The sequence below is a fragment of the Streptococcus hepaticus genome (assembly GCF_043656315.1).
In the GTDB taxonomy this organism is placed as follows: domain Bacteria; phylum Bacillota; class Bacilli; order Lactobacillales; family Streptococcaceae; genus Streptococcus; species Streptococcus hepaticus.
Map to the genome: position 1 here is coordinate 1 of NZ_JBINIY010000008.1, position 57,671 is coordinate 57,671.

The window sequence follows — 57,671 nt, forward strand, 5'->3', positions numbered from 1 at the left end:
GAAAACTCCTCATATCCAGCGGATATAAGGAGTTCAATCCACCTCAATGGTGTCTTATTTAAAACTCACCTGGATTTGATTCAATCATTACTTTGAATTCTTTACCACCCATAACGGCTTCAAAAGCTGTACGCCATTCTTCTAGCGGGAATTTCTTCGTAATCATCTTATCAATATCAATCGCTCCCTTGTCAAGCAAGTGAATAGCGATCGGCCAGTCGAACGGATTTTGAGAACGAGAACCAATGTATTCAATTTCACGTTGAATGATAGATTCTGTATCCAATTCGATGTATTTTTTAGCAAATAGTCCAACTTGGACAAACTGACCACGTTTTTTCATCAATGGCAATACTTGGTTTACAGCAGGTGCCGCTCCAGATGCATCATATGCCTTATCAACACCGTAACCATCCGTATATTTGTAGACGATTTCTGCTAAATCTTCTTTCATGGTATCCACCACAACATCTGCTCCCAACTCCTTAGCAAAAGCCAAGCGGTCAGCATCTTGAGTGATACCAGTCATAATAACAAAGGCACCAATTTCTTTCGCAATTTGCAAGAGGAAGAGGCCAATTGGACCAGGCCCCATGATGATAATTTTATCATGAAGTGATAACTGGCTCTTTTGGTACATAGCATGTACACAACAAGCCAATGGCTCTGTCATTGCTGCACCTTCGTAACTAAGTGTATCTGGTAAAATATGAATGCTTTCTTCACGTGCTAAAACGTATTTTGCCATAGAACCATTTTGCTGGGTTCCAATACCTTTACGTTTCATGGCAAGATTATATTGTTTGTCATGAGTATAAATATCTGTGCTTGTTTCAAAAGTTGTTTCACTCGTTACACGGTCCCCAACTTTAACCTTGGTTACCTTGTCTCCAACCGCAACAACTTCACCTGCGAATTCGTGTCCAAGCACGACTGGTGTTGCTGGGTTATTGTATTCACCTTTGAAAGTGTGGATATCTGAGCCACAGATTCCTGTAAATGCAACTTTGATTAAAACTTTATCATCTACTGCTTTTGGGACATCCAATTCAAGAAAGTCCATTTTGTCATATCCGGGTTCTGTTTTGAAGACACCCATCATTTTTTCAGGAATACTCATTATTTTACCTCGAATTTCGTTTAGAAAATGCCTTTATTTTTAAATACTAATTGCTTAGAAGATTGATTGTACCAATCGAGAAAGTGCCAAGAAAATCCAGTTCAAGACGTTACCACCTGTATCGAAGTTTGTTACAAGAGAAGCGCCTTCTGGGAATTTGATAACCCCTTCAGCCATTTGAGTCAATACTGGTGCAAAGTCAGTTGCCATCCACAAAGCGAGTGTAATTGTAACTGTCAAAGCGATTACTGAGTGAAGGATATTACCTTTACGTGTTGGAACTACCAAGGCTGCAAAGAATGGAATAGTTGCCAAGTCTGCAAATGGAAGTACACGGTTACCAGGTAGAATAACAGCGATAAAGAGTGTAATTGGTACCATTAAGAGACCTGTTGAAAGGGCTGCTGGTGAACCAGTTGCAAGAGCCGCATCCATACCAAGATAGATTTCACGATCGCCATAACGTTTTTGAAGCATTGCTTGAGCTGCTTCTTGGATAGGAATCAAACCTTCCATCAAAATTTTAACCATACGTGGCAAGATGAACATAACAGCCCCCATTGCCATACCAGTTTGAAGAATTTTTGTAAGATCGTAGCCGCCAAGAATAGCTAGAGCCATACCAATGATGATACCCATAATCATTGGTTCACCAAAGATACCAAAACGTTTTTGAATTGTTTCTGGTTCCACGTCCAATTTTCCAAGACCTGGAATTTTGCTAACTGCCCACGCAACAGGAATACCAATGAGGGCATAACCTTGTGCAGAACCTGTAGAAAGAGATACCCCTTCAAGACCATAGTATTCTTGAACATATGGTGCTGTTTTATCTGCAACGATTTGAACGATAACTGTGTAAATAACACCACAAACAATACCCCAGAAGAAGTTACCAGTTACAATATAACCAGTTGCTGCTGCAGCTGACATATGCCAGTAGTTCCAGATATCGATGTTCAATGTTTTCGTCCAGTTGAAAGCCAACATAATCAAGTTCACAACCAAAACAACTGGAATCATTACTGCTGCAATTGGTTGAGCCCATGTAGCGGCTGCCACACCTGGCCAACCTACGTCAACGACTGTCAAATTAAGTCCCATGTGTTCAACCATTGCTTGTGCAGCAGGTCCAACGTTATCAGACAAGAGACCCAATACGAGGTTGATCCCCAACATACCAATACCAACTGTTAAACCAGATGTGATGGCATTTTTCAATGGCACACGGAAAACCATTGCCAAAACGAAGATGATGATTGGGAGCACTACGCTTGATCCCATGTTCAAGATCCCTTGAACGACATTAGTTAATGTATCCATAACTACTCCTTTTTTTAATTTTTTATTATGATACCTAAGTAAATTGCTTCAACCTATTTATTAGCTTGAATTTGTGCAACAGTGTCCAGAATTTCTTGCTCAACTTTTGCTTGGTTAATTCCTGTCAAGAAAGCCATTGCTTTAATTGCTGGAATATCGTATGTAGTTGGCAACATTGTTGTTGTGATCAACATGTCATGTGTTGCTTGTTTTGAAGCAGCTTCTGCAATTTTAATTTGCGTAAATTCTGCATCAATCTTGTTGTTCTTAAACAAGTCTTCAATTTTCTTCATTACAACTGTTGATGTAGCGATACCAGCGCCACACGCTACGAGAACTTTAATTTTTGCCATAATAATGGTCTCCTTTATTATTTATTTATAAATTATTTTGTTTAACAATAGTAAGAACTTCTTCTGCCGAGGTGGCTTGACGAAGGGTTGTTAGAATTTCATCGTTTTGCAACAATCCCATAAGGGATTGAAGCATCTCGAGTTGAGCATGCGGTTGGTTTAATCCAAGAACAAACACAATGCTAGCTTCAACGGATTGCTCAATGTCCTCCATACTTTTGAACTCAACAGGTTCTTTGTTGATGACAATTGCAACAAATTCATTCAAGATACACTCTGCATCTGTATGGGGAATTGCAACCCCGATGTTTTCTAACTGAATTCCCGTAGGGAAGGTTGCTTCACGAGCTGTTACACGAGGTAGAAAATCTTCTTGTACATACCCCAAATCAAAGGCTTTCTCATGAACTGTTTGAAACAAGTCGCTACTAGACGCCAATGCTTTGTCAGTGAAAATTAATTTTTCTGTCAAGTAATTTGACAATTTAATTGATTCAGTCATAAATTGAACCAACTCCTTTCGCTTATTCTATAATCTACATCATAGTCGATCTATAAATTCTGCCTCTGTTTGACTAGCACTGAGCAAGTCAATGTAGGCTGTTGTATCTATTTTGGAATATAAACCAATCAAGGCATTTTTATAAATTTGGTCATCGCCTTCTGCAATCGCAATCAAGACAACGACACTAATCAAATTTTGTCCCCAACGGATTGGTTTTTCCAAGGTCATCATCACCAATTCAGATTCTTTGACTACTGCAGGATCTGCATGTGGTAAAGCAATTCCAGTATAAACACTTGTACTACCCAACTTTTCACGAGCCAAGACGGATTGTAAAAACTTCTTACTCTTTCGATTTTTTATAGAGGTTTTTTTAACCATCGCCTCTATACACTCTTCAACCGTTTTGTAGGACTGATTAAGAAGAATGTTGCCATTCAATAAATCTAGTACAACTGATTTTGAAAAGACGTCATTATCATGAATAGCAGATAACATATTCCTGTTTCCCTTTGTGAGACTAGAATAAGTCTGTTGAAGCATTTCCAATTCTTTATCTGTGACAATTGGGCTCACTCGAATATAATTTTTGGCGAGATGATCTAGCTGAATGGAACTAATGATTAAATCTGCTTGTTCAATCTTTTCAGCTGTTAAATCCTTCAAGTCTATTTTCATCAAATAGTCAAAACTCGAAATAGTTCTCCGCAGAGAATTCATAATCAATTCCGATGTGGCGAGACCATGTGGACAAATCACATAAATATTGAGTGGTTTGTTGAGTTTTTCCACAGATATTTCCAGATAGATGGTCAGAAAAGCAATTTCGGCATCTACCATTTCCACATCGTATTCCTCAGAAATCGTCTTTGAAGCTAACCATGCGATATAGTAAAGAACACTATAGCGTGACTTAATATCTTCGGTGATTTGATTGCGGATATTAATCCCACTCTTCAAACGATAAATCATCGGTTGCATGTGGTTAAGAAGCATCTTATACAAGTGTTCATCTTTGGTAAATTCAACCCCTGAAAGCCGCTCCACCCGTTCAATAAAACGATTAACCGTTTGCTGAATATCTGACTGGACAACCAATTGTGATTCATAACCAACTGATAGAAGGGTGTAACAAATATTACGAATTTCTACATCTGGTATCAATTGCATTGAAATGCCTACACTCTTACTCATCAACTCACCCGCTATTACGTAGACTTCATATTGTGGTAAGTCTTCTACAATAATAGTAGATGTTGCCTCTGAGATCAGATTTCCTTTCCTGTAGCGATGACTACTAATCAGCAAATCCAAGACGAGGTAGATACTGTACTGTTCAGCTGTTCTATAGTGATAAGCTGTTGAAGACTTGCTGACATTTTCAATGGTAGAAACAATTTCTTCCCTATCAAAAAATAAATCCAGACTCCCCTCTCTTACTTCTTGTTCACTTAGATCAAAATGCTGAATCAGATAATTACGGAAGAATTTACGAATCGCCTCTTCCTTTGCTTTAAGAAAATACTGACCACTTCTCCGAACCAATGAAATATGGTAAGGAGCCAATTGCTGTTCAATCCTTTCAAAATCTCTTCGAATGGAAGCCTCACTAATGAAGTGTGTGGTTGACCATTCTAGAATATCAATCCCTTCCGTTTCTAAAACTAATTTTTTCAATAATTCACAGTCTCGTTGAAACTGAGAAGTCTCATCTAATTGTTCAAACTGATTTTGTTCTAAAAAATGAAGGACTTGGCGTTTTTGTTCTGGATTCAACTCCAATCGAATACCGTGTCTAGGTTTTTTCTCGATTTCAACATTAAAGGGAAATAGTTCATCATTGATGACAACTAAGTCTGCATAAGCAGTCTTAGTAGAAATCCCATACCTCGCTGCTAACTCCTGGCCAGTCACATATTGATTGGCTGCCAATAATTCACGGAGAATATTGATTTGTCTTGTGTTCAATTTCTATTCCTCATCTCTGTTACATTGTCATTATATTACAAGCGCTTACAAAACTAAAGTCAACCTTCTTCCACATTAATGTGGAAGTTGTGAAATTTTGTGAAATATAATTATTTATTATACTTTAAAAACCCAGGTTTTATGTTGTTTTCTCCGTTTTTATGAAAATTTCCTGATTGGTTTTCTTATGTTTTTCCTTCTTTGACTTCCATTTAAGAACATGGTATATTCGTCTTGTGAAACAAATTACAATTTAAGGAGTCTTGTTATGACAACTATTTTTGACTCGAAAGAGTATCTTGCTAAGGTCGATGCTTGGTGGCGTGCAGCAAACTATATTTCTGCAGCCCAAATGTATTTAAAAGACAATCCTCTACTGAAACGTGAAGTAGTAGAAGCTGATTTGAAGGCTCACCCAATCGGTCACTGGGGAACAGTTCCAGGACAAAACTTCATCTATGCACACTTGAATCGTGCCATTAACAAATACGATGCAGACATGTTCTACATTGAAGGACCTGGTCACGGCGGACAAGTCATGGTATCTAATTCTTATCTTGACGGTTCCTACACTGAATTGAATCCAAACATTCCGCAAACTGAGGAAGGTTTTAAACAATTATGTAAGATTTTCTCCTTCCCAGGTGGTATTGCTTCTCACGCTGCTCCTGAAACTCCAGGATCTATCCATGAAGGTGGTGAATTAGGTTACGCACTTTCTCACGCAACAGGTGCTATTCTTGATAATCCAGATGTAATTGCTGCTACTGTTATTGGTGACGGGGAAGCTGAAACTGGACCTTTGATGGCTGGTTGGTTTGCCAATACATTTATCAACCCTGTCAACGATGGTGCTGTTTTGCCTATTCTCTACCTCAATGGTGGTAAAATTCACAACCCAACTATTCTTGAGCGTAAAACAAATGAAGAATTAGAGCAATTCTTCTCTGGTCTTGGTTGGAAACCAATCTTTGCAAATGTTGTTGACTTAGCAGAAGACCATGCAGCTGCTCATGCTCATTTTGCTGAAAAATTAGACCAAGCTATCGAAGAAATCAAAGCAATCCAAACTGAAGCGCGTAAAGCTTCTGCTGAAGAAGCTACCATGCCTGCTTGGCCAGTTATCGTAGCACGTATCCCTAAAGGTTGGACAGGTCCAAAATCATGGGAAGGGGCTCCAATCGAAGGTGGTTGGCGTGCTCACCAAGTTCCAATCCCAGTAGATGCACACCATATGGAACACCTTGATGCACTTCTTGGCTGGTTGAAAGCTTATCGCCCAGAAGAGCTCTTTGATGACCAAGGTCGTCTCTTGCCTGAAATTGCTGAAATCTCACCTAAAGGTGACCGTCGTATGTCTATGAATCCAATCACAAACGCTGGTGTTATCAAAGCAATGGATACCACTGATTGGAAAAAACATGCATTTGCTATCGAGACTCCAGGTAGTATCGTTGCACAAGATATGATTGAATTTGGTAAATATGCTGCCGACTTAGTCGAAGCCAATCCAGACAACTTCCGTATCTTTGGTCCTGACGAAAGCAAATCTAACCGTCTCAACGAAGTCTTCAAGAAAACTAACCGCCAATGGATGGGCCGTCGCGATGCTTCATACGATGAATGGTTGTCACCTGCTGGTCGCGTCATTGATTCACAATTATCTGAACACCAAGCCGAAGGCTTGTTGGAAGGTTATGTCTTAACAGGACGTCATGGTTTCTTCGCTTCATATGAATCATTCTTGCGCGTTGTTGATACAATGATTACCCAACATTTCAAATGGTTACGCAAATCTAAGACACATACTACATGGCGTAAAAACTACCCAGCGCTCAATTTGATTGCTACTTCAACAGTATTCCAACAAGACCATAACGGTTACACTCACCAAGATCCAGGTATCTTGACTCACTTGTCTGAAAAGACTCCTGAATACATCCGTGAATATTTGCCAGCTGACACAAACAGCTTGTTAGCCGTGATGGATAAAGCATTCAAAGCTGAGGATAAGATTAACTTGATTGTGACTTCTAAACATCCTCGTCCTCAATTCTACTCAGTAGATGAAGCTACTGAATTGGTTGAAAAAGGCTACAAAGTCATCGATTGGGCTTCAACAGTTTCTGCTGATGAAGAACCTGATGTTGTATTCGCAGCAGCAGGTACTGAGCCAAACTTAGAAGCACTCGCTGCCATTACTATCTTACACAAAGCCTTCCCTGAGTTGAAGATTCGCTTTGTAAACGTTGTCGATATTCTAAAACTTCGTCATCCAAATGTAGATCCTCGCGGATTGTCTGATGAAGAATTCGATAAAGTCTTCACAACAGATAAACCTGTTATCTTTGCATTCCACGCCTATGAAGGAATGATTCGTGATATCTTCTTTACTCGTCACAATCACAATCTTCATGTACATGGTTATCGTGAAAACGGTGATATCACAACCCCATTCGATATGCGTGTCATGTCTGAATTGGATCGCTTCCACCTCGCTCAAGACGCAGCAGTCGCTGTTTTAGGTGATGCAGCAAGCGAATTTGCAGCTAAAATGTCTGAAACTGTGGCTTACCATAAAGAGTATATCCGTGAACACGGTGATGACATCCCAGAAGTTCAAAGCTGGAAATGGGAAAATGTTAATAAATAAGCTGCTAAAACAGCAGAAAAGCCATTCAATCGAATGGCTTTTTTATTTTAGAGAGAAAAAACACTCCCCTAATAGATAGGAGAGCGTCTCATAATGGGAGTAATTTAAACCATTACAACAAGGCTTTGAATTGAATATTGGAGTCTTCTAGGAAGCAATCATCAAAGCCACGTGGGTGGTGGTACTCAATGCGGTCTTTGTCCATTGGGTAGGTGTACTTGCCGCCTACTTCCCAGATAAATGGATGGAAGTCATATTGAAGGCGCTCTTTGCGCATTTTCCAGAGTTCAAGGATTTCATCTGTTGAGGCCATAAAGTTTGACCAGATGTCATAGTGAACGGGGATGATAACCTTGGCACGCAGATTTTCAGCCATGCGAAGCAAGTCAATAGAGGTCATCTTGTCTTGGATTCCCAGTGGATTTTCACCATAATTGTTGAGTGCAACATCGATCTTGAAGTCACGACCATGTTTGGCAAAGTAATTGGAGAAATGTGAATCCGCACCGTGGTAAATGGTTCCGCCAGGTGTTTCAAAGACGTAGTTAACAGCCTTGCGCGCCATTTCTTCGTCCGTCACAGCAAGACCAGCCAATTCATCATCCTGAGCATCTGCGCCGTCAACAGGGAGCGTTACCAAGCAAGTGCGGTCAAAGGATTCAACAGCGGTCACTTTCATATCTTTGAATTCAAAGCTGTCGCCCGGTTTAACAATGATGATGCGGTCTTCCGACACACCCCATTTTTTCCAGATTTCCCCACATTCGTATGGTCCAACAAATTTGACATGGTCCAGATTTGGATTGTTGACAATAGCTGCCGCAGTATTGATATCAATGTGATCACTGTGGAAATGAGACACCAAGTAGTAGTCTAATTCGTTGATGGCAAATGGGTCGATGACCATCGGCTGCACGCGCAAATTTGGTTGCAATTTACGCACACCGGCCATGTTGGCCATTTGGTGTCCACGCACCATATCTTTGACTTTTTTAGTGGATTTGCCGCGAGCTGACCAGAGATCCATGACAATGTTGGCTCCGCCAGGTGTTTTGACCCAGACACCGCAGTTTCCCAGCCACCACATAGCAAAATTGCCTTCTGGTACTACTTCTTCTTCAATTTCCTCATTGAGCCATGTTCCCCATTCTGGGAAAGTTGAAAGAATCCAAGATTCACGGGTAATATCTTGTACTTTAGCCATTTTATTTCCTCCAAAATACACTTTTTGATGTTTTCTATAGTCCTAGTATAGCCCTAAAAACGGTTTCAAAAAAGACCAAGTCACACACAGGAGTGTGTACAAAAGTGGACCGATTTCAGATACTGCTTTCACCCACTAAAAAATCCTCGACGACTGTCGAGGCTCCCCTTTAATTATTGTGGCGAACAAATGTCATTTCGGACAAGAGTTCTTCTCTAAAAATTTTTTCGATTTCCCGTCGCAGGACATAGGATTCTTGCTTGTCTTTGACAAATCCAGCGATGATATAATCCAGCCGTTGCGAAAAATCTTCTTCTTGCCGTTTTCCTTGGCTGTCTACAAAAGAAATAATGCGGATCATTTCATCATCCGTCAAAATCGCTTTGGTGATCAACATGGGCACAGGCGAATCAATGCCATCACTCGTAGAAATGACGAGGTCCGATGTTAGGATATCCCGAACGCTGTTCAATTGTTCAGTGGTGAACACCGCGTCGATGGTGACCATGGGCAGGGCTTGCTGGCATTGTTTGAGAAAGAGCTTGCGCACCGCTAGGACTTCATCGCAGACCAGCATCACATGCACCTTCTTTTCCTCCACAGGAGCAGACTTTAATTCGGCCCCTAGATGGATGGTGATATAGGCGATATCATCGTCTGAGAGCTCAAGCTGCCAATCTTCCTCCAGCAAGGGAATACAGGCTTTTGTCACATAAAAGAGTTGACCGTATTCTTCCTGAATTAAGGCGGTGATTGGGTTTGTCGAGAATATACCGTAGGTTTTCCGATAAAGCAAAGCCTTACAATGCCGCACAAGCTGGTCAAGAAGCTCCGCTGAATTTTCAAACGTCAGCTGATAATCCTCCGTAATCTTTTCAATGAAGCGCGCCAAACTTGTCCGAATCCCGTCAAAATCATGACTGGAAACATGGACGTCGCGATCTTTGCGAAAAGACAAGAGCAGCATGGCAATGATGCATGTCTCAATCTCATCCAACTCAAGCACAAATTCTTCTTGGAAATTCTCTGCAATTTTGGCTGCTACTTGGTATTCTAAGCGCTGCTCCGCGGGTGAAAAATCAGCTAGCACATCTGCTTTTTCTGCTGCGCTCAAGTCCATATTTTGGTAAGTCATCCACAGATAGGGCAAAATATTGACCAATTTCCAACTGTCCTGTGGACTAATTTTTTTCCCCAGAAGCCCCACCAAGCCATCAATCTGTTGGCGTAAAAAGGCCGTTCGGTCGGCGGAGAAAAACGCTGCATGAGACGGAATGGTCTCCAATTTTTCTCTGGCTAGGTTAATGTAGTGATTCGTTCCCACCGTCAGCAACACATCCATCAAGCGATAAGTGTATTGAATAGCGGACAAGGGATGTCCTTCTAGATAATAGCCCTTCAACTTGGTCACTTTGAGCTGCAAACAGTATTGTTCCTGAGACAGACGCTCCCGAATGACCGTCAAGTCATTGAGAATGGTATTTCTTGACACCTCCACCAACTGCATCATCTTTTCAATCGTCACGCGCTCTTGGGCTACCGCGATATAGGTCAAGAGCAAGAGCATCCGCTCCTCAGCATTCATGACATAATGGTAGGAATCTATTCCCTCCATCAAGTCTTGACAGGCCTTTTTTTGCTCCTCAGATAAAATAAGCCCAATGCGTGGATAGGCAACGACTTCCTGTATACCATCGGGCAACGAATCGTTAATCTTTTCCAAATGATAATAAATCTTCCTGCGAGATTGGCCTAAGTTTTTTGAGATTTTCATGATTGTCTCGGGCATTTCCAGCTGGATCAGATAAGAGAGGAGGGCATAGCTTTTTTTATCTAAAACAATCATCCAATCACCTTTCCTAACAAATGTACTTTCTATTTTACCAAAAAGAGAAACCGCTCTCAACACTATAATAAATGATGATTCCGTAACAGAAAACTGTCTTTCACTGATATTAGAAGAAAAATGGCAAAGAAAAGCAGGGCACTAACGCTACTTTTCAAAGCCATTTCCTTTCTAGTGGCTATCACCCTTTTGTCCATAGTAGGCATTCGGTCCATGCTTGCGCAGATAATGCTTGTCCATGATGTATCTAGGAGCTGACTCTACGCGAGGGTTGATTTGCTCAGTATAGCGGTTCATGCGAGCCACTTCTTCTAAGACAACTGAGTGATAAACTGCTTGCGCTGGGTCTTTGCCCCAGGTGAACGGTCCATGGTTGCGCACCACGATACCTGGCACCGCCATTGGGTCCAATCCTCGACGGGTGAACTCTTCAATAATCACCGTTCCTGTTTCTTCTTCGTAGGCAGCGTCTACTTCCTCGGTGGTCAATGAACGCGCGCATGGCACAGGACCATAGAAGTAATCCGCATGCGTTGTTCCGTAAAATGGAATATCACGCCCTGCTTGTGCCCAACCAACTGCTTCTGTTGAATGCGTATGGACAATGCCCCCCACTTCTGGCCAAGCCTTGTAGAGTTGCACATGGGTTGGCAGGTCAGAAGATGGATTGAGGGCCCCTTCTACTACATTTCCGTTTAAGTCTGTCACCACCATATTTTCTGGGGTTAATGTCTCATAGTCGACACCCGAGGGTTTGATGACAATTCGACCCAATTCACGGCAAACTTCTGAGACATTGCCCCATGTAAATTTGACCAGACCATGTTCTGGCAAGGATTTATTAGCAGCGCAGACACGCTCGCGCATTTCTTGTAAATTTTTTGGCATTTTACTTCAACCCCGCTTTCTCAATCAATGGATAAAGGAAAGCTTGTGCTTCTTCTATAGCAGCTCGAGTCTCCTCAACCATTTCACAATTTTCTGACCACATTTCAATCAAAAATGGGCCATTATAATTGGTCTTCTTGATAACAGCAAACATCTCTTCCCAGTCCACGCAACCTTGGCCAAACGGCACATCGCGGAATTGTCCTTTTGACGTCTCTGTTACCGCGTAAGTATCTTTCAAATGCAGTGCAGCGATTGATTTGTGACCATTGTAAAATTCACTCCACAAGTCATTGTGCCAAGCAGATACATTTCCTGTATCAGGGTAGACGAAGAGGTAAGGTGAATCGATTTCCTTTTCCACCGCCAAGTATTTTTCGATAGAATTGATGAATGGATCATCCATGATTTCGATGGACAGCATGACCTGAGCTTCTTCGGCCCAGTCGCAGGATTTTCTCAGATTTTTGAGAAAGCGTGCGCGGGTTTCAGGCGATTTTTCTTCGTAGTAGACGTCGTAGCCAGCCAGCTGAATGGTCCGAACACCCAAGTCCTGCGCCAACTCAATACATTTTTTCATGAGTTCGAGCGATTTGGCTTCTATTTCTGGATTATCGGAACCAAGCGGATACCGGCGATGTCCAGAAAAACAAATGGTCGGAATACGCACACCTGTCTCATAAATGGCTTTGACAATCTCTAGGCGCTCTGCCTTGGTCCAGTCCAGACGAGCCAGACGATCATCCGACTCATCCACAGACATTTCCACAAAATCAAACCCAAGTTCCTTCGCAAAATAGAGACGCTCTAGCCAAGTGAACTGCTTAGGCGTCGCCTTTTCATAAATACCGATGGGACGGCTCATAGTCCTCACCCCCAAATGCGACGAATTTCGTCTTTAAATGCACGCGCTGCCGCCGCTGGATCAGCAGCTTCGGTAATGCCACGACCTGCGATAAAGGTGAAGACATCCACCCCTTCAAAAAGTTTCAAGGTATTCACATCAAGACCGCCTGTCACCGATACACGGAAGCCCATATCAATGAGTTTTTTGACTTTATTGAGATCTTTTTCACCCCATGTTTCGCCAGCAAGAAGGGCATCGCGGGATTGGTGGTAGATAGCTTGGGAAATGCCAGCGTCCAGCCAGAGTTGGGCTTGCTCAAAAGTCCAGTCTCCGTAGAGCTCTATTTGGATTTCACCACGGTCCCCGCGCACTTCAGTGATGGCTTTCAAGGCCGCTTCCATAGTCGGAAGCGTAGCGCAGCAGATACAGGTCATCCAGTCAGCCCCGCGCACTGCATTATTTTTAGCAACTGTGCCACCAGCGTCTGCACATTTGGTGTCTGCTACGATGATTTTTTCTGGAAATAAGCTGCGCAGAACTTCGACAAGTTCTGAACCTACTTGCAACAAGCAGACCGTGCCTGCTTCAATCACGTCTACTTCATGGCCAACTGCCACGGCAGCCTTAACGGCACCTTGTAAATCAGAGTGGTCCAAAGCCACTTGTAAATTTGGGATATGTGTTGTCATTCTTTTTTCCTTTCAAAGTAAGCTACAAAGGGCGTCAAACAGACAATCGCAAAGTAGAAGACCAACCCGCAGGCGCTTGGGTCTAGGTCCTGTCTATCTGTTTGCAGATATCCGTAGCCCCTATTCGATTTTGTCAGATATACAGAAAGATATTCTTTTACGTAACTCTTAGCTTTCCAAATCAAAGCCTTCTAAATAAGGGCTATTCTTTGATTCTTCGACCATGGCCAAGACTTCTTCTGGTGTTTGGCAAGCCACCAAACGTTCGATGGAATTATCCAATTCAAAGAGGGCAATAATCTGCGGGATGGCTACAGATGTATGAATTTTCGGATCTGTAGCTGCCAAGGTCAAGAGCACAGACACTTCCTTACCATCTGAAAAGGTTACTGGCTTAGTTAGGGTAATCAAGGCAAATGAATCCTTCAAAACACCGATACCCGCCTGCGCATGGGGCATAGCCATACCTGGCATCAAAATATAATAGGGACCATATTCTTCTGTTGAAGCAATAATAGCATCGTAGTATTCTTCTGTTGCAGCTCCGCTATCCATCAACGGTTCCACTGCTTTGTGAACCGCTTCTTGCCATGTTTCAGCCGTCAACCCCAAACGAATGGAATTATTCTCAATAAAAGAAGATTTTAAGTTCATAATCGCTCACTTTCTAAATTAGGATATAGGATAAGGAGCTGGTTGGCTCCCGCTCCTTACTTATAACACTTCGCTTAATTTTGTTTTGATTTCATTGTCATCCATGAGATTGTCAAGTCCTACCAATTTACCATTTGTACGACCATCCAATTCATGAATCAGGTGATTTGAAGCGACTACGATATCGTAGCCAGAAGCCAATCCTTTGGCTTCACCAACTGAGCAAGATGCTGACTGGATATCCGTCACTCCTAACTCGCGAAGAGCTTTTTCGACTTTCATTTTAATGACCATTGATGATCCCATGCCATTTCCACATGCGGTTAATACTTTCACCATTATTCTTTCCTCACTTATATTTTAATAACATAGCAGAGCTATTTTGTTGATTGGAGACTTATTGAGCTTCTCCACGGTAGTAAGCTTCTTTGTCTTTGGCCTTCATGAATTGCAATTGTGGAATTGCCAAGAAGAAGAGACAGACAAGGACGTAACCTGCAATACCAAGGTATTTGAAAATGTATCCAAATCCTACCCATGGAATAGCCAAGTCGATATTTCCGTGGTAACCACCTGTCAAACCAAGAAGCGCTACTGCAACAGCACCAACTGCTACTTGAATAATCCCTGAGATGAATGACAAAGCAACTGCTGCTTTCCAACCACCGCGTTTGTCTGCGTACACCGCAATCGCTGCATTATCGAAGAATACTGGTACGAAACCGGTGATAATCAGGATTGGATTTTTGAAGATAACCAAGAGCGCAATAGTGATCAATTGACCGATCAAACCAAAGGCAAATCCTGAAAGAACAGCATTTGAAGAACCGAAACCATAAGAGGCTGCAACGTCCACAGCTGGGAAGGAACCTGGAAGCAATTTGTTTGAAATCCCTTGGAAGGCATTGGTCAATTCTGCAACGAACATGCGCACACCTTGCATCAAGATGAAAAGATAAACAGAGAAAGTCAGAGAGGTTTGCAAGACATACATGAAGAAGGATTTGGCTGGCACGTATGCCCCTGGACCAATCAATTCTGCGTTGGACATGAGTTCTGGGCCGAGGAGAGCCAAGATTCCTCCGAAGAAGACCAACATGAGAGTCGCAGACGCTACCACCGTATCATGGAAGATATTGAGGAAAGTTGGCAATTTTAAATTGTCCAAGTTTTCTTCTTTTTTACCGAAGAATGGTGCTACTTTGTCCACAAACCAGATGGCAAATTGCTGTTGGTGACCAATAGCGAATCCACCGCCGCCGGTTAAGCGTTGAGTTGGTTCCACTGTCATATTGGAGCTGACCGCCCAGTAAAGACCACAGATGATACCAACCGCCCAAGCACCGAAGGCATTTTGCAATTGCGGAATCAAGAGAAGGACAAAAACAGAGATAGTCGCCGCTTGTTGCACCATGATGTGACCTGTGATAAACAAGGTACGAACCTTTGTTACTTTACGAAGAGCTACCAAGAGGATATTAACCCCAAAACCAATCAAGAGAGCTGTTGTTGCCACACTGATGAAGCCCATATCCTCCAACTTGGCATTGGCTGCGGCCAAACCAAAGTAAGGATCAATAACCGCTGCTTCCAAGTTGAATTTTTTCGCAAGAGCGACCAAGATAGGACGGAAGGTGTTCACCAAACCACCCGCACCAACGTTCAAAATCAAGTAACCAACGGTTGCTTTGACAAAACCTGCGAAGACTTCATGAGCTGGCTTTTTCAAGAGAATGTAGCCAATCAACACCAGGAGACCCACGAAGAAAGCTGGGTTTTGCAAGATATTGGTGGAGAACCAATTTAGAGGAATTAAGAGTGTATCCATTATTTCCGCTCCTTTTTAAAATGTTTTCTATAGGCTTATTATAGAATTTGTAAGCGCAAACAAAAAGACCAAGTCTTACACATACAAGTGTTCAAGATTAGACTTGAAGGGGGGATGAGGACAAAAGCGAGTGTGCATTTATTTGGTAAAAAGAAAAGGAGCTATTCCCACGAAAGAGAATAGCTCCTTTTTACTGATATCATTTTTCTATAGGAGACTGCTGCCTTCCCCATATACACTTTCCCAATCTCGTTTAAAATCTGCGACTGCTTTTTCAATCGGTGGTGTCGAAAGGGCGTCCAGCAGGAGCTGAGGAGTGACGGTTACAGCATGCGCTCCAGCAAGTAAGCTGTGATTGATTTGGGAGATATTTTTATAGCTAGCTCCCAGGATTTGACAGGACGCCCTGTCTTTTGAATGAAACTTGCGATGGCCGCAACCAAACTTGCTGCGTCAATCGTGAGATTTTCCATACGATTAAAGTAGGGAGCAACGAAGTCCGCACCAGCTGCAATGGCTAAATAAGCCTGCATTTCCGAATAAATGGCGGTCGCAGTCACTCCAATCCCTTCTGCTTTAAGGCGCTGTATCACAACTAGTCCCGCTTCTGTCACCGGAACCTTGATGTACACTTGCTGGCCAACTCGAGAAAGGATGGCATAGGCTTCTTCCATCATGGTTTCCACATCGGTTGCCACAACTTGAACATGCATCGACTTTTCTTGACCAATGAGATCTCGAATGGCTCTAAAATGTTGAAAAACATCGACCTTTCCTTCTTTTTTCAAGATGGAAGGATTGGTGGTCACACCATCAATCGGAAAAACAGCTGCATATTTTTCAATGTCCTCTAAAGAGGCCGTATCTAACAGAAATACCATGGCTGTCTCCTTACGCAACAATTTGAATTAAGGCCCCTTCTTTCAAAACTGGTACATAATCTACATCTACATGGAGCGTTCCTGGAAGGCTACTTTCTAGCGAACCATCAAGAGAGACCGTAATATGTCCCAAGGCTGACAGATTTTTTTCAACAACATTTCCAACAGCTGTGATGGGATAAGCATGCCCATCAATCAGCAGTTGACCACCAGGTTGAATTTCACCGTTGACTTCTTTATTATCAATGGTAAAGCAGTATTGGGCCAAATCATCCGGCGCGCCGTCTCCAAACAGGATGAACATGCCGGCTTCTTCAATCATATTTTCAGCTTCTGGACCAATAGCTTTGATCCGTGTTTCAAAAATTGTTGACATGAGTTTTCTCTTTTCTTTTTTATTTCAGCAAGTAACATGTAGGCTTATTGATACAAACCAATACTTGCAATCCAAGCAACAATAACACGTGGTACACCACTCAAGAAACGAGAGTAGAGAACAGATGGAACTCCGACTTCAACAGTTTCAGATTCAGCTTCTGACAAACCAAGTGCCACTGGGATAAAGTCACATCCATTTTGCGTATTGATGGCAAAGAGGGCTGGAAGCGCCATTTGTGGCGGAATATTGCCTTTTCCGATTTCCACACCGATCAAGGTACCGATGATTTGCGAAATAACTGCACCAGGGCCTAAGAGCGGAGACAAGAATGGCAAGGAACAGATGAAACCAATGATGACCAAGCCCCAGATATTTCCTGCAAGTGGAACCATGAGTTTAGCAATCCAGTTCCCCACGCCAGAGCCATTGATGATCCCAATTAGGAGCGATACAAAGGCCATGAAAGGTAGGATTGTGTTGAGCATGGTTTGGATGGCATCGCGTGCTGCTTGGTTAAAGATAGCAACGACTTTCCCAGCACCCATACCGATTCGAGCGACCAGGCTCTTTTCTGCACGCTGCTCGGTGATTTTCTTAGATGTATCGTAGGTGCCTGTTTTCGCTGCTTCCGCAACTGGCTCTGCTGTAGCGCTCGCCACTGCTGCTGTTTCACCCGTCGCAGAAATTTGGTCCACACCGACAGCTGATACATATATTTCTTCCGTGATGTATTGGGCCAAGGGACCTGATTTACCAGTTGCTACGATGTTGATGGTTGGAATACCTTTTTTAGGGTAAATGCCACAACGAAGGGTACCACCACAGTCAACGATAGCAAGGGCAATTTCTTCATCTGGAATAGAAGTTTTGAAGCCATTGACCGCTTCCATCCCTGTCAATTCGACGATTTTATCCACGATTTCTGGCTTTTCACCGCCACCAGTGATGTAGATGAATTTGTGTTTTGCTTCTGTCGGCGTGATAACAAGTGGTCCACCAAATCCGCCACTACCTTTGACAACTTTAATGCTATTATATGCCATGATTTTTCTCCTCATTCTATCCTAGTTCAATGTTTTGCTAAGGGTCACACCTTGTTGTTTACATACCCAAGCAGTCGTAAAGTCAGTAATCCAACCTGCAAAGAAGTTCATGATAATACCGACCAACATGTAACGAATCGCTAAATCCATGGTGCTAAGTCCCAAGGCTTCTACACCAGATGCAATACCGAGCCAAACGAAGAGTTCACCTGGATTGATGTGAGGGAAAACCCCGTTTGAAGTATGACAAAATTGCATTTGAGAAGCCACGTAGCTTGGCTTGTAAAATTCTGGCATAAAGCGCCCCATTGAGATAGCCATTGGATTTCCGAGCATAAAAGCAGAGATGAATGGCAAAATCATGTAGCGACTGACTGGATTTTTGGCTGATACTTGGGCCAATTTATTGACCTTGTCTTCTCCCAAAAGAGCAATCAAGGCATTCATGGCCACCAACAGCATGAGAACGACTGGCACAATCCCTGTCATCCAGCTGATGAAGGTTTCGGCACCGGATTGAAAGAGGCTCATAAAGCCTTCCGCAAATTTAATAATGTAATCCATGTTTTACTCCTTTTTTCGAGCACTTGCTCGGTTTATGATTTTTTAAATTGTAATTTTAAACGAGTCGCTAGCAATTTCGCATTGGTTTTGAGGCCCAAGGCCGAAGCGTATTTCGGAACGTCCTCATAGTTGCCCGCTTCACCGCGGAGAAAGACTTCGCGTGCGTCTTCGATGGCAATTTGTAAGAGTTTATTTTCCTTGCGGACCAGCGGATTGTATTTATCAAAATAATGAATATCTTGTCCAACATAAGCTGGCATGTCTTTGAACTTGGCTAGAACGGTTACGCCCTGCATTTTCTTGGCTGCGAGCGCCTTTCCATCCTTGTCCACGGCAAACATGACAATGGTTCCCGAGCGAACTTTTCCAGAACGACGTCCAATGGCTACCCGCCCAAGACGTCTCAATTCACCATAAGTTGTATTAAAATGCTTGAGTTGTTGCATTCCAAAGACAATTTGCAAGGCATAGGCAGCGATACAAAAGGCCCCAAAGACTAACATAACATTCATTTAAAATACTCCTTTACTTCTGCTTAATGCCAACAATTCCGACTCTGTCTGAATGTTTCTTAGCTCAGATTTCAAATTGTCATCTCCCGCGATACGGAAAATATCATCATAGAGTTCCAACAATTCTGTCTCCATCTGGTGCTCCACTTTTTGTGGAATCGCCACCAAGAAAATGAATTCCAAGGCTTGATTTTGTTCCTCGTGCGGCTCTTCCATCACTCCGACCATCAAAATGGTCTGAGATGACTGCTGATTGATGGTGTGAGGAAAGCCGATGCCATTGCCAAAAATGGTCGATTGTTTTTCCTCTCGCTCAAGAATGCGCTCCGCAAATTTCTCGTCCACCAAACCTTGCTCATCGAGCATGCGACACATGGTACCCAGATAGGCCTGGTAGCTGGATTCTTTTGGCAAACGAACAAATTTCAACGTCAGCGTTTCAAGATTTTTTTGGTGGTAGCGATTGACGCGTTGCCACTCGTTTTGCAGCCATTGATCGTCAAACAAATTCGTAATCTGAATCACGGGCGATTTTTTGCCACTGAATTTCAATGGAATTGTCGTGAAAATCGCGAAATAATCGTCGCTATCCAGCGGATCGAATTCTTCCTCTGAATACTGGGTGATAGCAATATCCTGCCCTAAAACCCTTGTCAACTGCCGACAAATCATATTTGCGGTGCCGCGACCAGTGGTACAAACAACTGCAATTTTTCTTTGTACGCTTGGCCCAACTTGCTCATTTCCACGCAGCACCATCTCAAAATAGAGGGCTAGATAACTCAATTCTGCTGGTTCCACTCTGCCGCCAAGATGTTCTTCTAGAACACTCGCAGCTACCTTTGCCATTTCAAATGCCAAAGGATAATTGCTTTGAATTTCCCCGTGAAAGAGATCGTTAGCCTGTACATGGAAAATCAAGCGATTGATGAGAAATTTTAGATGTGACCTCATCTCCGTGTAGAGACGATGCTCGTCAAAGTGAACTCCTAAGCTATCCTTGACCCGTTTAACCATTTTCATATAAAGATTTTCCAACCCAGCTTCATCAATCGGCTGATAGGCTAGGCTGTCAATGTACTGCGTATTGAGAGGAAAACTAATAAAATCCTGCTCAAATTGGCTCAAAGACAAGTGGTAGGTGAATTCCAGGTGGTAAATCAGCTCAGCCATAATCTCCGAATCCGCTAGCTCGTTAGTGTAGAAGGGAATGGTTTCACCCAAGAAACGATGCCGTTTGATGCGTGCCACAGTGATGGAAATCACTTTTGACAACAACTCCTGCGTCTTTTTAGGTAACTTATATGTCTGATATAATTGCTCTAAAATGGCATCACTTTCTTCGGTCAGCACCGCCGAATCAAAATAACGATAGACATAGTGAAGATAGAACAACCGAAGCTGTAATTCTGTCCCCTTCACCCCCAAGCCTCGGTTGGGCTTACCCGAGATGTCAATGTGAAAAGGCTCGGCTAGGGCTTTGACATGTTTTAAGTCCTTATTGATGGTCGTTCGACTCACACCAATTTCCTCAGCCAAATCATCAATTAAGAGCGGATCGGGACTTTGAATGAGTCGCTTGATGAGATAAGACGAACGCTTACTGGACGAATTGAAATCACTTTCCTTGCGCAGACTGCCCGCAAGAATTTCCTCCAAACGATGGTAATCGTAAACTTCTAACGAGAGAAAATTATCTTCCAAGCGAATCTGCAAATCAGCATCCAGTATATCATTTAACTGCTCGATGGACTTTTGTAAAGTAGCAGCGCTAATCTTCAATTCGCTTCGCATCTCTTCAAAACTAACACGATGCCGAGCGACCAATGTTTCTAAGATACGATACCAACGATTGATAATTGCCACTCTTTCACCCCTTTATGCTATTTTATCCGCGCGTTTTCCCACCTGCCACATTGATTGTGATCCCTGTGATGTAGCTAGACCGATCTGAAATGTAATAAGCCACCAAATCTGCTACTTCACTTAATTTACCACTTCGACCAAGCGGCGTTGTGCTGGTGGAAGCATAGCCCGCACGGATTTCGTCTACGTTCTTTCCTCTAGTATAGCCGAGTGCTTCCTCATAAGCAAGCGTCCGAAGACCTGTCGCTTCCATGATACCAGGCGCAATTCCCACTACACGGACATTGTATTTACCAAGTTCTTTTGCCCATGAGCGAGTGTAACTATAGACTGCAGCTTTTGTTGCAGCGTAGGCACTTTGACCTTCCGAACCTTCCAATCCAGCTTCAGATGCCATGTTGATAATGACCCCATTTTTCTTTTCGACCAAGATACGACCGACAGCTTGACTGACCAAGTACAAGCCTTTTTGGTTAATCATGGTGATTTTATCAAAGGTTGCGTCGTCCAGTTCATATTTTCCATGTGGATCTTTTGGATCAATCAAGAGACGAGGAACATTGATGCCAGCATTGTTGACCACTGCATCAATGGTGCCAAAATGCTCTACCGTTGCCGCTACCGCAGCTTCCACTTGTTCACGAGAGGTCACATCCACTTTTTGGAACAACAGATGCTCATGCGTCTCTCCATTATCGGTAATGTCAAAGTTAGCGACATTGACACCCAACTCCAAGAGTTCATCTACAATCGCTTTACCGATTCCAGAAGATGCTCCTGTTACCACAACTGTCTTCCCAGCAATATTTAACCAATCTGCCATTTCATCCTCCTTGATGATCTATGTTTTATTTACTTTCTCATTATAAAACGCTTCCAAAAAATAATTAAGACACACTTTTTTAAAGAATGAAAAAATTTAGTTGACTAATCAGAAATTAAAAAACTCAACCATTTCTAGTTGAGTTTTCATCATCTAATTACAAACGTGCATTCAATTCTGCTGCAAGTTCTTCAAATCCTGGTTTGCCAAGAAGAGCAAACATGTTTTTCTTGTAAGCTTCAACACCTGGCTGGTCAAATGGGTTAACACCGTTGAGGTAACCTGAAAGACCGATAGCCAATTCGAAGAAGTAAATTACATAACCAAGTGTGTACTCGTCTTGTTGTGGAAGTGTCACAAACATATTTGGCACGCCACCGTCTGTGTGAGCAAGGAGAACACCGTCTGTTGCTTTTTTGTTTACAAAGTCAACGTCTTTACCTTGGAGGTAACCAAGACCATCCAAGTCTGCTTCTTCAGTTGGAATTGTGATGTTCTTGCGTGGTTTTTCTACACGAACAACTGTTTCAAACATGTTGCGGTAGCCTTCTTGGATAAATTGTCCAAGTGAGTGCAAGTCTGTTGAGAAGTTGGCTGAAGTTGGGTAGATACCTTTTTGGTCTTTACCTTCTGACTCACCTGCCAATTGTTTCCACCACTCTGAGAAGTATTGGAGAGATGGCTCATAGTTAGCAAGAACTTCTGTCACATACCCTTTTCTGTAAAGGATGTTACGGACAACTGCGTATTGGTAAGATTCATTTTCTGAAATCTTGTTTGATGAATATTGCTTACGAGCGTCGTTAGCACCTTCCATCAATTTTGTAATATCAGCGCCAGAAGCTGCGATTGGCAAGAGACCTACAGCAGTCAATACTGTAAAGCGTCCACCTACGCTATCTGGAACAACAAATGTTTCCCAACCGTTAGCATCTGCTTCAACTTTTACAGCACCTTTTACGCGGTCAGTTGTTGCGTAGATACGTTTATTCGCTTCTTCTTTACCGTATTTTTCAACCAAAAGTTCTTTGAAGACACGGAAAGCAATAGCTGGCTCAGTCGTTGTACCTGATTTAGAAATAACGTTAACTGAGAAGTCTTTGTCTTTTACATATTCTACAAGGTCTGCAAGGTAGTTTGAAGAAATTGAATTTCCTGCATAAAGGATTTGTGGTGCTTTACGCTCTTCAGCAGTCTGTAAGTTCACAAATGATGTGTTCAAGAAGTCGATTGCCGCACGTGCGCCAAGGTATGAACCACCGATACCGATAACAACGAGAACTTCACTATCTGATTGAATTTTTTTAGCAGCTTCTTGGATGCGAGCAAACTCTTCCTTGTCGTAATTTTCAGGAAGGTCCAACCACCCCAACATTTCAGCTCCTTGTCCAGTACCTTCACGCAAAGCTGCATCCGCAGCAGTTACGTGCATTTGTAGGTAGTCCAACTCATGTGGTGCTACAAATTGGTCCAAGACCTTAGAGTAGTCAAATTTAATATGTGCCATAGTAATCCTCCATTTTTGAATCTATTCTATGATACCGCTTTACACGCGATTTTTCAAGTAGTTCGTTAATTTTTACACATTTTCAAGAAATTTTCATAAAGCAAAAGAGCACACACCTGACATCGCTTAGGGCTGCTGGATTCCTCCCCTGACCCGCTTCACGCGCAAATGTTGCTCCATAGAGTATTATACCATAATTTTCAGCTTATGCAAGTTCGGTACTTACTCCGTATTAATAATATACAACTTTATTTAGCAAGTAAGAAGACAACATATACCAATCCAGAAATAACTAATCAAAAACATTGCCGTTGATAACAGCTCGAAGTTTGCATCTTTGAGTGAACTTAACGATATCCAATGACCGTTAAAATAATCTGTTGTTTTTTAATTCAAAACCTATAATACCATTGACTTTCTAAATAAAACACAATAACATGAAAGCGGAAACAATTCGTTTGACATAGAAAGGAGTTAAAATAGGAAATCGCAGTTATCAAACAAATTAAAAGCCACTAATATATCATAGTCGTCAATATTCAGAAAGGGTATAAAAATGAAAACTAAAAAATACTTAGCGTTATTACTAGCAAGTCTTTTAGTAATCTCTACAACAGTCCCATCTTTTATTACAGCCAAAGTAGTAGCTGACGAAAAAACTTCGATCACTTCAGAATATACTATCGAAGAACAAAGACAGATAGATGAAGTTGCTGCTGTTTTAGAAAAAATGTTTGCCGATGGAGTAACAGAAGAAAATTTAAAACAGTATGCTCAAGCAAATTACAGTGAAGAAGAATTAATAATTGCTGACAATGAACTAAACACAAATTTATCTCAAATCCCAGATGAAAATGCAATCATATATAAAATTGATTGGGGTGCATTAGGAAACTGTATGGCAAATAAAATCAAAGATGAATTATTAGCAATGATAAGTGTTGGAACTATAATTAAGTATGCTCAAAAGAAAGCATGGAAAGAACTAGCCAAAATAGTAATTAAATATGTTGCTAAAGCAGGAGTGAAAACAAACGCTGCATTAATTGCCGGTCAATTAGCCATTTGGGGGTTACTATGCGGAATCAACTTCTAAAAGAAATAATATTTTGGAGCTTTCTTTTCTGCATTTTTCAACTTATATACTTCAGTCAAACTAAAAATTTTTTCTCTCTTCCAGTTGCTTTAATCTGGTTAGTTGTTTTTATGATTTCTAAATATTTAGAATCAAAAAATAAAAAATAGACAAAAGCGAAAATTTTAGTTCAAACATTTCCCACAATCATCTTAAAAGAATTAACAAAAATAGCTGAGTTGAATTACTAACTCAGCTATTTTTACTCTTCACTACTTCAAGTAATAATTTTGCTTTTAAGCATTCCAAATGACAACTATTTTCGTACCCTCCGACAAGTTATTGTTGTCATCAGAAGTGTGAATTAAATCTCCATTTTCAGCATCATCAGAAGCTAATTGCTTTTTGATAATTTTAAATATACCACCATAACCAAATTGTCTTTTACGATACAAACCGTTATATAAAACATCAACCACTTGTTTCTTTTCGATATCTGATTTGATAGGTTTCGTTGGATATTTCGCTGTTTCAAGAATAGCTCCTTTTAAGCCTTTGCCTTTTTCTTTCACTTAACGAATATCAACCGGCGGGATATAATCCACTTTAAGCGATTGAGACCACATATCCCCCACTCTTCTTGTGAAATATAGTTTTTTTTTGAATTAAAGTAACTAGATTTAACCATTAGCAAAACATGGATATGAGGAAGATAAGTATTCTCCTTTTCGTTATGCTTTACCTCAACAGAACAAAGATACCCAATGCACCTTAGCTCGCTTCAAAAGTCTATCAAAGGATTTTGTCAAGGACGTTAATGTTAAAAATCGTCCTTTTGGTTCTTTTCTAATTGCTTCATCGACAATTCTTGAAGTTTGGTAAGCGTATTTCATGGAGCGTCTCCAGTTGCACATTGGGTAAAGTTTAACTTAATATTCTTTAAAAACTATTTTTTATCGGTTGAAGTAACTTCCTCCTTTGGAGCATTTTCCGAAATGTCTCCTCCCTTAACTTCTGGGAAGTTTTGGGCAATAGCTTGTGGAATACCTTCGCTATTAGGAACAAGCTCTTCTTGTGGAATATGATTTTTGCTGACATCAATCGTTTGGAGGCTTTGGTTAGTCTCTGACAATTTCAAAGTTTCAATCGTATTGTTTGAAGCATTCAGGTTTTCAAGAGCCTTATAATGATTGATTCCTTCCAAGTTTGTCAGTTGATTGCCAGAAACATTTAGAGTTTCAACAGAAGTCTGCTCACCGTCAATTTCTAAAGTTTCAATATGATTTCTTTCCACAGAGAGAGTCTTCAGCTTCTCTGCTTCTTCCACTCCCTTAAGATTGGTCAACTGGTTCTCAGTCAAATTCAATTCACGCAGGCTTGGATTGTTTTTTAAGAATTCAAGATTAGAAACCTTACTATTGGTTACTGTCAGTTCTTCCAATTTCTCTGCCTTCAAGGTTGACAAGTCAAGTTTTTCATTGTAGGACAGGAACAAACGATTAAGTTTGTCTTTGTTAGAAAGCGCAGAAATATCTGAAAGGTTGTTGTGTTCCAAACTTACAGCTGTCAAATTGGTCAGATGGGAAATCGGTGTCAAGTCAGAAATGCGGTTATAGTCCAAATTCAAGGATTCTAGCTTGCTTAACTGACTTAGAGGGCTGAGGTCTGTCAAATTATTCCCAGCCGCTGCAACAACTTTCAAATGGGTAAAGTCTTTCAAGAAGGACAGGTCTGTAATCTCATTTTGAGAAATATCAATGCCTTCCAACTGCGGCAACTCTTTTAGGAAGGTAAAGTCCTTAATACCTGTCTGCGTCATCCAGATCTGTTTCAAGTTCTTAAACTGCAAAACCGGTCTAACATCATCAATCTTTGTAAAACCAATACCCAAGACTTCAAGATTTGGCATCAAATCCAAGTTCTTGCGTTTCAAAGGATCTGTACGCTGACCAATATTGAGGTATTTAACCGTCAACAACCATTCTTTCATCCGTTCAGGGTCAGTTTCTGTCGAAGGAAATGGTTGATCTGCTGTTGCATGAAGAATATCTTCGATAATTTCGTCATCAAAACCTAATGATTTTAAGGTAGCCATACCAATTTTATCATGGGCATGAGGGTCTTGATGAGGATCGTCAATCGGCTTGCCAATCTCAACCTTATCAATCAAAATCGCATGGGAATGGTCACCGTGGGGGTAGACAAAAACTGGTCCATCTTCGGTGTCTGCCACTTTGATACTGTCCGCTGAAAGGCCCAAAATATGAGCCAAATATTCTTTCTTTGACTGAATTTGCTTGGCAGTTTCATCTTCTTGAGGTTTTTTAGGGCTAACAGGTGGTAAATCTTTCTCTGTCACAGTTCCCAAGACCTGATATTCTTTCCGAGCTACTTCAAGGTAGACTTGAGGAATATGGCTTTCCCATTTACTAGCCACCAAATGACTATAAGGAATCAGGTGGGTGTGACCATGATGGTCTACCAGCAGACCTAAACTTGTCTGACCTTGAACGCCACTACCATTAAATTGAAAACCGTCACTGGTTGGATAATCGACACCTGGGAATCTCTTCTTAACAGATGGTACCGATGGTATCTGACTACCGTTTGACTGATTTTTTTTAGAACTTGGAGCCAAAGGCTGTTCTGTCGCCCCACTATTGGGATAACCTATAGGTCTTGGACTGGTCTTAGGAAGATCTATTCCTGAAAGGTCTTTTTTCCAGATATAGTGGAAATGATCCCCATGTCGAACTGTATAGCCATTTTCATCTTCGGCAATAATATCCTTCGGGTCAAAAACATAGCCATCATCTAGTGTCACACCAGAAGAAATCTTCTCACCAGTTTTTTGTGTGCTGGCGCTAGTACTGCTGCCAGATTGGTTAGGAATTAAGTAAGCCCATTTGCTATTCTTTAAATCCTTATAGAAAATAAAGTGAGAATGTCCGTCATGGTCAATGATAAGTCCGTCATCCGTTTTGCTGATAATTTGCGACTCTTTTTCAAATAAGAATCCATCATCTGTTGGAAAATCAATGCCTGCAACCCCCTTGGTATCCACTCTCTTTTGATTTTTTGTTAATTTTTTAGCGTATTTCAGAGAGATAATATTGGCATCTTTTTCTTTCGGGTAATAATGGTAATGGTCATTAACAGAAATAATGTAACCTCGCTCAACCTTATAAAGAATATCTCCTTTTTTAAAGGTATAGGACTTATCTGGGAGGGTCTCTTTCAGGAACATTGCCCTATAAGGAACTTGTCCTTGAACAAAATAGGAATCCCCTCCTTGGAGTCGCAGATAGCCTTCCTTTTCAATGGCAGTTACGACAACAAGCTCTTCTTCCGAAACCTTATCAGTTTTTGAAACCTGCTTTTCCATTTTATATGACTGGTTAGTGGTTTGTTTTTGTTCGATATGACAAGCCGTCAAAACAAGTTGACAAGACAGCGTAATTCCTACCAAATACATAATATGATTGTTTTTCTTCACAACTTCTCCTTTCGTTAACCGGTTATTGTTTAACTAGTTAAGTTTAAACTTATTAACTATTTTTGTCAATATCATTCTAAAAATTATTTCCACTTATATCACTATTTGCCTCTTGTTGGGCTAAAAGCTTAGCCGCCTTTTTCTTTTTCCGTCCCTGCCGAAAAAAATCTTTCATAAGGCTCGTACATTCTTCGGCAAGAACACCTGTCTCCACCTCTACGCGGTGATTGAGGCGTTCATCTGTCAAGATATGGTAGAGACTTCCTGCTCCACCAAATTTTTGGTTGGTCGCACCATAAATGACCCGAGGAATGCGCGCCAGCCCAATCGCTCCACTGCACATGACACAGGGCTCAATGGTCACAAAAAGCGTACTGTCTAGCAAGCGCCAGTTGCCTTCCGTCACATTGGCTTCATTGATTGCCATGATTTCTGCGTGCATGATTGCTTGATTGAGCTCCTCACGCGCATTGTGCCCACGACCAATGATGACACCATCCTTGACGATGATACAACCAATAGGAATCTCTTCCTTGACCAGCGACTTTTCAGCCTCATTCAAGGCCTCACGCATATAAAACTCTTTTTCTTCTTGTGTAAATTTCATGACAATAGTATATCACAATCAAAACCATCAGTGTGAACTGGTGTTTTGTTCTGCAACTATAAAACCAAAAAACCACCCAATTGGCCTCCTCTCGTACCACTTTCCCAAGCTAGTGCTAAAGCACTGTCCTTTAATTATCTCTTGTTATTAGATTCTCCAGTAAATGAATCTCCCGTCTCAAACAAAGGGAGCTGATCTGCTCCCCTGTCTTCTTGTAATTGATGATGGTCCCTTTTAGCTCATATAGATTGCGAATAATTTTGCCGATACTAGCTTTGTATCTGCCATAGATAATTTGGCCGATATTTGGGAGCGAAAGCAATATGGTGCTTACAATTCCATGTGGTATGTGATAAACGTTGATTATCCTCTTTCACGAGAGAACTCCTTGATGATTTTGATGAGTGCTCGGGAAACCATTTTTATCTTATCTTCTTTGGAGGTGTTTTTTGATACCACGCTGGAAGCTCTATGGAATCACTAGCATAGCTAGGAAGAGACGGAAAACAAAAAGGCCAGCATAAAGCTGGACTATCCTATCATTCCTTTCCCCACGTAACTTCCCAAATATACAATCCTTTGTGCTTTGTTTTAACATAAAGCTTGTCCAAAGTAGAAAATGGCAATTCTCCCGTCTGATTGTTTTCGACTGGAGCCATAACAATCTCACCTTTGTGCACACCAAAAGCATCCGAAGTGGCTGTCATTAAAATTGCAGATTTTACTTTATAACCTGACGGTTTTGGTAAAGAAGCTACCTCTCCGCGCCTAATTGTTACACCTCCGATCGACATACTTCCAACTTCATCCAGCTGTCCTTTAAAAATTTTTTCACCATTTTCAGCAATATATCTAACATGGACATCATACTCAGTTGGATTTTCAGCATATAAATCTTTTTCCCAGACGAGTTCAACAAAGAACTGGTTTGCACCAGTATGGCTTGCCAATGGTTCAAATTGTTCGTAGGTAATTTGTGTCGTATCTGGAATAGAATATGGAAGTTTTCTCACTTTCTCAATTTCCCCATTGCTTGCAGTTTTTGCTGTCCACAATGTCACTGATTTCACTTTGTAGCCTAGTACTTGGTACAAGTAAAATGGGGATTCGCTTGAAACCAACATTGAGCTTTGGTTTTTCTCGTTTGTAAATCCATTAAACGGAGTTGTCCCATCAGTTGTTTTGTATTCAACTGTCACACCAAAAACTTTTTCTGGTTGAGCTGGGTAAACTGATTTCTCAACTTCTGCTGGTTTTACTGGTTTCTCAGCGTCCACCTTTTTATTGCTCAAAGCCATAAATGCAACACCTTCTTGTGCCCAACCACGAGTTGCCAAAACAGCATACTCATTAGCATCTTTGGTATAAAGGTGCTTTTTGAGACCACGGTTATACAAGCGGTAAACAGGCGTTTCCCCAAATGAACGGAAGGCTACACCTTCTTGTGCCCAACCACGAGTTGCCAAAACAGCATACTCATTAGCATCTTTGGTATAAAGGTGTACTTTGAGGCCACGATTATACAAGCGGTAAACAGGCTCACCTTGCTGATCTTCAGTATTCCAAGCGACACCTTCTTGCGACCAACCACGAGTTGCCAAAACAGCGTATTCGTTTGTATCTTTGGTATAAAGATGCACTTTAAGTCCTTTATTATATAGACGATAGAGCGGTGTGTCTGCCTGAGCTGTTACCCCTAGCATACTAGCAAATAGCATCGCACCCAATGCTAATATTAGTTTATTTTTTTTCATATTAAACCCCTTTCGTTTTTATTATAACGAATATTTCCTATAAAACAACCTTTATAATTTAGCAATAACCGGCCGTTCACAATTGTTTTTATGAATCAAATTTGTTTATTATGGTTTTTATAACTTATTTACGAACCTATTTTTATCGAACACTTTATCCAATTCTGTATTTTTCTTATAAAAGAAACATCTTTCTAGGTAAATGTTCATATTTTGATTTTTTTAAAAAATAAGAGAGAGGCAAGCCTCTCTCATGTTATTTTGATATACACTGCTTATTTTACCACAATGTTAACCAATTTATTCGGTACTGCGATAATCTTGACAATATCTTTCCCATTAATTTCAGATTTGATCTTGTCGTTTGCCAGAGCCACAGTTTCTAACTCTTCCGTGCTCAAATCTTTGACTACAGTCAATTTAGCTTTCACCTTACCTTTGATTTGGACAACGATTTCTACTTCGCTTTCTACCAGCTTACTTTCGTCATATGTTGGCCATGCGACATAGCTGATTGATTGGCCCGTATTTGCCAGACCCTGCCAGAGTTCTTCTGCCAGGTGTGGTGCAAATGGGGCGATCAATTGGACAAAGCCTTTGGCGTATTCGACGTAGAGCTTGTCTTCCTTGTTGGCTGCGTTGACAAAAATCATTAGCTGGGCGATAGCTGTGTTGAATTTCAGATCTTCAATATGCTCTGTCACAGTCTTCACAGTTTCATTGTAGACCTTATCAAGCGCTCCGCTATTTTCCGCCACAAGCTCTTTGGTAGTCAAGAGGCGGTAAACGCGATCGAGGAACTTACGTGAGCCTTCGAGGCCTTCTTCAGACCAAGCGATTGAGGCGTCAAGTGGGCCCATGAACATTTCGTAAACACGAAGGGTGTCGGCACCGTACTGCTCAACCACATCGTCAGGGTTGACAACGTTTTTGAGGGATTTAGACATTTTGGCTGGCGCTTGTTCAAGCTCTTCACCAGTTTCGATGTTGAAGAATGAACCGTCGCGTTTTTCAACCTTATCAGTAGCCACGAGGGCTCCTCGGCTATCACGGTAACTTGTTCCCAAAATCATCCCTTGGTTAAAGAGTTTTTGGAATGGCTCCTTAGTAGGCACTACACCGATGTCATAAAGGAACTTATGCCAGAAACGAGCATAAAGCAAATGAAGGACCGCGTGCTCAGCACCACCGATGTAGATATCTACTGACAACCAAGCTTTAAGAAGCTCCTCGTCTGCCAATTTCTCATCATTGTGTGGATCAATATAGCGGAGGTAATACCAGCTTGAACCAGCCCACTGTGGCATAGTGTTGGTCTCACGGCGACCTTTAACACCATCTTCACGCACCACTTCCAACCAGTCTGTCAGGTTGGCAAGCGGTGACTCACCTGTACCTGAAGGGCGGATGTCTTTTGTTACTGGCAATACCAGAGGTAGCTCATTTTCTAGTACTGCTGTAGATGTCCCGTCTTCCCAGTGGATGATTGGAATTGGCTCACCCCAATAACGTTGACGGCTGAAGAGCCAGTCACGGAGACGATAGGAAATTTTCTCCTGACCGAGACCATTTTCTTCCAACCAAGCCACCATTTTAGCAATAGCTTCTTCCTTGTTAAGACCGTCTAGGAAATCAGAGTTGATGTGGGAACCATCTTCTGTGTAAGGCGCTTCTTCTACATTGCCACCTTCCAAAACTGGAATGATGTCTAAGCCAAACTGTTTGGCAAAGTCCCAGTCACGCTCATCGTGGGCAGGAACCGCCATGATAGCACCTGTTCCGTAACTTGCCAACACATAGTCCGCAATCCAGATTGGAATTTCACGACCATTGACTGGGTTAATCGCGTAGGCACCTGTCCAAACACCTGTCTTGTCTTTGGCAAGGTCTGTACGGGCCAAATCTGATTTAAGAGAAGCTTGGCGTTTGTACTCTGCCACAGCTTCTGCCTGCTCAGGCGATGTAATGCTATCAACCAAGTCATGCTCAGGGGCAAGGACAGCGTAGGTCGCACCAAATAGGGTATCTGGACGAGTTGTGAAAACAGTGAAGTCCTTATCTGTGTCCTTGATCTTGAAGGTCACATGAGCACCAGTTGATTTACCAATCCAGTTGCGCTGCATATCCTTGATTGATTCTGGCCAGTCTACTTCTTCCAAATCTTCCAGCAAACGTTCTGCGTAGGCTGTGATTTTCAACATCCATTGGCGCATTGGTTTGCGGACAACTGGGTAGCCACCACGTTCAGATGTTCCGTCAGGAAGGACCTCTTCGTTGGCGATAGCTGTTCCCAATTCCTCTACCCAGTTGACAGGTACTTCAGCTTCATAAGCCAGGCCTTTTTCATAAAGTTTTGTGAAGATCCATTGTGTCCATTTATAGTAGTTTGGATCAGTTGTGTTAACTTCGCGGTCCCAGTCATAAGAAAAGCCAAGGGCGTTAATTTGACGCTTAAAGTTAGCAATGTTTTCTGCTGTAAATTCTGCTGGGTCATTACCAGTGTCCATAGCGTACTGCTCTGCAGGGAGGCCGAAGGCATCCCATCCCATCGGGTGAAGGACGTTGTAGCCTTGGGCACGCTTGTAACGACTGAGAATATCTGTCGCAGTATAACCCTCTGGGTGACCAACGTGAAGGCCTGCACCAGATGGATAAGGGAACATGTCTAGCGCATAAAAGTTTGGCTTTTCTGCATCTGTTCCTGTTTTAAATGTGTGATTGTCAGCCCAGAATTTCTGCCATTTGGGCTCAATTTCTTTGTGATTAAAATTTGCCATTTTATGATTCTCCAAAAAATATCGTTCTTTTTATTATATCATGAATAAGACTAATAAAAAAGCTGAAAATTCAAGCAATAATCAGCTTTAGCGAAATTTTTCTTGACAAGAAGGTCAACTTCCTCTATACTATTTCCAAATGACATACTGCTTTAATCATGTCCCGTGAGGCATATAAGCGCTCAAAAAGGTTTCCTAGGGGAAAACCGCTTATTTTTGTACGTTTATAGGAGCCTGGGACAAAAGTCTCAGGCTCTTTTCTTTACCCGCTTGATTGGCGTATGACATTACTATTTAGGTCACTTTGTGACTTCTGCCCATATTTTAATAAAGCTGGCCTGTGAGCCATCATTAAAAGGAGAAGATGAATGTCATCACTACAACTTGATAAAAACAACTGGCGGGCGCTAGTTGCTGCTATTGTCGCGTCTGGAACAGACGACTTGAATGTTATGTTTCTAGCCTTTTCCATGTCAACCATTATCACCGACCTTAATATTTCAGCGGCCCAAGCTGGCTGGATTGGAACCATTACCAACTTGGGCATGTTAGTCGGCGGGCTCCTCTTTGGACTCTTGGCTGATCGCTACAATAAATTCAAGATTTTCAAACTAACCATTATCATCTTCTCGGTTGCTACAGGATTGATTTTCTTCACTCAAAACCTGCCTTATCTCTACCTCATGCGCTTTATCGCTGGTATCGGAGTTGGTGGCGAATACGGTGTTGCCATTGCCATTATGGCAGGCATTGTCCCTGCGAGCAAAATGGGACGCGTATCATCACTCAACGGTATTGCCGGTCAAGTGGGCTCTATCTCCTCTGCACTTCTTGCAGGCTGGTTAGCTCCTGCCCTCGGCTGGAAGGGGCTCTTCCTCTTTGGGCTCTTGCCAATCCTCCTGGTCATCTGGATGCAGTTAACCATTGATGTTCAAAATATCTTAGACAATGGGCAAACAGCCGCTGAGAAAAAAGCTCCCATCAATATCCATGAACTCTTCAAAACACCTGCCCTGACTGCTCAAACCCTAGCTCTTATGGTCATGACAACTATACAAATCGCAGGCTACTTCGGAATGATGAACTGGCTGCCAACCATTATCCAAACTAGCCTCAACATCTCTGTGAAAAATTCTTCACTATGGATGATTGCGACCATTCTTGGAATGTGTGTCGGCATGCTGGTCTTCGGTCAACTTTTGGATAAATTTGGACCGCGAATCGTCTATGGTGGCTTCTTGCTCGCTTCCGCAGTCTGCGTCTACCTCTTCCAATTTGCCAACTCTATGACAGCTATGCTGATTGGTGGCGCAATCGTCGGTTTCTTCGTCAATGGGATGTTTGCAGGATACGGTGCCATGATTACCCGCCTCTATCCACATCACATTCGCTCCACAGCCAATAATGTCATCCTCAACGTCGGCCGCGCAGTCGGAGGCTTCTCATCTGTTATCATCGGCATGATTCTTGATGCTTCAAGTGTCTCCATGGTCATGATGTTCCTCGCCAGCCTTTACCTCATCAGCTTCCTTGCCTTGATGAGTATCAGCAATCTCAAGCAAGAAAAATACCTGACACAAACAGCTTAAGAAAGTAAATCCCCACCAAGTTTTATTTTGGTGGGATATTTCTTATTTTTCCAAGCAATGTTGCAATTCCGCCATTACCTTACAACCATCCTCCAAGCCTCTGTCATAGATTTCTTGGAATTTTTTTGGATCCTTTTCCAGACGGCCGATTTTCAAGGCTTCTTGCGGACGAATGGCAAAGAGTGCTCCTGCTTTTTCCAGTTCCAACACACGCTCAACAGACTGATTGTAGCGTAAGGAAACCACCTTAACAAAGTTTGGATATTTTCGGTAGAGCAATATTTGTAGGTCCGTCCACTAGAGGCTTTCTTCCGATAGTCCCTGGGCTGGGTTAAAACAACAATTAACTTGTCGAAGCCCAGACTACGGACAAATTCAACAGGAATGCTATCTGACAAGCCACCGTCCAAACACTGTTTCCCCTGCCACTCTACCATTTTTGACACCACTGGTAAGGCTGAACTGGCTCAAAATGGCTCCATTTGCTCAAAAACATTATCAATCTGAAAATACTCTGGCTGACCTGATGACATTTCTGTCGCCACCACGTAAAACTCTCCCCCCGATTCTTCAAAAGCTTTTTCATCAAAGATGTCTAGTTTCATGGGAATTTCATAGTAGGTAAAGTCTTTGTTGACTATATTTCCCGTTTTCAACCACGCACGAAAACCCATGTAATTTGGATAGGAAATATACTTCTTGTTGTAACGAAGTGCTCGCCCACGCTGGCCCGATACATAGTTGACACCCAAAAGGGCTCCTGCCGAAACGCCAATCACACCGTCAACCTTGATTCCCGCATCCAAAACGCCAGCTGTATACAAACCACGCATACCGCCACCTTCTAAGATCAATCCAACTGTCATGACTTTTCCCCTTTTCTTTTAGTGACCATTATAGCAAAAACAAAAGAAAGACTCTGATTTTTGCTACAAGAAAAAGCTAGACTTTCGTCTAACTTAATCTGCATTTTCTTCTTGTTTGACTTGTTGAATGTATTTGTAAATAGAAACTTCTGACATCCGGAAGGCTTCTGCTGTCTTAGAAACGGCATCTTTAAAATCAAAGAACCCTTTCTGATAGAGAGAGCGGACAATCGCAATTTTTTCCGTGCGTGTCATGCGGTGTTTGGTCAAGTCCTTACCTTGTGTTTCACGGATAATAATATCCTCAATCAACTGATCCGCTGTTTCATAGAAATTCTCAATTGCAGAGAAACCACCTTGTTGATGCGGTTCATCGGTAATTTGGAGAGATTCTTTCAAGCTAACTAGGGTGCTTTCAAATAGATTTTTTAGAGCAAGCAATCTTGTCTTGTCAACATTGATACAGATAGCACCAATCAACTGGCCTTGGTCTTTAATAAAATAACTTGATGAATACATTTCTTTCCCGGCAATTGATCTTGTACGGTAATTGACAACGTAATCCTCCTCCAAGTAAACCTTTGATTGCAAGATTTCCAAAATCAAATCGGTAGCTGGGGCGCCAACTTTACGACCTGATAAATTATTTTTTATATATACCAAAGAATGGTCAAGGCCATCAGTAAAATCTTGTAATACAATCTCTGTCTCTCTCCCCATGACTTGAGCTAAGAAGTCAATCAGAGGTGGGTAGGGATTAAGTCTTGCGTCCATTTTTTCCTCATCTTTCTACGTGTTATATATAATATATTAACTACGATCTTTCTTCACTTCATTTTAGCACATTTCTATTAAAACTCAATATTTTTATGCAATAATTTGTATGATAAATATCATTTTTCTACAATTTATACTATTTTGTTTTATATTATTAAATTATATAGACCAAAGCCTTTTTTCCATGTTTTGTTGGAAAAATATTCTCTCATTATCCTAATCTTTAACAGGTACAAAAGAAGAGGAAGGACAAGCTATCCAACCTCTATTATCTATCAATACATTACCAAATAATAACACGGTCTTCTGCTGAGCGCCACATGCCATCGCCTTCTTTCACCTCAAAGGTCTCAATGAAGTCATCAAAGTTTGGCAACTGCACATTAGTACGGAGTTTTCCTGGTGCATGAACGTCAACCGAAATCAAAAGTTGCAAGTATTCCTCACGCGCCTTCATCCGCCAAATGCGAGCAAAGTTCGTAAAGTATTCTTCCGCAGAAAAATCTGCATCCTTCTTAGCCGCTTCAAGGGCTGCTGCCAGACCGCCCAAATCTGCCACGTTTTCAGACACGGTCAACTTACCATTGACCTTTCCACCTGCGTAGTCAATCCCGTCAAACTGGGCAACAACCTTGTCTGTCCGCTCTTGGAAGGCAGCATAATCCTCATCTGTCCACCAGTTATTGAGACTACCGTGTTCGTCAAAGGAAGCACCATTTGTATCAAAAGCGTGGGAAATTTCGTGGGCGATAACCGCACCAATTCCGCCATAGTTAGCTGATGATGACTGCTCAAGTGAGTAGAAAGGCGCCTGCAAAATAGCGGCTGGAAAGACGATTTGGTTCTTCTGTGGTGAGTAGTAGGCGTTGACCATGTGAGCAGGCATCCCCCATTCTGTCATATCAACAGGCTGGTTCCACTTACTCCATGAATGAGCAATCGATACCTTGGCCAAATTTTGCGCATTTTCAACCAGGCTAAGATGTTCATCGATTATTTTCTTAGCATAGGTGTCAGGCAATTTTTCTGGGTAACCGATATGTGGTGTGATGACATTCAGCTTGGTAATAGCCTTGTCACGCGTCTCTGGTTTAAGCCAGTCATTTTTAGTCAAGCGATCCTTGTAAACTTGGATCATGGTAGCCACCTTGGCCTCCACATCTGCCTTAGCTTCTGGGGAGAATTTTTCAGCCGCATACCAGAGCCCCAAGGCTTGATTGTAAGGACCTTGTGCTAAATAATAAGCTGCTTTCTTCTTATCCATAGCTTGCGGCGTTCCTGACAAGGCACGACCATAAGCTCCTGAAAGCACACGGATGTCATCCGTCAAATAGCTATTGAATCCTGTTGCGGCGCTATGAACCAAGAAAGCCTTGAGCAAAGGCCAGTTCTTTTCAGAGTAGAATTCCGCCGCAAAGTCTGTCCAAAAGCGCTCTTCTGGTACGATAACCTTATCTGGTAGCGTCCCTAAAATCTGAGTGAAGATAGCATCCAATGGCAACTCTGGGGCGAGCTTGGTAAAGTCTGCCCAGTCGTATGGGTGGTAGAGTTTGACATACTCTGAAGACTCTTCGCTAGAAAGGACGTATTGGGCAAGTTTGGCATCCAATTCCAAAATCTTGTCCAGCATATCCTTGATTTCTTCTGCTGTAAAGCCAAATTTTGGAAGCAATTCTTCCTCACAAGCACGCCATTTGGCAAGAAGCTCTTTCCCCTTTTCATGACCTTCTTCGTAGTAGGTCGTATCTGGCAAAATGGTATTTGGAGCGTAAGCCCAGAGGACATTGAGTTGGGCATTCATAAAGTCTGGTGCTACACCAAATGGCAGATAATTAGGCTTGCCTTTCATTTCATATTCAGCAATTTTCTCTGCAAATGTAGCAAAGGAGGGCAATTCTTTGTATTCTTCAATCAAAGGAAGGACAGGTGTCACTCCCACTTCTTCACGCTTGTTAAAATCCGCCACTTGCTTATGAAACTTGACAAAGTTTTGCAAAATCGCGTCTTCTGGTAAATCCTTGCCTGCCAACCAGTCATCCGTTTTAGCAATCATCAAGTCTTCAATTTCGTCCGCCAAGTCTGAAAACCCACCCGTGCGTGGTTTGTCATCAGGAATGACAGCTGTTTTTTCCCATTCGCCATTGATGGCATCATAAAAATCATCTTGTAAACGTACCATTTCGTTTCCTCCCTTTTCTTTCCCCTCTATCTTAGCAAAAAGCCACTGGATTTGCATTTCCCAACTAGCTTTTCACTCTATTTTTCAGGAAAATGCTGGCGCAGAAAACCAAGAGACTAACCGTTGCACACGTTCCCGACATAGTCAGGTCCAAGCTCTGTCCAAGCAAAAAACCAAGGCTAGTTGTTGCCAAACCAATCGCCTGCCCTAAGACCAAAAACTGACCAAAATGGCGCGACCACGGGAGAGCGATCATAGCAGGAGCTACCAGAAACACAATAACTGTCATTGAACCCACCGCATCAAAGGCCAAAACGGTCGTTAGAGATACCAAAAGAAGCGTCGTCAAGCGCAATCTTGTCGTCGCCAAGCCTGCCAACTTAGCCTGTCTTTTATCAAAGAGATAGAGTTTGAGAGGCTGATAAAAAAGCAGGAAGAAAGCAAGATTGATGAGTAGGGTGACGCTTGACTTGACCGCCGCTACTGGTAAGGAAAGAACCAGCAAATCCATGCGATGAAGCGGAGCAAAGATGACTTCTCCCATGAGCACCATATCCACATCCAAGTGTACATTTCGCGCAAAAAGGGAAATCAAAATGACCGCAAGAGCAAAAAAGAAGGAAAAAACCAAACCCGTCGCCGCATCATGGTGGACCTTCTGACTATGTAGAAAGTCAATGGACAAGACAGATAGAACACCAAAAACAGTAGCCCCTAACACCAACAGTGGCGAATCCAAGCTATTGCTGATGAAAAATCCCAAGACGATTCCCAAGAGAACCGAGTGAGAAAGAGCATCTGCAAGCATGGATTGATTTTGTAAAACCAGCAGAGAACCAATCAAACCACAGGAAGCCGATACCAAAACTAAAATCAACAAAACCTCAAACACGGACATTCTCCTTTCTTATATAGGTCACATAGAGAAAGCTCGCTAAAGTTGTCATTGTCATACAGATAATAATGCTCGGTCCCGTAGACAAGCCAGAAACAGCAGAGCTGACCCATGTTCCCAAAAATGCCGAAGTCACGGCAGACAGGACAGATAAGAACAAAACCTGACTATAATTTTTCCCCAAGAGAAGACCGAAAACAGCTGGTGCAATCAAGAAAGAACTCATCAAAACAGCTCCCACAACCTTAAGCCCAACCGAAATCAAACAAATCATGAGAAACATGGTTAACTGCTTGAGAACTGTCACCTTAACACCTAAAAGAGAAGCAACATTCGCATCAAATAAATACAGTTTGAAGGCTTGGTAGTAGCGAAAGAAGAGAACCAAGCAAACCAATGCCACCAGACAAATCAAGAAAATATCATCCAGTTGGATAAAGGCTGCTTGACCAAAAAGATAGGTCGCAAGACCTGCCTGAGAAGCATTAGAATACTGGGCATTCCCTTGAATATAATTTTTCAACACCATGCCCAAACCAAAAAAGGAAGCTGAGACAAAGGCAAGAATATTGATTAGACTGTGCTGACTATTCTTGTGTAGCCACTGGACCAGACCATAAGAAACATAACCTGAAAACATGGCCCCCAGCATCAGTAAAAATGGACTCCGTGACTGGAAAAGAATGAACGAAAAAATTACACCTGGATAGGCAGCGTGTCCCAGACTGTCCCCTATCATACTTTGCTTGGTCAAAACACTAATGGTCCCTACCATGCTGGAAGCAAGGGCAAGAAGACAGGTGCCTAAAGCTACTGTCCAAAAAGAGTATTCTGTTAGAAGAGAAAACATGTCATCACTTCCCTTCTTTTGTCAAAAAGAACTTATCCACTACGCCATAGGTCGTCTGATAATTCTCCGTCGTCAATACTTTTTCCACCGGACCACTAGCTAGAACTGTACGGTTGAGCCAGACAAGATAATCAAAATAATCCGCAACTGTCGTCAAATCATGGTGAATGACAATGGAGGTCTTGCCTTCCGCTTGAAATTCCTTGAGTGTATCCATGATAATGGTCTCTGTCAGCTGATCGATTCCTGCTAAGGGCTCATCCATGAGATAGATTTGTGCCTCTTGCGCCAAAGCACGTGCAATGAAAACACGCTGGCGTTGACCACCAGACAATTGATCAATCTGACGATGGCGTAAGTCTTGTAAATTCATCCGTTCCAAGGCTACCTCAACGATTTCACGATCTTTTTTCCCTGGGCGTTTCAGCCAGTTATTAATATGGGCATAGCGTCCCATGAGAACAATTTCAAAAACAGTAGCAGGAAACTGCCAATTGACCTGACTGGCTTGAGGAATATAGGCCAATTCTTTCTGAATGAGCTGGGCAATTTGTTCAGACTGCCCTAGGAGAGAAACCTTCCCTTTCACCTGACCTTCCAAGCCCAAAATAGCCTTCATGAGACTAGATTTTCCTGCGCCATTCGGTCCCACAATGGCTGTCCGACTTCCTTGCGGAATGATCAAGTTTACATTTTCCAAAGCCGAAACTGCGCCATAAGTCAAACTAACCTCTTGCATTTCGAGTACTGTTTTCATCTTGTCCTACTTTCCCCTAAAAGGAAGGCTGAGAACTCTATCTCAGCCTGACCTTTTATGCTTTATGTTTATTTTAATGATGCTACGATGAGATTTACATTGTGTTTGTACATATCAATGTAAGTATCTCCATCTTCACCTTCTGGTGCCAATGAATCTGAGAAAAGTTCCTTGCCTTCACCAGTCACTACTTCAACTTTTCCACCCTTAGCTGCAACAGCTTCTTTCAATTTTTCCATGCGCTCAGGATTTGTTGTTGACTCTGTAAAGATTGCTTTCACCTTGTGGTCAATGATCAAGTTAACGGTGTCAATCATATCACTGTTAGCAACTTCTGAGTCCGTACTTACACCTTGAGGTGCATAGAGGGTGAAGTCATAGCTCGCCGCAAAATAGTTAAAGGCATCGTGTGGTGTTACCAAGTAGCGGCTATTTGCTGGAATGACGCTGAGTTCTTTACTTACCCACGCATCCAACTCATCCAATTGTGCCAAGTAAGATTTTTCATTTTCTTTAATCTTTTCAGCCTTGGCTGGGACCAATTCTTGCAACTGAGCAGAAGCAACTTTTACCGCTGACTGGTACAAGCTGATATCAAACCAGAAGTGTGGGTCAGTGATTTTTTCACCGTCTTCTTCCATGGTATTTATCTTTTCTTTAGGGAAATTTTTGGTTACAGCTACACCAGTTTGTTCTAACGCATCGACCATTTTCCCTTCAAAATGCAGGCCATGATAGAGAACCAAGTCCGCATTTTTCAACTTGTCTAAGTCGCTAGATTTAGCAACGTAGAGGTGTGGGTCTTCCCCAGCAGGGATAATCAATTCCCGTTTGACATCATCACCAGCTAGCTGATACACCATATCATACAGGAAAGATGTCGTCACAGTCACAGTCGGTTTTTCATTGGATTTTTTCTGGCTCGCTGTTGATTGACAAGCCAACAAAATACAACAGGATAATAGCGCAAGTACGCTCGCAAATATTTTCTTCAACATAGAAACTCCTTTTTATGTTATATATATTATTTTATTAGGTTTACCTAATTTTCTTAATAATATATATTAAAAAACACCATCTGTCAACCTTTTATATTATTTTTTGGTATAATAACTAAGAAAGAGAGCGAAACATGACACCAAATAAAGAAGATTACTTGAAATGTATTTATGAATTAGGGCAGATTGGTCAGAAAATGACCAATAAAAAAATCGCAGAAACTATGCAATTTTCTGCGCCAGCCGTTTCCGAAATGATGAAAAAGCTCTTAGCGGAGGGCTTAGTCCAAAAAGATAGCAAAATTGGTTATCGCTTAGAGGAACGAGGACAAAAGATGGTTGCTGACCTCTACCGCAAGCACCGCCTCATCGAAGTTTTCTTGCTCAATCAGTTGGGTTATTCTGCCGAAGAAGTCCACGAAGAAGCGGAGGTTTTGGAACATACCATTTCTGATTTATTTGTGGAACGCCTGGATGCTGTACTTGGTTTTCCTGAAATCTGTCCTCACGGGGGAACGATTCCTAGACAGGGACAACCTTTGGTAGAACGCTATGCAACCAGATTATCCACCATTACGCAGGTCGGACACTACCGTCTGGTCCGCGTCAAGGATTTTTACCAACTCCTGCAATATCTCGAACAACACGAACTGGCTATCGGAGATCAACTGGAAATCCTTGAAATTGACATGGACTTCAGCCAAACCGTGACAGTTGCCTACAAGGACAAGCAACTAACTATCCCTATGAGCATTGCCCAAGTATTGTATGTAGAAGAAGAAAAAAACTGAGAAAAATCTCAGTTTTTTGGTTTGTTATGACTAAATAGATTATTTTAAAAAGCTAATTAAAAATGGAAGTAAATTCCAAAAAGCATGATAAACAATTGGATAATAAATACACTTCGTCTTTCTAAAGTACACAGCGAGTACTATCCCTGGCCCCAAATAAAAAATAGAACTACCGATGCTACAATATCTAAATAGTATTTTTGAAAAGGTTTAAACATTTCCATAGTGTACAGACCGGCACTATCTACCAAAAACTTGAATCGATTAGATGAGTTTCACTAGAAATTGCTTGAAGTTGTTTATCATTTAAAAAAGGTAATAAAACAAAGAATAATCAGAAAATTCTGCAAACTAGGATGCGCAACATAAGTAAAAATGTTATGTTTATTACTCAACTTTTAAAGAAATAATGATTTCATCCTTCAAAAAGCAACGAATCCGTCGCTTTTTGTCTGACTTAAAGTAAGAGCTTCCTCAGTTTTGGGGTTTGTTACGGATTTTTAGTATCCAATATAATAGTGACAGGTCCATCATTAACTAGGGAAACCTGCATATCTGCTCCGAACACACCTTTTTCGACAGGTACAAAGTTGGCTAAACTTTGGTTAAATTGGTCATAAAGATGGCTAGCCATATCTGACTTGGCAGCCCCTGTAAAGGCAGGTCTGTTGCCTTTTTTTGTGTCCGCAAACAATGTAAATTGAGAAATAGATAGGATTGCCCCCTGCACATCTTGGACAGAAAGATTCATCTTGCCAGCTTCATCGGAAAATATTCGCATGTTGACAATCTTTCGCACCGCATAATCCAAATCTTCCTGACTATCATCTGGACCAACTCCAACCAACAAGAGCAGACCTTGGTCAATCGCACCGACCACTTCTCCCTCGATGGACACTGAAGCAGACGATACTCGTTGCATCACAATTTTCATACTTCCTCCTTTTATTTTTATAAGCTCGAAAGAGCATGATTACCCATTTGTCCGCTTGACAGAATAAACCTCTGGCACAGACTTGATTTTGTCTACCAAGCTAGTAAGACTGGCCAAATTTGGAATCCCAAAGGAAACGTGAATCGTCGCATACTTCATATCCTTGGTCGGCTGAGCACTCACTGTAGAAATATTCTTACTAGAATTGGTCAATACCTTCAAAACATCATTGAGCAAGCCAGAACGGTTGAGCCCATAGATATCGATATGTGCCATGTATTCCTTGGCAGAATGTTCATCCTCCCAATCCACATCAATTAGTCGCGCCTCATAGTTATCCTGAGCCTTGAGGTTCATGCAATCCGCACGGTGGACAGCCACCCCACGCCCCTTGGTAATATAGCCGACAATCTCATCACCCGGCACTGGATTGCAACATTTGGCAATCCGTACCAAGAGTCCCGAAGCCCCTTCAATGACCACACCACCTTCGTGACGAATCTTCATACTGTCCTTGCTGGCTTGTTTGACCTCACCACCATTGACCAACTCATCAGCTTCAGCCTTAGCCTTAGCCCGCTCTGCTTCACGGCGCTCTTTTTCTGTTAAGCGATTAAAGACAGACATGGCAGAAGTTTCACCGAAACCAACTGCCGCAAAGAGTGACTCGTCTGTTTTATAACCTGTCTTCTGCAATACTTCATCCATGTGCTTGCGGTCAAAGTATTGATTAGCCACATAGCCATGCTCCTGTAGGAGGCTTTGCAGCATTTCACGCCCCTTAGAAACCGACAGTTCTTTGTCTTGGTTTTTGAAAAATTGCTTGATTTTATTGCGTGCCTTATGGGTTTTGACAATATTCACCCAGTCACGGCTCGGTCCAAAGGAATTGGCATTGGTCACAATCTCCACCTGATCACCTGTGCGGAGTTTGGTCGTCAGTGGCACCATGCGACCGTTGACCTTAGCACCTGTTGCTCGTTCACCAACCTTGGTATGAATCTCATAGGCGAAATCAATCGGCACTGAGTCTTTTGGCAACTCACGTACCGTTCCGTCTGGCGTGAAGACGTAAATTCGCTCCGTGAAAATATCGTCCTTAACCGAATCCACGAATGTCTTGGCATCGCCAGCATCTGCCTGCAACTCAATCAAATTATTAATCCACTTGAGCTCGCTTTGTTTGGCAACTGCATTGCCTCCACGTTTGTAAGCCCAGTGAGCCGCAACCCCGTACTCTGCCACTTGGTGCATTTCTCGCGTTCGGATTTGAAATTCAATCGGCCCCTTCGGCCCATAAACTGTCGTGTGAATAGACTGATAACCATTGGCTTTTGGATTGGCAATGTAATCCTTGAAACGACCAGGCATTGGACGCCAAAGTTCGTGAATGTAGCCCAGCATGGCATAAACATCACTCGGCGTCTCCATCACACAGCGAATAGCAGTCAGGTCATAGAGTTCATCAAACCGCTTTTTCTTATCATGCATCTTGCGGTAGATTGAGTAGATATGCTTAGGACGACCATAAATCTGACCTTCCAGATGACGTTCGCTTGCGTAGCTCTCAATCTTGTCCACAACTTCTGCCACCAAAGCTTCCCGCTCACGGCGTTTCTCCGTCATCATGCGGGTAATTTTATAAAATTCAACCTCATTCAAGTAGCGGAAGGACATATCCTCCAACTCCCACTTGATAGAAGAAATCCCCAAACGATGTGCCAGCGGAGCATAAATTTCCATGGTTTCACGTGAAATCCGCTCCTGCTTATCCTTGCGCAAATGCTTGAGCGTTCGCATATTGTGCAGGCGGTCTGCTAATTTGACCAGAATAACCCGCATATCTTTTGACATGGCAATGAGCATCTTGCGGTGGTTTTCCGCCAATTGCTCCTCGTGGCTCTTGTACTCGACCTTACCGAGCTTGGTGACACCGTCGACAATCAGACGAACTTCTGGACCAAATTCAGCTTCCATTTGGTCTAGGGTAATTTCTGTATCCTCTACGACGTCATGTAAAAAACCGCAGGCAACTGTGACTGCGTCTAATTTCAGACCTGCTAAAATCCCTGCCACCTGAATGGGGTGAACAATATAGGGCTCGCCCGACTGACGGAACTGCTCCTTGTGAGCCTCAACCGCGTAGTGCAATGCCTTTTCTACAAACTTTACATCTTCTTCTGGCATATAGGCGCGAGTTAGCTCTACAACTTCCGGACCCGTAAGATTGACTTCCTTCATTTCGGTTCTCTCCTCATTTATTTCTACTATTTTACCACTTTACTGTAAAAAGAAAAAGGCAGAATCCTCGACGAAGCTGACTTGTCTTGCACTTTTTATGGTAAACTAAATTTGACAATCTCAAGGAGTTTATAAAATGATTGATGTAGAAGAAATTTTATCCAGTATGCAGCCCAATCAAAAGGTCAATTATGACCGTGTCATGCAGGAAATGGTTAAGGTTTGGCAGGCAAATCAAGTTCGTCCCCGCATTCTCATGCACGTTTGCTGTGCCCCCTGCAGCACCTATACGCTAGAATATCTAACCCAGTGGGCAGATGTAACCATTTATTTTGCCAATTCAAATATACACCCAAAGGTCGAATACCAGCGTCGTTCCTATGTCACACAAAAATTTGTCCATGATTTCAATCAACAAACTGGACAGCAGGTGCAATTTCTGGCCGCCGACTATGTCCCAAATGAATTTTTCAAGACCGTGCGTGGATTGGAAAAAGAACCTGAGGGCGGTGACCGTTGTCGTGTCTGCTATGATTATCGCTTGGACAAGACTGCGCAAAAGGCTGTCGAGCTAGGATTTGACTACTTTGGAAGCGCCCTGACCATCAGCCCACACAAAAATTCACAAACCATCAACGCTGTTGGAATCGAAGTCCAGCAAGTCTACAATACCCAGTATTTGCCCAGCGATTTTAAGAAAAATCAAGGCTACAAACGCTCGGTTGAAATGTGCAGTGAATACGATATCTACCGCCAGTGCTACTGCGGTTGCGTCTTCGCAGCCCAAGCACAAGGCATTGACTTAGTCCAAGTCAAACAAGATGCGACGAGCTTCATGGCCGACAAGGATGAACACCTCGACTACTCCCATATCCGCTTCATCTTTAATGGAAAAGAATATTAAAAACGAGCCTTTTAAGAGGCTCGTTTTTTACTTAGCTAATTCTAAGGCGTAGCTGACTGCTGATAAAGCGTAAAATGGAGCTGTCTCTGCTCGCATAATGCGCGGTCCCAAACCAACTTTGAGGGCACCGGCTGCTTCAAAAGCCTCAATTTCGGCTGGCGAAATGCCACCTTCTGGTCCGAAGATGAAAAGGATTTTTTGACCGGCTTGGACTTGCGCCAATTCACGCGCCAGCACTGCCTGTTCCCCTACTTTTGCGGACTCCTCATAAGCGATGAAGATTTTATCAAAATCAGCAAGTACCTTGAGAAAATCAGCTTTCTTTTCAAAAAGCGTCACGCTTGGCACCACATTTCGTTTGGATTGCTCCGCTGCTCCCAGAACGATTTTGTCCAACTTATCTTTGCGCTTGACTAATTTTTTGCCGTCCCATTTGACCACTGACCAGTCTGCTGGAAATGCCCAAAGGGCTACTGCGCCTAGCTCAGTTACTTTTTGGGCTACGAATTCTAACTTGTCTCCCTTGGGAAATCCTGAAGCGATGGTCACCTCAACAGGCAGTTCCACATTGTCGGATAGCTCTTCTACAATTTCAAAAGAATGGGCTGCGCTGTCTAATACTTTTGCCAACCGCTTGATATGGTCGTTAAAGACCAGCACAACCTCGTCTCCCTCGGTCAGACGCATAACGTTAAACATGTGTTTAATAGTATCTTTGTCTGTAATGGTAACAGGGTTTTCCGCTCCGCTATTTACAAAATACTGCTGCATCCTAGCCTCCGATAACGCCTGAAATATCGTCAGTTTTCTTGAAGACCACGCAGTTCCACTCGCCTTGGATCATATGAGTTTCGAGGAAGAAACCAGCGCTGTAAGCCGCCTCAAGAACCATGTCCAACTTTTCAGAAATAATGCCTGACATGATGAGGTAGCCCTCGTCTTTAACCAAGCGGTAGGCGTCGTCCGTCAAGTGGATAAGGATGTCAGCCAGGATATTAGCCACGATGACTTCTGCTTCAATCTCAACGCCTTTGAGGAGGTCACCAGCAGCCACATGGATGTTTTCAGTACCTTCGTTGAGGTCGATGTTTTCTTGAGCCACGCGCACCGCTACGTCATCAAGGTCGTAGGCGTAGATGTCTTTAGCACCAAGGAGAGAACTTGCGATAGAAAGGACACCTGAACCAGTACCCACGTCGATAACCGTTTCGCCACCCCGCAAGATTTGCTCAAGGGCAAAGAGACTCATTTTTGTCGTTGGGTGAGTTCCTGTTCCGAAAGCCATTCCTGGGTCAAGTTTGATGAGTTTTTCACCGCTAGAGGCCACATAATCCTCAGTCCAGCTTGGCACGATGGTCAAATCATGAGTGATACGGGCTGGCTCATAGTATTTCTTCCAGTTCTCTGCCCACTCTTCTTCTACCAATTCTTGGGTTTCAAGAGCAATGTCGCCCGTTTCCAAACCGAATCCTGTTAATTCCGCCAAGCGCTCATTGACCTGCGCTTTAATCGCTTCGATATCTGCTGATTCTGGGTAATAAGCCGTGATGGTCACCGTATCAGACTGCTCAATATCAGGGTAAATCTCCCTGAAACGGTCCTCCTGACCAATGTAGTCGGCGCTATCATCAATCGCCACACCAGCGCTTCCCAACTCAATCAAAATATTAGAAGCCGCTTCCTCCGCTTCACGATTCACCATGATGGTTAGTTCTTGCCATGCATTCATGTGTTTAATTTTCACTTTCTAAATAATCTTTTAATCTATTCCGCAACTGCGGTATTACTTGTTCATCTTCCAAAAACTCTGATACAGGCATAAGTTTGTACCCTTGTCCCTCATCACCAAAGATAATCTGGTCATAAAGTTCTTGACTAATTTTTCCAACCATAAAGACTGATAATTTATCCGGATTAACCATACCTTGATAAACCTTAACCCAAATAATGTCACTTTCTTCAATAATAATCGATAACTCTTCCTCAACTTCTCGACGCAAGCATTCAAAAGGGGTTTCATCTCCCTCACGACCACCACCTGGCAAGTCCCACATATTGGGGTGAGGGATTATTGAAATATCATCACGGAGACTGGTGAGGATTCGGTCGTCCATTAGCAGGGCTACCTTACTTCCTGAAAAATTTGTCAGCTTTTCTAACAATCCCACTCCTAATACCTCGGATACCCATGCCACTCAATCTCCGCCAACTCTGCTCTGCCTTTTTCAAAAGCCTCTGCATTCCAGTGCAGACCAAACTCTGGGATACTGTCGTCGCTGAGGAAGTCCATGAGGTCGCTGAGACCTTCGGTTGCAACTTCGTTCAAGGTTTCTGCAAAATAGGCTAAAAATTCCCGTGACAAGCCTTTTTTCGGTTCGTAAGGAATGGCTACTAAGTAGTCGTCTGCATCAAATTTCGTTTTTTCAGGGTTGTAGAAGATGACGTAGTCTTCAAAGACGATATCCTCTGCCGACACCTCACCCGCATCGTCCACCGTTTCCACTTCCGCTTGATTTTGCGCTTCAAGGACAAAGGTTACCTCCACTGCGTGGTTTTTCTTGTCCCAGTCCATAGCAAAGTCAAAGTCAAGGTGCTTGTCTAATTCTTCTTCTAATACTGATAAAAATCCATATTTTGACATCCTGTATGTCCTTTCTCATTACACCACTTTTTCTTTCAAGTGACTATCTCTTTTAAAAACGTTATAATGTGATTATACCATTATCAATGGAAATTCTCATGTATGAGTTCCATCTCGGAGTTTATTATGTCAAAAAAAGAAACCATCATTGGTGAATTATCCGCCCTCTTCTGTGTCTGTATGTGGGGCATTTCCTTTATTTTCAGTAAATCCCTCATGCAAACTTTGGCACCACTCCAGCTCATGGTCCTTCGTTGCATTATCGCCTACGTAGCTCTTTGGATAATCAAACCCCAGTGGCATTTTGAGTGGAAGCAGGAAATACAGTTTTTTCTGACGGCCTTGTTTGGAAATACTCTCTACTTTTTTGCAGAAAATACTGCTCTGCAACTAACTCAAACGTCTAATGTCAGTATTCTCGTGACAACAGCGCCATTGATGACGACTATTTTATTGCATTTTTTGTACAAAAAACAAGATTTTGATCTACGAAGCATCCTTGCCTTTCTCCTATCCTTCATCGGTGTCATCTTGGTTGTTTTAAATGGGGTCGTCCATCTCAAACTCAATCCAATTGGGGACCTCTTATCGCTTGCGGCAGCCCTATCTTGGTCTATTTACAGCCTCTTTTTACTCAAATGCCAAGACTACTGTAGCCCAATCATTGTGACCAGAAAGGTCATGTTCTATGGTTCAATCCTAGCCCTTCCCTTTCTCGCTTTTGAACCAGCTGTCGACCCTCATGCACTCCTGACGTTGGAAAATGGGCACAATCTGATCTTTTTAGGATTGATTTGCAGCGCACTCTGTTATGTCCTATGGAGCCATGCTATCGCTCGAATCGGTGCTATCAAAACAAACACCTACATTTATGCCATTCCACTTGTGACAATGGTTGCCGGCGTTGTATTGTTACATGAAACCGTCACACTCATGGGAATCATCGGGGCAGCCTTTGTTCTCCTTGGAATGACACTAGACACCCTTCGCCAAGAATTGATTACAGCAAAAGGAAAATCAAATGCAAAATAATCTCGCCCTCCGTATGCGCCCGCGCACTATCGACGAGGTCATCGGACAAACCCATCTCGTTGGTCCTGGAAAAATTATCCGCCGTATGGTGGAGGCCAATCGCCTGTCATCCATGATTCTTTATGGACCTCCCGGTATTGGAAAAACCTCTATCGCATCAGCCATTGCAGGCACAACTCAGTTTGCCTTCCGTACTTTTAACGCCACCGTTGACACTAAAAAACGACTGCAAGAAATCGCTGAAGAAGCCAAATTTTCTGGCGGTCTGGTTCTGCTCCTCGATGAAATTCACCGTCTCGACAAGACCAAGCAGGATTTTCTCCTTCCTCTTCTGGAAAATGGCAATATCATCATGATTGGCGCGACCACTGAAAATCCATTTTTCTCCGTGACGCCAGCCATTCGCTCCCGCCTTCAAATTTTTGAGTTGGAACCCTTATCCAATGACGACATCAAAACAGCCGTTTTGAAAGCACTGAATGATCAGGACAGAGGGTTTGATTTTACTGTCAAACTAGACGATGATGCGCTGGACTTTATCGCCACAGCCACCAATGGTGACCTACGTTCAGCCTATAATTCCTTAGATTTGGCAGTGCTGTCTACTCCTGAAAACGAGGAAGGATTGCGCCATATCACACTTGATATCATGGAAAATTCTCTGCAGCGCAGCTATATCACCATGGACAAGGACGGCGACGGTCACTATGATGTCCTCTCAGCACTCCAAAAATCCATTCGTGGCTCAGACGTAGATGCCAGTCTCCACTACGCTGCTCGCTTGGTTGAAGCGGGCGACTTGCCAAGTCTGGCTCGCCGTCTAACCGTTATCGCCTACGAAGATATTGGACTGGCCAATCCTGAAGCACAGATTCATACCGTTACCGCACTTGATGCGGCGCAGAAAATTGGATTCCCTGAAGCACGGATTCTCATCGCTAATGTTGTGATTGATCTGGCCCTGTCTCCTAAATCCAACTCAGCTTATATGGCTATGGATGCAGCGCTAGCTGATTTGCGGAAGTCGGGCAATCTTCCTATCCCACGCCACTTACGGGACGGCCATTACGCTGGCAGCAAGGAGCTTGGAAATGCGATTTCCTACAAGTACCCTCACGCCTATCCTGAAAAATGGGTAGACCAGCAATATCTACCAGATAAACTTAAAAACGCCGGCTATTTTTCCGCTAACGACACTGGAAAATATGAACGCGCCCTCGCCATGACCCAAGAAAAAATAAAAAATTTGAAGGCTGGAAAACCAAGTGCTGACAAGGGTTTACCCTCTTTTTAGATGATACCGTTTCCAAAAAATCATTTTTCCCCTTGAATTTTTTGAAATTTATGATAAGATAAATGTACAGAAAAGAAATGCTGTGGTATACGAATCCGTATCTAAGTGTTGACCGACTATTTTTGTATTACTAGGGAAACTAAGGTTTTCTGGCAGTATGCAGGCCGTCTCACACGGAAGCGACTAAGTCAGAAACGCGTTACCCACCTGCTTATATGCGTGCGGGATCAATACAAATCACGGATCACCGGTACCAATACAGCTTTTTTATTTCCTTCCTTAGCTCAGTTGGTAGAGCAGTGGACTCTTAATCCATGGGTCGTAGGTTCGAGCCCTACAGGGAGGATTGTTGAACATGAGGAAAAGCCTGATTTGTCGGGCTTTTTTGCTTATCTAAAATTGTTTTGTTCTAAATTTGTTCTTACTAGCATTTTACTTTACTTTTCTTAAACTGCCATAAGTTCACGCACCTGTTCAAAACCATATTCCATCTTTTCTTTTAATAAATGACCATACGTTTCAGTCAATTGCTTAATATCTTTATGACCGAAAATTTTAGAAACAACCCAGATATCAACACCGTTCGCTAATAAATAACTTCCATAAGTATGACGTGTACCAGTTGCAGTCATAACACTTTCAATAGACAACTCTTTCAAACACCTTCTTAGATATCTATTCAACGCACTATTACTGGGCACACCATAACGATAATCAAAGAATACTTGATTAGTGTGATTAACAATTCCTCTTTCTAAAAGCACCTGCTCTTGTACTCTTTTTAAATAAGATAATACACTTAGAACATCATCCGACACTGGAATGTAACGAATAGACCATTTTGTTTTTGGCTTGCCAAATTTCTTCAATTCGCCTGCATATCTTCTATATGAATAAATTAGCTTATTTTCCCAATCTATATCTTCCCAACATACCGCCATCGCTTCACCAACACGCATTCCTGTTTTAAACAGAAAATATAACAAATAAGAGGACACAGATTTTAAATAATCAAATTTTGAACGTAAATAAACCAACATCCGCTCATAATCAGACATACTTTGAATATATTTGTCTTCAGGTTGTTTTCGGCATTTCTCGCCAACAAGCTTTACTCCTTCAGTAAAATCAACCAAGATAACTCCATCTCGTCTAGCTTGATTAATAGCTTGTCTAACATCAGAATTCAGTCTCGATACTTGATTTCTCAAGACACGACTACCATATTCATTTATAAATTGTTGATACTCACTAGGTGATATTTTACTAGCCTTCTTCTTTCCAAAGTATTCTAATAATACTCTTCCCCTTTGCTCATACTTTTTCTTAGTAGATACACCCAAATCACTAGGAACAATTATTAAATTATGCCATTCACTCCATAAGTCATAAAGTGTTTGATTACTCGAAAATACTTTTCCTTCTCTTTTTCTCTGTTCAATCTGATTCGCTTCATACTCAGCTTCTTTTTTTGTTCTAAAACCTGAATTTGACGCAATTAACTTTCCATTACTATCATAAATTCTATAATCCCATGTTTTTTTCTTACCTCTTTGTCTATATGTTGCCATAGTTCTCCTTTCTATCAAGGAGTTTATCCTCCTTAGTATAACAAAACTTAATCCAGTAGAATAGATGCAAAGTGAGTTTGAAAATATTCTCTTGTTTTGGTAGCTAAAAATCTATATGGTTGTCCTTTAGTTTCAGGATAAACAACAAATCCTTCAGGATTTAATTCTATATCTATTTCTTGCTTCCATTTTGGATTCAATAAAATCGTATTTACCAATTTAGACTTACTCATTCCCAACAAATCAACCACTTTATCAATCGTCCACCATTGACCTCTCTCATTTTGATTCAACAATTCTACATACTCAATTTTTGAAATTAAAATCAAATCTTCAGGAATTGGAACTTCAATATTAAATACTTGTCTATTTTGCTTCTTGTCTAATAACTCACTCATTCTATATCCTCCCACTAAAAACATTCGGTTTTTAACCCTTCATCAGCAAACTGAAGATGAAACTATGTTCGGCTTTTAGCCCAAAAAATAATTCCAAGAATGCATGTTTTCGTTCGTAATTTTAACCCCTTATCTTACTTCTTCACCTTATAACCTAACAATTCATCCGTTGTTACGTAAAATATTTCTGCTAATTTGATAAGATTGTCAAAATTGGGCTCTCTGTTACCTTTTTCCCAGTTAGCATATGAGCCTTGAAATACTCCTAAAATATCAGCAACCTCTTGCTGAGTGAGACCTCTTTCAAGTCTTTTTTGTTTTAAGTTTTCGTTGAATAGCATGCACCCTCCTTTTTGTTTTCTTAGTTTCTTTAGACGTTCGCCAAAAGTATTATCCATTTTTTACCTCTTTTTAATTAAAAACAAAGCACCTACCATCATTGGCAAGTGCTTTTCAATAACCCTATTTTTTGAACTTCTTGAACCATTCTTTGATTTGAACTCCAAATTTCCAATAACCCAAGAAGCCAAGAATGACTACTCCAAGCGCTAACATCATTCCTGATTCCTTTTCACCAGTGTGAGGAAGAGTTTTCATTTTCCCTTCTTTATCTTGCACCTTAATCGTACCATCAGCCTGTAATTGACCACCAACCGTTTCAGCCTTTTGTAATTGAGTAGAACCATCTACCTTTTGAACCAATACTTCACCATTTTGCGTTCCGACAATCGTATCACCTGTTTTTGTCTCAACTGGTGTAATGATTGGATTCGTAATAACTGGTTCTTCTTTAGGTTTAGTATCTGATTGTTTTACTGGCTCACCAGCCACATCAGCTTTCTTTTCTTCCTTTTTTAGTTTATCATCTTGTTTAGGTTCTGTAACAATTCCTGCTGAACTATTGTCAATAGATGGTACTGTATTTCCTTTATCGCCCAGATTGTCAGTTGAAGGCTCTACGGATGATTCAGTAGATGGCTTAGCAACATCTACAGTATTCACCAACTCCGAATTATTATTATCAGTAGACGGTACTGTATTAGCACTGTCTCCCAAATTATTCCCACCTGAATCAACTGTAGATGGTGCAGGTGTATCATCTGTATTTACCAAATCCGAATTATTATTATCAGTAGACGGTACTGTATTCGTATTATCCCCTAAATTGTTTCCACCTGAATCAACTGTAGAAGAAGCCACAGCTTCCGTACTTGTATCCACCAATTCATCTGCAAATGCAGCACTTGATACAGATAAAACCATTCCTGATACCAACATTAAACTTAAAACTTTTCTTTTATTCATTTTGTTTTTTTCCTTTCCTTGTTAATTATAAAAATAAAAACAAGCCAGTTCTGACTTGTATATGAGACTATCTTCCTAATCATTTCATATATTAATCATTTTTAATTTGTACGACTTAACAGATTCCTCATTTACATAAACTTTAATGCTCCCTAATTCTTTGAAATCTTTATAACTAATTTTTTCTATAGGAATGATTATTCCTAACTCAATAGCCTGTTTGATATCTAAATTATAATCTTCAAAATTCATCTTTACTTCTTTATACAAAATATATTGCTTGAAAATATCATGCAAAACACTATATTTCTCTACATCATTGAACATATTTTGTACAAAAAATTCTTTCACATACTTATTTAAAAAGAAATAAAAATAGATAGAAGAATATACGGTAAGTAAAACGATAAAGATAATTATATTCAAATACATTACTGATAGCTTATTTGAATAAATCCAGAAATATACAATACACAACTGTACTAAAATATCAAAAGAGAGGATAAACAGAACTGATAGTTTAAAATCTGAATATTTAACCGTAAATCGTAACGTTTCATTCTCTTTGATTTTTATTTCAATTATATCAGCAGTTTTATTCACATAAATAACACATAAATCATATAAAAATTTATTAGATAACCATTTAAACGACAACATTATAATAACAAATAGGAATATCTGACTAAAAACAACACTCCAAAAATTAACTTCATATGAAAATCTAAGTAACGTTCCATTTTCAGCGCTAAAAAAAAGACTAATAAAACCTAATATCCCTAAAGCTCTATCATTGTATAGAATCTCTTGAAATAAGATTAAAGACGATGAAACTAAATAAATCAATAAAACTAGCCCCAGTCTTCTATAAATTTTATTCTGCGAAAGCGAAAGAAATAATTGAATTACTCCATCTATCATTATAAAAATTCCTACTATCAATATTATTTTCAATAACATTATAACATTGTTCCCTCCTACTTTCTCACTACATAAGAAAAATAAAAAAACAAGCCATTTCTGACTTGTTTCTTACAAAATAATTATCTATCATATTCTGACAGTTCATTTCTGATTTTAGCTAATATTCTTTGAATTTCTTCAGTATCACGATATTCTTCAAATTCAGATAGCTTTCGGTCAAACCTATCAATCACATTAAGAAGTTTCTTCCCACCACTATTATTTTTGGTTTGCGTTAGTTCTTGATTCTGAACCTTTAAAATAGCATTTTCTTCATTCAACTTCGCATTTTGTAAAACAACTTCTTTCATCATATCCATTGTTTCCAATATCTCTTTTGCACGAGAACTATTTTCATATAGTTTTTCACGTGCCATTTTTTCATATCTCATCTCATTAGAGATATATTCTGTATCTTTTTTAATAGAATCATGTTCTTTTGATAACGAAGTGTGCTCTTTTGATAATGAAGCGTGCTCTTTTGATAATGAAGCGTGCTCTTTTGACAACGAATCATATTTATGGTCTATGTTGTCCGTAATAGATTTTGTATCTCTACCGATTTTTTGTACAGAAGCTATAATACTAGCAATCGCACCAATAAACGCAGTAACTCCACCAACCAAACTTACTATTGTAACAATATCCATAATAGAATATTCTCCCATTTTTTCTCCTTTCTATTCTATCATATTATATTCCTATTTCCTAATTGCATAGCTAAAATTCGCCTGATGAGTAGTTACTTGAAAATGAACCTGTGATTGGTTTCCTGCATAATTACACTCGCTAAGTAAAAATGAGCCATCTTCATTTACGTGCTCAATAAACGCTACATGACCGTATTCACCATATGCCATGGATACTACAGCTCCAGCTACTGGTCTATCAATTCGTTTCCAACCTCTAGCCATCAGACTTCCAACCCAATCTTGACCATTACCAAGATAACCATAACCATCAGCTTCTGTTATCATTCCGATTTCGGTTAATCGGTTATAAACATACCAAGTACATTGACCAACAGGATAACCACTGCCTGCTTGTGTCGTCATTGCTCTTTGTGTCGGTTGATTATATTTCAATTTGCCTGTATATTCTACTGGAAAATCCCAAGAAGATGCTATTGTACCGCTACCAAGGGCAAATTCGCCTGTAGTAGTTTTTGGTGGTTTAGGAGTTCCACCATGTGCATCAATATAGGAATCCATACGTTCCATCACTTCAGCACGTTTTTTCCCCGAACCACTCGTATCAGTAAAATAGACGCCACCTTGTAGCGTTACATTTAACAAACCAAGTGAATGCAATTTTGCTTTTTCATCTTGAATCTTAAAAGTAGTATTCTTATTTTGAATAATCGTAACAGTCGTTAAACCAGTCACCGCAGATTCATCATTAAAATTGGTCGCATGGTCAGGATTTGAATCATAAGCACCATAACCAAACATATTGGCTCCTGCCTTAGTTGCTACACCAGCAGTACCCAAAGAAGATTCCATGATGGCTATTGCTACAATAGCA

At 41.5% G+C, this 57,671-nt stretch carries 54 protein-coding genes, 1 tRNA gene, 2 other RNA genes and 3 pseudogenes (1 of these 60 running past the window's edge); 9 read left to right on the forward strand and 51 right to left on the reverse strand.

Annotated elements, in window-relative coordinates; translation table 11 throughout:
• Positions 1–58: 58 nt before the first annotated feature.
• From ACHUFA_RS07260 to ACHUFA_RS07280, 5 genes are read right to left on the reverse strand one after another with little or no spacing between them, the layout of a single operon-like run.
• Positions 59–1,120, reverse strand: coding sequence for a zinc-binding dehydrogenase (locus ACHUFA_RS07260; protein ID WP_222348775.1), 1,062 nt, complete (start codon positions 1,118–1,120; stop codon positions 59–61).
• Between the two features lie 54 nt (positions 1,121–1,174).
• A complete protein-coding gene (locus ACHUFA_RS07265) occupies positions 1,175–2,443 on the reverse strand; it encodes a PTS galactitol transporter subunit IIC (RefSeq protein ID WP_222348776.1) in 1,269 nt (422 codons plus the stop codon).
• 53 nt (positions 2,444–2,496) lie between these two features.
• Positions 2,497–2,796: a PTS sugar transporter subunit IIB gene (locus tag ACHUFA_RS07270; RefSeq protein WP_222348778.1), complete on the reverse strand. Its 300-nt coding sequence runs from the start codon at positions 2,794–2,796 to the stop codon at positions 2,497–2,499.
• Between the two features lie 25 nt (positions 2,797–2,821).
• On the reverse strand, positions 2,822–3,298 hold the full coding sequence (locus tag ACHUFA_RS07275) for a PTS sugar transporter subunit IIA (RefSeq protein ID WP_394405304.1): 477 nt from the start codon (positions 3,296–3,298) through the stop codon (positions 2,822–2,824).
• A 39-nt stretch (positions 3,299–3,337) separates the two neighbouring features.
• Complete coding sequence (locus tag ACHUFA_RS07280) at positions 3,338–5,269, reverse strand: BglG family transcription antiterminator (RefSeq protein WP_222348782.1); 1,932 nt, start codon at positions 5,267–5,269, stop codon at positions 3,338–3,340.
• Positions 5,270–5,537: 268 nt separating this feature from the next.
• Here ACHUFA_RS07280 and ACHUFA_RS07285 point away from each other — a divergent pair, with 268 nt between their 5' ends.
• Entirely contained in the window at positions 5,538–7,922 is a 2,385-nt protein-coding gene (locus tag ACHUFA_RS07285; RefSeq protein WP_222348783.1) for a phosphoketolase family protein, read from the forward strand.
• 112 nt (positions 7,923–8,034) lie between these two features.
• Here ACHUFA_RS07285 and ulaG read toward each other — a convergent pair whose 3' ends face one another.
• The 17 genes and pseudogenes from ulaG to ffs all read right to left on the reverse strand — a co-directional run bounded on the left by ulaG (position 8,035) and on the right by ffs (position 23,636).
• On the reverse strand, positions 8,035–9,126 hold the full coding sequence (ulaG, locus tag ACHUFA_RS07290; RefSeq protein ID WP_394405305.1) for an L-ascorbate 6-phosphate lactonase: 1,092 nt from the start codon (positions 9,124–9,126) through the stop codon (positions 8,035–8,037).
• A gap of 169 nt (positions 9,127–9,295) precedes the next feature.
• Complete coding sequence (locus ACHUFA_RS07295; RefSeq protein ID WP_222348787.1) at positions 9,296–10,972, reverse strand: BglG family transcription antiterminator; 1,677 nt, start codon at positions 10,970–10,972, stop codon at positions 9,296–9,298.
• A gap of 171 nt (positions 10,973–11,143) precedes the next feature.
• On the reverse strand, positions 11,144–11,860 hold the full coding sequence (locus ACHUFA_RS07300) for an L-ribulose-5-phosphate 4-epimerase (protein WP_222348789.1): 717 nt from the start codon (positions 11,858–11,860) through the stop codon (positions 11,144–11,146).
• 1 nt (position 11,861) lies between these two features.
• Positions 11,862–12,725: an L-ribulose-5-phosphate 3-epimerase gene (locus ACHUFA_RS07305; protein ID WP_394405306.1), complete on the reverse strand. Its 864-nt coding sequence runs from the start codon at positions 12,723–12,725 to the stop codon at positions 11,862–11,864.
• Between the two features lie 5 nt (positions 12,726–12,730).
• Entirely contained in the window at positions 12,731–13,396 is a 666-nt protein-coding gene (locus ACHUFA_RS07310) for a 3-keto-L-gulonate-6-phosphate decarboxylase UlaD (RefSeq protein ID WP_222348793.1), read from the reverse strand.
• Between the two features lie 168 nt (positions 13,397–13,564).
• The gene (locus tag ACHUFA_RS07315) at positions 13,565–14,050 is read right to left on the reverse strand and encodes a PTS sugar transporter subunit IIA (protein ID WP_222348795.1); all 486 of its coding nucleotides are present in this window, start codon (positions 14,048–14,050) and stop codon (positions 13,565–13,567) included.
• Between the two features lie 60 nt (positions 14,051–14,110).
• A complete protein-coding gene (locus ACHUFA_RS07320; RefSeq protein WP_222348796.1) occupies positions 14,111–14,389 on the reverse strand; it encodes a PTS sugar transporter subunit IIB in 279 nt (92 codons plus the stop codon).
• A gap of 58 nt (positions 14,390–14,447) precedes the next feature.
• Positions 14,448–15,878, reverse strand: coding sequence for a PTS sugar transporter subunit IIC (locus ACHUFA_RS07325; RefSeq protein WP_222348798.1), 1,431 nt, complete (start codon positions 15,876–15,878; stop codon positions 14,448–14,450).
• 207 nt (positions 15,879–16,085) lie between these two features.
• A pseudogene (locus ACHUFA_RS07330) lies at positions 16,086–16,759 on the reverse strand (fructose-6-phosphate aldolase).
• Between the two features lie 10 nt (positions 16,760–16,769).
• The gene (locus ACHUFA_RS07335; RefSeq protein ID WP_394405307.1) at positions 16,770–17,135 is read right to left on the reverse strand and encodes a PTS glucitol/sorbitol transporter subunit IIA; all 366 of its coding nucleotides are present in this window, start codon (positions 17,133–17,135) and stop codon (positions 16,770–16,772) included.
• Positions 17,136–17,179: 44 nt separating this feature from the next.
• On the reverse strand, positions 17,180–18,181 hold the full coding sequence (srlE, locus tag ACHUFA_RS07340) for a PTS glucitol/sorbitol transporter subunit IIB (RefSeq protein WP_222347437.1): 1,002 nt from the start codon (positions 18,179–18,181) through the stop codon (positions 17,180–17,182).
• Between the two features lie 21 nt (positions 18,182–18,202).
• Positions 18,203–18,745 (reverse strand): PTS glucitol/sorbitol transporter subunit IIC, encoded by a 543-nt coding sequence (srlA, locus tag ACHUFA_RS07345; protein WP_222347438.1) that lies wholly within the window; start codon positions 18,743–18,745, stop codon positions 18,203–18,205.
• Between the two features lie 32 nt (positions 18,746–18,777).
• Positions 18,778–19,257, reverse strand: a complete 480-nt coding sequence (locus tag ACHUFA_RS07350; protein WP_394405308.1) for a transcriptional regulator GutM — start codon at positions 19,255–19,257, stop codon at positions 18,778–18,780.
• Positions 19,258–21,123 (reverse strand): BglG family transcription antiterminator, encoded by a 1,866-nt coding sequence (locus ACHUFA_RS07355; protein WP_394405309.1) that lies wholly within the window; start codon positions 21,121–21,123, stop codon positions 19,258–19,260.
• Positions 21,124–21,145: 22 nt separating this feature from the next.
• Positions 21,146–21,946, reverse strand: a complete 801-nt coding sequence (locus ACHUFA_RS07360; protein WP_394405310.1) for an SDR family oxidoreductase — start codon at positions 21,944–21,946, stop codon at positions 21,146–21,148.
• 157 nt (positions 21,947–22,103) lie between these two features.
• Positions 22,104–23,453 carry a glucose-6-phosphate isomerase gene (locus tag ACHUFA_RS07365; RefSeq protein WP_394405311.1) on the reverse strand — a complete coding sequence of 450 codons (1,350 nt, stop codon included), beginning with the start codon at positions 23,451–23,453 and terminating at the stop codon, positions 22,104–22,106.
• A gap of 97 nt (positions 23,454–23,550) precedes the next feature.
• An RNA gene (gene ffs, locus ACHUFA_RS07370) (signal recognition particle sRNA small type) lies at positions 23,551–23,636 on the reverse strand.
• A gap of 373 nt (positions 23,637–24,009) precedes the next feature.
• Here ffs and ACHUFA_RS07375 point away from each other — a divergent pair.
• The gene (locus tag ACHUFA_RS07375) at positions 24,010–24,549 is read left to right on the forward strand and encodes an EntV family bacteriocin (protein ID WP_394405312.1); all 540 of its coding nucleotides are present in this window, start codon (positions 24,010–24,012) and stop codon (positions 24,547–24,549) included.
• A gap of 275 nt (positions 24,550–24,824) precedes the next feature.
• Here ACHUFA_RS07375 and ACHUFA_RS07380 read toward each other — a convergent pair whose 3' ends face one another.
• From ACHUFA_RS07380 to leuS, 8 genes and pseudogenes are all read right to left on the reverse strand, one after another.
• Complete coding sequence (locus ACHUFA_RS07380; RefSeq protein ID WP_318530347.1) at positions 24,825–25,100, reverse strand: protein rep; 276 nt, start codon at positions 25,098–25,100, stop codon at positions 24,825–24,827.
• Positions 25,097–25,294 carry a protein rep gene (locus ACHUFA_RS07385; protein ID WP_394405379.1) on the reverse strand — a complete coding sequence of 66 codons (198 nt, stop codon included), beginning with the start codon at positions 25,292–25,294 and terminating at the stop codon, positions 25,097–25,099. The genes ACHUFA_RS07380 and ACHUFA_RS07385 overlap by 4 nt, the downstream gene beginning before the upstream one ends.
• Entirely contained in the window at positions 25,272–25,421 is a 150-nt protein-coding gene (locus ACHUFA_RS07390; RefSeq protein ID WP_318530346.1) for a hypothetical protein, read from the reverse strand. Before ACHUFA_RS07390 ends, ACHUFA_RS07385 begins: the two co-directional genes overlap by 23 nt.
• A gap of 53 nt (positions 25,422–25,474) precedes the next feature.
• Complete coding sequence (locus ACHUFA_RS07395) at positions 25,475–28,024, reverse strand: pneumococcal-type histidine triad protein (RefSeq protein WP_394405313.1); 2,550 nt, start codon at positions 28,022–28,024, stop codon at positions 25,475–25,477.
• A 76-nt stretch (positions 28,025–28,100) separates the two neighbouring features.
• Positions 28,101–28,631, reverse strand: a complete 531-nt coding sequence (tadA, locus tag ACHUFA_RS07400; RefSeq protein WP_222347468.1) for a tRNA adenosine(34) deaminase TadA — start codon at positions 28,629–28,631, stop codon at positions 28,101–28,103.
• A gap of 217 nt (positions 28,632–28,848) precedes the next feature.
• A pseudogene (locus ACHUFA_RS07405) lies at positions 28,849–29,008 on the reverse strand (transposase); the annotation flags it as partial.
• 162 nt (positions 29,009–29,170) lie between these two features.
• On the reverse strand, positions 29,171–30,385 hold the full coding sequence (locus tag ACHUFA_RS07410) for a hypothetical protein (protein ID WP_222347469.1): 1,215 nt from the start codon (positions 30,383–30,385) through the stop codon (positions 29,171–29,173).
• 275 nt (positions 30,386–30,660) lie between these two features.
• On the reverse strand, positions 30,661–33,162 hold the full coding sequence (gene leuS, locus ACHUFA_RS07415) for a leucine--tRNA ligase (protein WP_394405314.1): 2,502 nt from the start codon (positions 33,160–33,162) through the stop codon (positions 30,661–30,663).
• A gap of 368 nt (positions 33,163–33,530) precedes the next feature.
• Between leuS and ACHUFA_RS07420 the strand changes: the two genes are divergently transcribed.
• Positions 33,531–34,751 (forward strand): MFS transporter, encoded by a 1,221-nt coding sequence (locus ACHUFA_RS07420; protein ID WP_394405315.1) that lies wholly within the window; start codon positions 33,531–33,533, stop codon positions 34,749–34,751.
• Positions 34,752–34,793: 42 nt separating this feature from the next.
• Here the strand turns inward: ACHUFA_RS07420 and ACHUFA_RS07425 are convergent.
• The 7 genes and pseudogenes from ACHUFA_RS07425 to ACHUFA_RS07455 all read right to left on the reverse strand — a co-directional run bounded on the left by ACHUFA_RS07425 (position 34,794) and on the right by ACHUFA_RS07455 (position 42,070).
• Positions 34,794–35,617 (reverse strand): annotated as a pseudogene (locus ACHUFA_RS07425) (patatin-like phospholipase family protein).
• Between the two features lie 93 nt (positions 35,618–35,710).
• Complete coding sequence (locus ACHUFA_RS07430) at positions 35,711–36,391, reverse strand: helix-turn-helix transcriptional regulator (protein ID WP_394405316.1); 681 nt, start codon at positions 36,389–36,391, stop codon at positions 35,711–35,713.
• Positions 36,392–36,677: 286 nt separating this feature from the next.
• Complete coding sequence (locus ACHUFA_RS07435) at positions 36,678–38,573, reverse strand: M13-type metalloendopeptidase (protein WP_222347473.1); 1,896 nt, start codon at positions 38,571–38,573, stop codon at positions 36,678–36,680.
• A gap of 64 nt (positions 38,574–38,637) precedes the next feature.
• Positions 38,638–39,465 carry a metal ABC transporter permease gene (locus tag ACHUFA_RS07440; protein WP_222347474.1) on the reverse strand — a complete coding sequence of 276 codons (828 nt, stop codon included), beginning with the start codon at positions 39,463–39,465 and terminating at the stop codon, positions 38,638–38,640.
• Entirely contained in the window at positions 39,458–40,318 is an 861-nt protein-coding gene (locus tag ACHUFA_RS07445) for a metal ABC transporter permease (protein WP_394405317.1), read from the reverse strand. Before ACHUFA_RS07445 ends, ACHUFA_RS07440 begins: the two co-directional genes overlap by 8 nt.
• A 4-nt stretch (positions 40,319–40,322) precedes the next feature.
• A complete protein-coding gene (locus ACHUFA_RS07450; RefSeq protein ID WP_222347476.1) occupies positions 40,323–41,075 on the reverse strand; it encodes a metal ABC transporter ATP-binding protein in 753 nt (250 codons plus the stop codon).
• A 68-nt stretch (positions 41,076–41,143) separates the two neighbouring features.
• Positions 41,144–42,070: a metal ABC transporter solute-binding protein, Zn/Mn family gene (locus ACHUFA_RS07455; protein WP_222347629.1), complete on the reverse strand. Its 927-nt coding sequence runs from the start codon at positions 42,068–42,070 to the stop codon at positions 41,144–41,146.
• A gap of 137 nt (positions 42,071–42,207) precedes the next feature.
• On the opposite strand from ACHUFA_RS07455, the gene ACHUFA_RS07460 reads away from it, so the two are divergent.
• A complete protein-coding gene (locus ACHUFA_RS07460; protein ID WP_222347477.1) occupies positions 42,208–42,864 on the forward strand; it encodes a metal-dependent transcriptional regulator in 657 nt (218 codons plus the stop codon).
• Between the two features lie 39 nt (positions 42,865–42,903).
• On the opposite strand, the gene ACHUFA_RS07465 is transcribed toward ACHUFA_RS07460, so the two are convergent.
• From ACHUFA_RS07465 to ACHUFA_RS07475, 3 genes are all read right to left on the reverse strand, one after another.
• Positions 42,904–43,020, reverse strand: coding sequence for a CPBP family glutamic-type intramembrane protease (locus ACHUFA_RS07465; RefSeq protein WP_394405318.1), 117 nt, complete (start codon positions 43,018–43,020; stop codon positions 42,904–42,906).
• 334 nt (positions 43,021–43,354) lie between these two features.
• Positions 43,355–43,798, reverse strand: coding sequence for a D-aminoacyl-tRNA deacylase (gene dtd, locus ACHUFA_RS07470; protein WP_394405319.1), 444 nt, complete (start codon positions 43,796–43,798; stop codon positions 43,355–43,357).
• 39 nt (positions 43,799–43,837) lie between these two features.
• Positions 43,838–46,039, reverse strand: a complete 2,202-nt coding sequence (locus ACHUFA_RS07475) for a RelA/SpoT family protein (RefSeq protein WP_394405320.1) — start codon at positions 46,037–46,039, stop codon at positions 43,838–43,840.
• A gap of 136 nt (positions 46,040–46,175) precedes the next feature.
• Between ACHUFA_RS07475 and ACHUFA_RS07480 the strand changes: the two genes are divergently transcribed.
• Positions 46,176–46,943 carry an epoxyqueuosine reductase QueH gene (locus ACHUFA_RS07480; RefSeq protein WP_222347480.1) on the forward strand — a complete coding sequence of 256 codons (768 nt, stop codon included), beginning with the start codon at positions 46,176–46,178 and terminating at the stop codon, positions 46,941–46,943.
• A gap of 27 nt (positions 46,944–46,970) precedes the next feature.
• Here ACHUFA_RS07480 and ACHUFA_RS07485 read toward each other — a convergent pair whose 3' ends face one another.
• From ACHUFA_RS07485 to ACHUFA_RS07500, 4 genes are read right to left on the reverse strand one after another with little or no spacing between them, the layout of a single operon-like run.
• The gene (locus ACHUFA_RS07485) at positions 46,971–47,714 is read right to left on the reverse strand and encodes a 16S rRNA (uracil(1498)-N(3))-methyltransferase (protein WP_394405321.1); all 744 of its coding nucleotides are present in this window, start codon (positions 47,712–47,714) and stop codon (positions 46,971–46,973) included.
• A 1-nt stretch (position 47,715) separates the two neighbouring features.
• A complete protein-coding gene (gene prmA, locus ACHUFA_RS07490; RefSeq protein WP_394405322.1) occupies positions 47,716–48,672 on the reverse strand; it encodes a 50S ribosomal protein L11 methyltransferase in 957 nt (318 codons plus the stop codon).
• 4 nt (positions 48,673–48,676) lie between these two features.
• Positions 48,677–49,057 carry an NUDIX domain-containing protein gene (locus tag ACHUFA_RS07495; protein ID WP_222347631.1) on the reverse strand — a complete coding sequence of 127 codons (381 nt, stop codon included), beginning with the start codon at positions 49,055–49,057 and terminating at the stop codon, positions 48,677–48,679.
• Positions 49,058–49,113: 56 nt separating this feature from the next.
• Complete coding sequence (locus ACHUFA_RS07500; RefSeq protein WP_394405323.1) at positions 49,114–49,584, reverse strand: DUF3013 family protein; 471 nt, start codon at positions 49,582–49,584, stop codon at positions 49,114–49,116.
• A gap of 126 nt (positions 49,585–49,710) precedes the next feature.
• On the opposite strand from ACHUFA_RS07500, the gene ACHUFA_RS07505 reads away from it, so the two are divergent.
• The 4 genes from ACHUFA_RS07505 to ACHUFA_RS07520 all read left to right on the forward strand — a co-directional run bounded on the left by ACHUFA_RS07505 (position 49,711) and on the right by ACHUFA_RS07520 (position 52,256).
• Positions 49,711–50,616, forward strand: coding sequence for a DMT family transporter (locus ACHUFA_RS07505; RefSeq protein WP_394405324.1), 906 nt, complete (start codon positions 49,711–49,713; stop codon positions 50,614–50,616).
• Complete coding sequence (locus ACHUFA_RS07510) at positions 50,606–51,910, forward strand: replication-associated recombination protein A (protein WP_394405325.1); 1,305 nt, start codon at positions 50,606–50,608, stop codon at positions 51,908–51,910. The genes ACHUFA_RS07505 and ACHUFA_RS07510 overlap by 11 nt, the downstream gene beginning before the upstream one ends.
• Before the next feature lie 74 nt (positions 51,911–51,984).
• A non-coding RNA gene (ssrS, locus tag ACHUFA_RS07515) (6S RNA) lies at positions 51,985–52,179 on the forward strand.
• Between the two features lie 4 nt (positions 52,180–52,183).
• Positions 52,184–52,256, forward strand: a tRNA-Lys gene (locus ACHUFA_RS07520).
• Between the two features lie 100 nt (positions 52,257–52,356).
• Here the strand turns inward: ACHUFA_RS07520 and ACHUFA_RS07525 are convergent.
• The 7 genes from ACHUFA_RS07525 to ACHUFA_RS07555 all read right to left on the reverse strand — a co-directional run.
• Entirely contained in the window at positions 52,357–53,481 is a 1,125-nt protein-coding gene (locus ACHUFA_RS07525) for a tyrosine-type recombinase/integrase (RefSeq protein WP_394405326.1), read from the reverse strand.
• A gap of 47 nt (positions 53,482–53,528) precedes the next feature.
• A complete protein-coding gene (locus ACHUFA_RS07530; protein WP_394405327.1) occupies positions 53,529–53,879 on the reverse strand; it encodes a DUF771 domain-containing protein in 351 nt (116 codons plus the stop codon).
• A 134-nt stretch (positions 53,880–54,013) separates the two neighbouring features.
• The gene (locus tag ACHUFA_RS07535) at positions 54,014–54,277 is read right to left on the reverse strand and encodes a helix-turn-helix domain-containing protein (protein ID WP_394405328.1); all 264 of its coding nucleotides are present in this window, start codon (positions 54,275–54,277) and stop codon (positions 54,014–54,016) included.
• A gap of 64 nt (positions 54,278–54,341) precedes the next feature.
• Positions 54,342–55,184, reverse strand: coding sequence for an LPXTG cell wall anchor domain-containing protein (locus ACHUFA_RS07540; RefSeq protein WP_394405329.1), 843 nt, complete (start codon positions 55,182–55,184; stop codon positions 54,342–54,344).
• Positions 55,185–55,268: 84 nt separating this feature from the next.
• A complete protein-coding gene (locus tag ACHUFA_RS07545) occupies positions 55,269–56,105 on the reverse strand; it encodes a hypothetical protein (protein WP_394405330.1) in 837 nt (278 codons plus the stop codon).
• Between the two features lie 122 nt (positions 56,106–56,227).
• The gene (locus ACHUFA_RS07550) at positions 56,228–56,815 is read right to left on the reverse strand and encodes a hypothetical protein (protein WP_394405331.1); all 588 of its coding nucleotides are present in this window, start codon (positions 56,813–56,815) and stop codon (positions 56,228–56,230) included.
• Between the two features lie 33 nt (positions 56,816–56,848).
• On the reverse strand, positions 56,849–57,671 hold the 3' portion of the coding sequence (locus ACHUFA_RS07555) for a CHAP domain-containing protein (protein WP_394405332.1). Its footprint extends 242 nt past the window's final position; 823 of the gene's 1,065 nt are visible here — the last part of the coding sequence; the start codon falls outside the window, past its right edge; its stop codon occupies positions 56,849–56,851.

Coding starts and splice junctions, on each gene's coding strand:
- ACHUFA_RS07260 (WP_222348775.1), bottom strand. CDS start 1,120: ATGAGTATTCCTGAAAAAATGATGGGTGTCTTCAAAACAGAACCCGGA.
- ACHUFA_RS07265 (WP_222348776.1), bottom strand. CDS start 2,443: ATGGATACATTAACTAATGTCGTTCAAGGGATCTTGAACATGGGATCA.
- ACHUFA_RS07270 (WP_222348778.1), bottom strand. CDS start 2,796: ATGGCAAAAATTAAAGTTCTCGTAGCGTGTGGCGCTGGTATCGCTACA.
- ACHUFA_RS07275 (WP_394405304.1), bottom strand. CDS start 3,298: ATGACTGAATCAATTAAATTGTCAAATTACTTGACAGAAAAATTAATT.
- ACHUFA_RS07285 (WP_222348783.1), top strand. CDS start 5,538: ATGACAACTATTTTTGACTCGAAAGAGTATCTTGCTAAGGTCGATGCT.
- ulaG (WP_394405305.1), bottom strand. CDS start 9,126: ATGGCTAAAGTACAAGATATTACCCGTGAATCTTGGATTCTTTCAACT.
- ACHUFA_RS07295 (WP_222348787.1), bottom strand. CDS start 10,972: ATGATTGTTTTAGATAAAAAAAGCTATGCCCTCCTCTCTTATCTGATC.
- ACHUFA_RS07300 (WP_222348789.1), bottom strand. CDS start 11,860: ATGCCAAAAAATTTACAAGAAATGCGCGAGCGTGTCTGCGCTGCTAAT.
- ACHUFA_RS07305 (WP_394405306.1), bottom strand. CDS start 12,725: ATGAGCCGTCCCATCGGTATTTATGAAAAGGCGACGCCTAAGCAGTTC.
- ACHUFA_RS07310 (WP_222348793.1), bottom strand. CDS start 13,396: ATGACAACACATATCCCAAATTTACAAGTGGCTTTGGACCACTCTGAT.
- ACHUFA_RS07315 (WP_222348795.1), bottom strand. CDS start 14,050: ATGAACTTAAAATCTTCTTTTATTGAGAATAATTCCATTCGTTTGGGG.
- ACHUFA_RS07320 (WP_222348796.1), bottom strand. CDS start 14,389: ATGGTGAAAGTATTAACCGCATGTGGAAATGGCATGGGATCATCAATG.
- ACHUFA_RS07325 (WP_222348798.1), bottom strand. CDS start 15,878: ATGGATACACTCTTAATTCCTCTAAATTGGTTCTCCACCAATATCTTG.
- ACHUFA_RS07335 (WP_394405307.1), bottom strand. CDS start 17,135: ATGTCAACAATTTTTGAAACACGGATCAAAGCTATTGGTCCAGAAGCT.
- srlE (WP_222347437.1), bottom strand. CDS start 18,181: ATGGCATATAATAGCATTAAAGTTGTCAAAGGTAGTGGCGGATTTGGT.
- srlA (WP_222347438.1), bottom strand. CDS start 18,745: ATGGATTACATTATTAAATTTGCGGAAGGCTTTATGAGCCTCTTTCAA.
- ACHUFA_RS07350 (WP_394405308.1), bottom strand. CDS start 19,257: ATGAATGTTATGTTAGTCTTTGGGGCCTTTTGTATCGCTGCCTATGCC.
- ACHUFA_RS07360 (WP_394405310.1), bottom strand. CDS start 21,946: ATGGCAGATTGGTTAAATATTGCTGGGAAGACAGTTGTGGTAACAGGA.
- ACHUFA_RS07365 (WP_394405311.1), bottom strand. CDS start 23,453: ATGGCACATATTAAATTTGACTACTCTAAGGTCTTGGACCAATTTGTA.
- ACHUFA_RS07375 (WP_394405312.1), top strand. CDS start 24,010: ATGAAAACTAAAAAATACTTAGCGTTATTACTAGCAAGTCTTTTAGTA.
- ACHUFA_RS07390 (WP_318530346.1), bottom strand. CDS start 25,421: ATGAAATACGCTTACCAAACTTCAAGAATTGTCGATGAAGCAATTAGA.
- tadA (WP_222347468.1), bottom strand. CDS start 28,631: ATGAAATTTACACAAGAAGAAAAAGAGTTTTATATGCGTGAGGCCTTG.
- ACHUFA_RS07410 (WP_222347469.1), bottom strand. CDS start 30,385: ATGAAAAAAAATAAACTAATATTAGCATTGGGTGCGATGCTATTTGCT.
- leuS (WP_394405314.1), bottom strand. CDS start 33,162: ATGGCAAATTTTAATCACAAAGAAATTGAGCCCAAATGGCAGAAATTC.
- ACHUFA_RS07420 (WP_394405315.1), top strand. CDS start 33,531: ATGTCATCACTACAACTTGATAAAAACAACTGGCGGGCGCTAGTTGCT.
- ACHUFA_RS07430 (WP_394405316.1), bottom strand. CDS start 36,391: ATGGACGCAAGACTTAATCCCTACCCACCTCTGATTGACTTCTTAGCT.
- ACHUFA_RS07435 (WP_222347473.1), bottom strand. CDS start 38,573: ATGGTACGTTTACAAGATGATTTTTATGATGCCATCAATGGCGAATGG.
- ACHUFA_RS07445 (WP_394405317.1), bottom strand. CDS start 40,318: ATGTTTTCTCTTCTAACAGAATACTCTTTTTGGACAGTAGCTTTAGGC.
- ACHUFA_RS07450 (WP_222347476.1), bottom strand. CDS start 41,075: ATGAAAACAGTACTCGAAATGCAAGAGGTTAGTTTGACTTATGGCGCA.
- ACHUFA_RS07460 (WP_222347477.1), top strand. CDS start 42,208: ATGACACCAAATAAAGAAGATTACTTGAAATGTATTTATGAATTAGGG.
- dtd (WP_394405319.1), bottom strand. CDS start 43,798: ATGAAAATTGTGATGCAACGAGTATCGTCTGCTTCAGTGTCCATCGAG.
- ACHUFA_RS07475 (WP_394405320.1), bottom strand. CDS start 46,039: ATGAAGGAAGTCAATCTTACGGGTCCGGAAGTTGTAGAGCTAACTCGC.
- ACHUFA_RS07480 (WP_222347480.1), top strand. CDS start 46,176: ATGATTGATGTAGAAGAAATTTTATCCAGTATGCAGCCCAATCAAAAG.
- ACHUFA_RS07485 (WP_394405321.1), bottom strand. CDS start 47,714: ATGCAGCAGTATTTTGTAAATAGCGGAGCGGAAAACCCTGTTACCATT.
- prmA (WP_394405322.1), bottom strand. CDS start 48,672: ATGAATGCATGGCAAGAACTAACCATCATGGTGAATCGTGAAGCGGAG.
- ACHUFA_RS07495 (WP_222347631.1), bottom strand. CDS start 49,057: ATGGACGACCGAATCCTCACCAGTCTCCGTGATGATATTTCAATAATC.
- ACHUFA_RS07500 (WP_394405323.1), bottom strand. CDS start 49,584: ATGTCAAAATATGGATTTTTATCAGTATTAGAAGAAGAATTAGACAAG.
- ACHUFA_RS07505 (WP_394405324.1), top strand. CDS start 49,711: ATGTCAAAAAAAGAAACCATCATTGGTGAATTATCCGCCCTCTTCTGT.
- ACHUFA_RS07510 (WP_394405325.1), top strand. CDS start 50,606: ATGCAAAATAATCTCGCCCTCCGTATGCGCCCGCGCACTATCGACGAG.
- ACHUFA_RS07525 (WP_394405326.1), bottom strand. CDS start 53,481: ATGGCAACATATAGACAAAGAGGTAAGAAAAAAACATGGGATTATAGA.
- ACHUFA_RS07530 (WP_394405327.1), bottom strand. CDS start 53,879: ATGAGTGAGTTATTAGACAAGAAGCAAAATAGACAAGTATTTAATATT.
- ACHUFA_RS07535 (WP_394405328.1), bottom strand. CDS start 54,277: ATGGATAATACTTTTGGCGAACGTCTAAAGAAACTAAGAAAACAAAAA.
- ACHUFA_RS07540 (WP_394405329.1), bottom strand. CDS start 55,184: ATGAATAAAAGAAAAGTTTTAAGTTTAATGTTGGTATCAGGAATGGTT.
- ACHUFA_RS07545 (WP_394405330.1), bottom strand. CDS start 56,105: ATGATAGATGGAGTAATTCAATTATTTCTTTCGCTTTCGCAGAATAAA.
- ACHUFA_RS07550 (WP_394405331.1), bottom strand. CDS start 56,815: ATGGGAGAATATTCTATTATGGATATTGTTACAATAGTAAGTTTGGTT.